Below are 57,671 nucleotides of genomic sequence, written 5' to 3' on the forward strand. Positions count from 1 at the left end.
AGAAATCCGGTCAATCGTTGATCTGGAAGAATTCCCGCAGCTACTTGCTTTCGTTTCTCGATTAAAAAAGAATGAAAAAGACCAGACGTTTTTGTTAGAATGTTATAACCAGCGGTTGCGTTTTGAAATGTCAATGGACACTCAGCTAGAACAGCTGCGTGAAAGTTACCTTCAAAGTGTGGAAAATAGGTTTAAGCAGCTTACCCCAAAAATTGTAGATTATAAAACCAGTAAAACCGATATCCGGATAAACACCATTCGACGTGGGTTTAGCCTGTTAAAAAGGAGCCAGGAATTGGCATCGCTTCGTTCAAAAGTTATTCATGAGAAGAACGCTTGCAATTTACACAATGACTTTTTTTCTGAAGATTTCGACACTTTTCTTACCGCCATTGATTCTGCAACTATTATAGATCGGGTTCATGAAGCATTTGAGGGAATAAACTATGCCAAACAATATGCGGACGATGTTAACGACATTGTAAAGGCTCTGGAGATTTATGATTATTCGTTTGATGAATGTGTTGAGGGGTTAAGGTTGTTTGCTACCAAGCATAAATGCCTAGAAGAGTTCGAAAATTTGCTTTTACAGATTCGGTTATACCAAATAGAAAAGCCCTTTGTCGCTTTGGCATCTAACTATGGTGTTCCGCAAAATAGGGAGCGCGTGCTCTTTATAGGTTGCCGTAAAGACCAACAGTTGATTAAAAACGTTCCGGCTACCGTAACAGAAAAGGAGAAGGTAACGGTTTTTGAGGCGTTGTACGATTTAGACTTTGTTGGCAATGGTGATGAAAAATTTGCTTATGAAAATGTCGACCTAAAAGCAAGGTACAATGGTTCTACGGAAAAGATGCTTAATATAATTAAGAAGAGAGCCATTAACGGAAAGGTAGAATCTGAAAATGGGATGACATACGCAGAATGGTCGAGAAAGGGCAGGCTTAACGGTCGTTTTGTACATGCAAAGAACCCATTTTATGTACGAAATTTTGATGAATTAGGTAACCCGATTGCTCATCTGGTTGCCCCATTGCATAACCATAAAACCAGCAAGCAGAATACAGAAGTTATCAAAAGACTAAATGTTATTTTGGGAGAGGGGGATTATGCAGATGCTAAAAAGAAACTTAGGGCGCTGGGTTTGGATTCAGACAAACGAAATTATAATGTACTGAAGGCAGAAGGACAAAGCCCTACTGTTATGACCATACCAGATGATTATATACATTTCGCAAGTCCTAGGGCTTTAACGGTGAGAGAAATGGCGCGTTTGCAATCGTTTGATGATTCATTTGTTTTTCAAGGTAAGCGGTCAACTGGAGGCGATAAGCGGAAATCAGAGGTTCCGCAGTATACGCTAGTAGGGAATGCGGTGCCACCGCTTTTGGCTAGGGCGGTTGCCATTGAAGTCTTGAAACATATTAAATAATTTCATGAGACTAATTACAGACGTAGAACAGGCCAAAATTAAATTGCTTACAGAAAGGTCTGTAGAATTTACCCTTATTGAACCTACGGCAACAGGTTTGCAAAAATCCATAATGGATGCAACAGGTCCTGTAAGAATGTATCTAAAAGAGAAACAAGTTCACGATTTTACTGTGCAACATCAGGGGCCAAATAATAAAATCCTGTTAGAGGCAAGGCTTGTTGAACCCTTTAATCTGATAAAGTCAATAAGCTCTCTGTATAGACCGCAGACAAAAAAAGGCGATCCGCGCATCTGGTTTACCGGTTTAAAAAAATATGCCGAGCCTCATGATATTTTGGCTATCCTAACATATAATGGCATTTTATATGTGGTCAATATTACGCAATTAGATATATACCAGTTGCTTGAAGGTAGCATAGAAAATCCATTCAAAGACTTAATTGAGAGCATTAATCGCGAATCCACGGCAACAGCTAAGGAGCTGCTAGATTTATTGCGGAATATCGCAGCGATGGGACCCGTACCAGCGCTGTTAGATGCCGATACTGCCGTTGGCAGAACATTGGAAACGCTTCTGGGTATCAACATAAACTCTTCTAGAAATCCAGATTATAAGGGGATAGAACTTAAATCGTTCCGGGATGAAAGAAAAAACAGGAAAACACTATTTGCACAAGTACCCGATTGGGGAATAAGCAAATTTAAAAACTCAGCTCAAATACTTACAGCGTTTGGCTATGATAGAGGGGATGATTTTAAGCTGTATTGTACTGTTTCCACTATCATCAGAAATTCCCAAGGCCTTAAGTTAAAAATCGACAACAACCTTGGCCAACTTATTGAAAACTCCGATAAAGATAATGTAGGGGATTTCGTTGTTTGGGGGTTGGAGATGTTGCATAAGCGTTTGTTAGAGAAACATAATGAGACATTTTGGATATCAGCCAATTCTATAGTTGAAGATGGCAAGGAATATTTCCATTATAAAAAGGTTGAACACACACGAAAACCTATTGTTTCGCAATTTGATGTTTTGATGGAGCAAGGCCTGATCACTTTGGACCACTTAATAAAGCGAAATTCTAAGGGTAGAGTAAGCGAAAAAGGACCTTTGTTTAAGATAAAACCAAACGCTCTAAATCTCTTATTCCCACCGAGTGCATTGTATGACCTTTGTTAGACCATCAATAAGTTAACTTCAAGTCATCTATTTCTAATCAGATTATTTTGCTGACGCCAGCAAAATGATGGAATATCTCTGCACTTATTAAGTATATGTGTCTTTTTAAAAACATCTTCTTACACGTAGCAGCCCAAAAGGATAAAAGGCTGAACGTGATGCTTCTAAGGCCTGATGCCCTGATGCATAGTTTTCGGGTTATTTGTAGATGGCTGGTGAATGTGCTATGCTACAACCAATACATCCCTTTTACAAACCTTGAATTTTCCAGATTATAACTACATTTACCCATATTTCAGCGCTAAAACTAAATCAAAACCTGATGCAGCATAACATATTGGAATATTGGCCTATCTGCTTATTGCTGCTATTATCCGGCTTATTCCAAATTCTCCGTCCTTTTATTGTCGGCAAGGTTGGCGAGAAAAAAGTAGCCTTTGTTTTAAAGTTTCTCAATAAACGTGATTATAAGGTTATACATAATGTAAAGCTTTACGGTAACGGATATAAGACACAAATCGACCATATTGTTGTCTCCAGATTTGGTGTTTTCGTTATTGAGACAAAGAATTACAAAGGATGGATATTGGGTGGTGAGCGATCCTATTGTTGGACACAGGTCATCTACAAGAAAAAAACGAAGTTTTACAACCCCATTCTGCAAAATTATGGACACATCAAGGTGTTAAAATATCATTTGTCTAATTACCCTGATATAAGATATATTTCAATAGTAGTATTCACAGGGAGTTCCACGTTAAAGGTGAGAACCAGTTCAGAAGTAATCAAAATTTTTACATTGCTCCGAACAATAAAACGCTATAATCAGGTCGTTTTAAGCGAATTGTCAACAGACGAAATCTTCAAAACCATAAAATTGAAGAATAGACGAAAACCTAAAAATTGGCAAACAAACCCGTAATGCACTAATACTTAATCATACCATACTAGGTAATTATGAACATAAACCTTCTACAATTACCAGCGTACTTATTACATTTTCCACATAGAAGAGCACATTATAGTATCTTTGAACAGTGACAAAATATAAACCGCTATGTTCGATTATAACTATCTTCAACAGCTTATCTCCGATGGTATAGAAGAAAGCCCTGGATTGGAATATAAAGCCGCCGGTGCTTTGGCGCGGGAGGACAAAAAGGTGATGGAAATCACCAAAGATGTATCCGCTTTTGCCAACTCCAATGGTGGGATTTTGATTTATGGACTTGCAGAAGATCAGATGCATCGTCATTTGCCTGGCAAAATCGATCCAGTCAACCGCCATGTTATCAGTAAAGAGTGGCTGGAACAAATTATAAATTCCAGGATACGCCCACGTATCCATGGTCTAAAAATACATGTGGTTACCATTCCGGGTAGTGATGACGACGTTGTTTATATTTTGGAAATACCGAAAGGGGAGACCGCCCATCAGGCAGATGACAGACGATATTACCGTCGTCATAATTTTTCTGTGGAGTCCTTATATGACCATGAAGTGCGCGACATCATGGGGCGCCAAAAAAATCCTGATATTTTAATTGAATTTAAGCTGGAGTGGCACAAAGGCATAAACCCGGATGGTTACGAAAATAGAAAGCCAAATTACTATCTTATGCATGTTTATGCCAAGAATGTTGGAAAGGTCTACGCTAAATATATCAATGTACTGCTTACTCTCCCGCAAAGATGTACCAATATACATAGTGACGATCGATACAATAAAAGCCTCGTAGAAATTACAGCAGACAATAAAGTGAGGGACCTAATCATGCCAAATGCTCAGAACTATCTTCGCACTCTTACTATTGCCAAACCGCCTGAATACGGGCCAGCGAGATATGAACCTTTATTACCAGGTATGCACATACTGCTTAAATCAATACCTATTCATGAATATTCTACTGACGTGGGAAATGAGATTTCGTGGATAACCTATGCCGACAATTCTGAATCTAAATTTGGTAGTCTTGAATTTCATAACATGAAAAGAGTTTGATTAGATGTCTACTGGTTTTTGAGTTTAGATAGGAGAATTATTATACTGAAACTTGTATTTTAGTGGTAGTAATTATTTTATTAGCATTGAAGAAGAATCCTAAATGTTTGTATTGTAAAAAGGTAGCGACGACAAAAGACCATGTTCCGTCAAAGAATCTGTTAGAAAAACCTTATCCGAATAATTTGATGACAATTAATGCATGTCTCGATTGCAATAGATCATTTTCATTAGACGAAGAATACTTTTTAAATGTATTAACAATTCTTTCTGAAAGCCCCACATTGAAAGCCAGAACCGAGTTAGGAGGAAGTATATACAAATCTCGATTACGATCTGACAAACTTTATAATAGATTACTGAACTCATTGGTGAATGGAGAAGACGGAAGAACTTATTTTAGGCCTGAAACAGAAAGGCTAAGAAAAATCATTGAAAAATATGCTTTTGGCTTATACTATTGGAAATACAAAAAAGTTGCCCCATTAAACCTTTTTAAATGTGTTGGGTTTTATCCGTTTCAGGTAGAAGAAACTCGACCAGCTGAAATTTTCATATTAATACATAATGAACGTTTCCAAGCAAAAAAATGGACACATATTCAAGAAGACGTTTTTTCATACATTGTTGTAAGGGATTGGAGTAGGAACAATAAACTAACAATGATATTTCATATGCACAATACCGCATGGGCTGTAATTGAAATTCCTTATCCTAGAGGTAAGATAACAAGCAACGCCCAATTAAAATTATTCAACTGAAAATCTGTTTTTAAGTTATGCGCAGGAGCATTCTATTCATACCCTACAATCGGATTAAGCCATAATTAGGGCAGTAAGTCCTTAGGTGTTGATCATAAAAAGAAAAGGTAATTAGGTGTCGCAATACTGTCTGGGACATCTTTATTAAGAGGTGTTTTAATCATAGATATTTTTTTTATAAATCCATCTATTTCATTGAATTTAGGCACATCATTTATAATATGTCTTCTTTTTATCTCATTTAAATAAGCCGTCTGAACATGTGGTAGCGCTGTAGAAGCATGAAAAAGCAAATCTGGCCAAGAAAGACTTCCTAAATCTTGAAAGAAAACGGAGTTCATAGTCAATCTTTCTTGAAATTCACTCATTTTATTTAAATATGATTGTACGCGTAAATGATTATGATCTGAACCATCCTTAAAGATTTCCGAAGGTTGAACCACATCTGTTAATGGTGAGTTGAAGACATTCGGTAAGAGTTCATTGATGAAGTAGTTTAAATCGGTAAGTAAAGTTTTGAGATCGATCTTAAGGTATTGAGGGTCGAGATTACGATATTTTTCATGAAATTTGTGAAGTAAGATGAGTGCCTTGGTAAGGTTATAAGGGTTGGAGAAATAAGTGTTCCAAAGTTTAGTATAATTCAAGACAAAATCTCTAAGCTCGTTAGTCGTCGAATCCTTGGTGATTTTGTGTAAAATCCAATCAATTAATTTGTTAGTAACCGGGTTTCGTATTCCGTCTTCTTCCTCCCATTCGTTGGAAGAAAGATCAAGCGTTTCAGTAAAATACCGCTTAAGAAAACCTTTGACAGAACTGTTGTTGTATGAAGGGGAATTTTGTTGAAAAAATGTACTGAGATTGGTTTTGTTAAGATCAATGTGTTGAAAATCAGAAGTCTCTAATTCAAGGTTGATTACTTCCGAGTCCTGATCAAGATATATGCTATAGAGCAAGAATTGCCCTTCTAAGGAGCCAAATACCTCTAAAAGCTCTCTATAAAAAGCGATCTTACTAGCAATATCATACTTGACAGTCTGATAATGAAGTCGCATACGACGACGAGCTTCAGGTCGGATTTCCTCAACATATTTCATTTCCCTTTCGGTACCAATGAGTCCGCGTAGTGGAATATGAAACTCAAATTTCAAAAAGTTCTTGTTATGTTGAGTAAAGCTCATTTCAAGTCACGCATTAGTTCTTTAAAAAAACCGTTTTCGAGATCAATAAGTACTTGCCTGTCTAGGTAAATATTTCGGTGTTCGCAAGAGGTTTCACTGACTAGCCCACAAGCGAAACAAGAGGCTAAGTTCAGCTCGAACAGACCTTGACCTTCTGATTTCCAACATAGCGGGTCACTGTTACAGATCGTAGCGCGGAGCAAGGCGCTGCGAAACAGACTGTTTAGGTTACCTTCACGGGTCTGAGCAATTAAGCCTCCCATACTGCCTTCAGCACCTTCAGCAGTATAGATCAAACAGCCATACATTTTGGTCTCCTCATCGTTCGAAACGAACAAACGTTCGGATAGTGAGGCAGTGGGATAGCCACAGCGGAACTCTAATTCGCGCATGATCAAATGAGAGAAGGTGTGAACCATATAGAACTGCCAGTTTCCAGCTTCGCCAAATGCAGTCGCTCTGGTGGCAAAACGGTTACGTCTCCGTTTGAACAGGCGCCCAAATCTGTCTACGTCAGTATTCCATGTTTGGATCATTTCTTGGTCAAAAGCTATGAATATCCCCTCCCCGAAGTTCTCTACGACGGGATAGGCGAGCACTTCTTCTGGCCGGGATCGAAAAATGTTCCGGTTCATGATATCGGAGTCACTTCCTTCGTAAGGCTCGACTCTGGAAAAATCGAGTTGAGCTGAAGTGATTTTCAGACGGTCTACCCTAAGTATTCGATGAAAATAGGGCCTAAACAACTCATTGAGATTATCGGTGACATCGTTTACCAAAAGGTCTTTACGTGAAATATTGATCTGTTCCACAAATCTGTTGGCAAGTGCGGTGTATTCCTGATGACGGAACCTGACGTCCCGGTCATCGTCATCGGCTACCTGAATACCTGTGCTCAGATCTTCCCGTAATGCTTCGATTTGTTTCTGAATATTTTCGCAAAGCCCGAACTGCCTGCTATCGATCGCTTGCTGAAGTTCGATCTCCAGATCATTTATCTGTAGTTCACGAGCATTCTTGAACAGTTCCGGCGGCATGAAGATACTAGTCAAGGTTCGGGAGAAATAAAGATTATTACCTGTGGTCAATGCGATTCGGGTATCCTCGCGCCGGCACGCCTCTGCACGCGGATGGGTCTTTCTTACCTCTGGTTTCCCATAATAGTTGGCCGGAGCGCCGGTTTCCGATTCCCAAGGTTTATGGCCCGGACAAATGATCTTGATGCTCATAATGCCCTTGAGTGAAACACCCCGACTGCATTCGCAGCCAGGCGTCTTGCATTTTATCCATTTACCGTCAAATCCCGTAGCATTGGCGGCTGTTTGGCTAATCTTTATGTCAGGGCGATCACAACATCCTGGCATGTCATAGAGATTGACCGGATTGTTGAGGTCATGCGGCTTTAACGTGCGCCAGCGCAAGAAGCTTGGCCAAGGGAAATCGCTGATATGTCCATTCTTGCACAATAGTACGATATTGTCCTGTTTGAGCAGTACCGTTCTTTCGACAGGATTGCCGTTCCGTTGAAAAGATTGTCGGTATTTTGGAGGAAAGAACTTGTCATGTTCTGTACCCCAAAGTGTATACCATTGTTGATAGGTCTTTAGATGATCTCGCTGGTCAAAGAATATCTTAGGAAGAAACTGACTGTTCACAGCCAAATGGGCGCGCCCATCTTCGATGGTGCGATATTGGTCATCCAGTTCGATGTTGGGCACGAGGGCGAGGAACAATAGGTTCTGTGTGCCTTTAGTTTCTTTCAATTCCCTTAACAGTCGTTCGTCATTGGAAAAACAGATTCCTTCGAGGCCTGCCATTTCCTTTACATGCTGCTCCGGTTCCTTCTTGAGCTGTAAAGAGTTTTGGTAGAGCTCATTGATCTTTCTAAGGAACCCCCATTCTTCGATACAGGAAACGATGATACTGCCGTAACTGGTGTGTATAAGCGAACCAGGTCCACCATAGGCAGATAACAGTTTATATTTACTAACAGCTTCATTGGCTTGTTTATTGTGTGATTCTTTCTTTGCCATCTGTGGTTCTATTGTTGTACGGTCTTGATCACGACTGATGGAGCGATCTCCCTCAATGATTCTTTAACGTTCCAATTATTATCTAGAGCTTCGTTATTCCTAGGTGCGAACAGTGAGCTTGGGCTAACACTGTTCCGATACTTAATGTCAAGGGTCGGATCTTGGCCGTTGATGCGGTCAAACCACCGGTTGACCAACAGGTCGTCTAGTTGGTGTCCGATATCTTCAAGTTCTTCTTCCGTGATGATTCCGTCGATATTAGTGGAAGCCCCTGTGGTACGATCCTTGAGATATTCGTTAAGCTTCTCTGCACGTTCATACAGCTCACGGATAGCTATAGTGACCTTTTTTTTGACTGTCGTAATCTTTTGCAAATCGATGGCATTGGCATCATCGTTGTTCGACAAACCCAGTTGGAAATCGTGACGGATGATCACAGCAAGATACATTGCAAAATAACGATCCAGTGCTTTATTGGCGAATGGTGTCACTGATATGGGTTCCACATAACTATAGAACTTCTCATGGAACTCCCGGAATCGCTGATAATGCGAGATGTCTCTCGAACGGAAAGGATGATGTATCGTAAATACTATGCCTTCCTTGTCACGCGCAACACGGCTGGAAGCTTGTATATACTCTGCAGTGTTGCGGGGCATCGAGTTGACCAGCATCGTATTGAAACGGGAAACGTCAATACCGACCGAGATCATGTTTGTTGCTATGACAAGCTCAGGTGGAATTTTGGCCTTCGTGAGCCCCCAGGTTTTTTCTATGTTTGAAAGATTTGATTTCACCTCTTCACCTGAGAGTCTTCCAGTGAGTTCGGAGTCCCGGATCTCCTCGGTCCTTTTGATGATTCGGCTCAACAGGTTCCACGGCATGGTGTTCTTGATGATCAAGTTAAGATCTCCGGGTAGATAATGGGTAAGTTGGGATTGGGTCTTGCCCACTTCTTTCAGGCTGTTGAAATAGGTGAGCACCGTATGGTAATAGTCAAATGCCTTTTCGAACTCTGTGTATGCTGGTCCCGCACTGAAAATCTCGTCATAGTCAAAACGTTCAAGCATGAACTTTACCCTGTGCGCGAGACAGATCGATGCTAAGCGCAATTGCATCCACACTTGGGTCTTTCCAACGGGTAAGAGGCCGATATAACGCCTGTTAGAAGCATATTCGGTCACCTGTTCAGGACGTCGTTTGTAGAAAGAAAAGAAAGCATCATCACAAGTGATACCTTGTTTGGGAAAGATTTCGCAACGCCGGTCGAAAAGGGCGAATATCTGTTTGTCGGTGTTCCGCGTCGTCGCGGTGGACGTAATCACCTTAGGTCGGACCAGCAGGGAAGCGGATCGGTAAGTGCAAAGTTCATCCACGCTCTTTTCGAATAAGCCTACTGCCGATCCCAAAGGACCTAGTAAAAGGTGCAGCTCATCCTGAATAATCAGCTCTGGTGGTATACGATCGTACTGATAGCCTTTGCCGAGCAATCTTCTGGAATCCTCGTTCCGCTGTTGCGAGCCGGTAGCGATCTTGTTAGCGAGGGCGGCGAACTTGTCGACCGTGCCAAAGAGCAGGGTCGGTGGATATTTGTAAATGTCCTCATCGAACAATCGGAGAGGCAGACTTTTGTTCTGATTAGGGCGTCTTGCGTGAAAAGTGCAGCCAGAACTGTTGCACATGATGGTCAGTTTATCATTGATCCCGTAACGCTCTCGATCCGGTTCGATATTGGATAGGTTATGATCTGTGAATAGCGCTCCGCCACACCAAGGACATTCCGTATGGGGCAAGCTAGTCGTGATCGGTTTTCCATCCCTCACCTGTTCGGCGATCTTATCTAAAGCTTCTCGCATCTTTGGCCATTTGTTCGGTAATGACCCTTTTCCGACGAACAGACCGATCGTAATCCTTTCGGCTCCCAAAGAGTTTCCCCCGGGTAAGGGGAACCCGTCCTTACGAATCACTTCCAGCGCGCAGATCAATAGTGTAGCTCGCTGGAATTGTTGCAAGGTCAACAGACGTAAGGTATAACGCATCAGCACAGTGGTGCCACCGCCCCGTTCGTTAGGATGCGTGAAACGACGGTAAGCGACGCAAAATGCAATAATCCCTAAATAAGCCTCTGTCTTACCACCTCCAGTAGGGAACCACACGAGGTCGGCCAGTTCGTTCCGTTCCGGCCAGTCCATACCGAACACGTCCTTCACGATCAGGTCATCCACTGCTGGACGAACGAAAGCATCAACGTTCAGTAGAATGAACGCCAATTGGAAAGAACGCCATTTGTATTCCTCTTGCAGAGATACGCTTTGATAGAAGGCCGCACTGCTCTCAAGAGGTACAAAAGGCCGCTTGTCGCCTTTTTTAGCAGCTTTTATCATAGTGCCATGATGAAGCTGCATGAACATGGCAGTGTTCATCACCCGGAATGCGGCGATAGCCTTATCATCACCCGCTAACAGACGGATGTTTCGGCACAAACGGTCCCGATCGGCTTCGCAGGCCCGCAGTTGCTTTTCAAGTAATTGTTTGCCTTCCTGAATATCACTTTGCTCGAGGTCATGCCATTTGTTAGCGATCCAATCTGTGTAGGCGTTAGTTATCGTCCGTAAATCTGACAAGATATCATCATCGGTCCTGCTAATGAGAGTCGACAGATCGCGGATGGTCAACACGCTTTCGTTGAAAAACCCTACAATCTCCTGACCTTGTACCTTGCTGGGCTTAAAGTCTACGTTAGGGGTGTCCTGTCGAGGAATGAACTCGGTTGCTACGTACCGCTTACCCGATCCCTTAATCTTACCCCAAGTCACGGAAGTATTATAGCCTTCCGCATAGTCCTTGTATTCACGATACAGTAATTTGTTGAAGCTGTCCTCTTCGTCGATGGTCGGAAGATTCGGAGGATTATAAGCGGTGAATGCAGAATCGTCTACTTCGCTCACAGTTATTTTTACGCCAAAGAAGGCAAGTTCGTTGGCTCGATCCTTTTTATTCAATTGTTCCGGCTCGTCTGGTCGAAGCTGAATGTTGCCTTTGTTGACCAGTACCAGCTTCACATAGACTGCATCGCGTTCATGGATATACTGATAGTTCAAGGTAAGTAGAGGAAAGCCCGTTACCGCGATCTCGCCACGCTGAATGGCCGAATCGTCGAAAGCCGGCAGTTCAAGATCGATCTCGTACGATCGCGCTTCCCAGATCGAAGTGGGAAAGTTTCGCTTGGAACTCGTCCGATAGATGGCCTTAAGCTCATTGAGATATAATTTGAGCTGCTGATAGATTTCCAATTGCTCGATAAGGGCACGCAATGATGGAAAACTACTAGAATCTTCGATCAACAGCCGTTGGATTTCATCAAGCAGATTCCCTTCATAGAGTGTTACTGTTGAATAATTCACTCCATCATAGATCTTGTTGACAACGCTATGATATTCCTTATCGGGAAAAAGCGTCTCGATCAATGGGATTACAGTATCTCTTAAAAGTCTATCTAGATGGATATAGTCCAATGCGTAAAGATGTTGATTGATATCGATACCGGGCAACATATACAAGAACAAGTTCCCATCCAGTTCAACGGTAGCAAAAATGCTATTAAAACGACTGGCGATGATCTCAGCTGTTTGCCTTGGATAACGTTCAATCCATATACCCAACCTGCGTTCTTGGCTTTCGTGTTGCCTGACCCGTTGATATTGCCGGAAACATACCTTGGTAAGCAGTGCTTGCTCCGGCCTGATGCCATTGACCAAAGCGAAGGATAGTCCGCAAGTGTTGGGGTAGTTCTGGTTCTTACTGGAGATACTTTGTTCGTGGTCGTCATTGAAACCTTCATCATCAGCCCTGGCTAAGGAATTTTCGTCATCTTCGACTCCGTAATCTCCTTCCTCTTTGTCAGCGGAGATCGCACCTGCTTCATCAGCCGTAACTGAGATGGGGAAAAGTATGGCTGAGCTATACTGATAGGCGGGTAGTTCAGCGATGACCTCGTTCATGTTGTCCGTGGCATCGCACTGAGCCAATACTTTACCAGTAAAATCATTCGTTCCCCAATTTGCGGTAAACATCAGGTGTTTTTTGAATGCACCGGGGCCAATGATCTGAGATTCGACAAACTTTTCAAGGTCGTCTCTTTTGGCAGTAATAGGTTTCACTGGTAGATTCATAAGGCAATTGGGTTAATCTGTTCTATTTTTTCCAAGTTGATTTTCTCGCAAATCTCGTTGATCAAGACGATAGCATCCTTTTGGTTCTCTTTGGTATTCACAGCCGAATCTGGTAGCTTAGAAATTAGCGCGGTAATCTGATCCAACACACGATCGCTCACATTAACACCGAAGCTACCGGTGTCGATCATCAATGCAATAATCTCCGAATAAACCGACTTCAGTAGGTTAATATCCTCTCTGCATTTGACCACATTCCAAGCAGTAAGACTATCTTTAATCCTTAAACGTTCGCAAATGAGAACCCAGTCCCGTTTGGCTCGCGGCATGTGTAGTTCGCCCAAACTTCTATTGCCATATAGGTAATCTTTTTCAAAAGTTTGTTTACTAATGGAAAGTCCTTGTTGCTTAAGCCTATCAAAAATATGAACATCCTTTTCTTCAAGTGATTTGAGGTTCTGGTGCCAATTACGGGCGTCATCGGAAAGTGTAACCAATCGGTCGACCACGAGCTTCAGATCCATATTCTTAATGACATCATCGAGAGGGACGAACAATACATTGGTATCCAGTACAGCAGCTATCGTTCGTATCAATGTACCGTTCTGATTGATCAGTACAGGAGCGTTAGGTCTTAGCACGAGCTTTCTTGTACTGGTATGGATATAAAGATGCTCCGGGGTCGTCCGCTCGATACTTTTCCGTTCCTTTGCCACTACACGTTCCACCAGCTCAGCTGCTGAAAGATCAGCGACAATACCTGACGGGTTGTCCATTTGCTCTTCTTCGTCATTGATCGCTAAAATGCTGTTGAACTCTCGCAGCTCCTTCTTCGATGACCTGAGCACTGTCTCGCTCAAAGTCTTCCACTGGCTTGAACACTCAGGAAATCGTTCATCAAGATGTTCACGCAGGCCGCCGGTCAAGGCATCGAAATGATATTTTAAGGCCAAATATCGCGTGAACGGCTGATAAGTGTAGAATAAGAAATCAGGAACGACGATATGAAAGTTCTCAGGATTACCGCAAAGGGTAATATTGTTCAACAAAATGACATTGAATGGGTCCAATAGATATACCCGGCCGTTGACTATCAACTCCTGGTCGATCTCATCAGCAAAAATTACATCTTTAAAGCGGGTATTCAATTGTTCTTGGAGTGAGAAGATGACTTCATTATGAATGGTCGACTTCGGTAAAACCAGCGTGGCGTTTTGATCCGTTGGAAGGAAACGATCGATCCAATTTACCTCGTAGACGAGTTCAATGATACGCCAACAATCTAACAATAACTGGCCAGAAATATCCGGATAGTCATTTTTGAACTGTACCTTCCATTGATCGACGGTGTAACCTGGGTGAACACAAAGCAACCACTTCACTGGGAAGGGATTTGAAAAAGAATTGAACTTCGCTACGTTCCATTCGTATCGCAAAGCACGGAGCCCGGTGATAAGTTCTGCACCGCAGCCGGTCTTTTTGATGGAAAAGCGATCGGTCACGTTAAGGATATCGTCCTGTTTTCCAAAACCGATCTCTGCCCTGGTCAATATCAGCTCTTGTGCTTCAACTTCTGTATGTGCGAAGCGGTTAGACAGCGAGATCCGGCATATCTTGGATCGTCCACGGAACTCGTTGACCACAGCTGAACTAACATCTACATGATAGGGATAAGTGAAAACGATACATCTTCGAATGTCAGTTTCCAAAAGTGCGTCCAGTACAGCATCCCTTTGATCATCATCATTACGAAAATCTTCAGTACAAAGCATTTTGGCAAAAGCTTTTTCAGAAAAATGCTCAGTTGTCTGTTTGACGAACAAGGTCACGTCATTTTCCAGATCGAACTTTACGGCGTAGGGTATTAAATTTTCTCTACCCATGGCTTTCATCAAATCGAACACATTAGCTACGATTTCCTTATAACCATTGATCTGGTCTCTGGTGAATAAAGGAAGAAAACGGTCTACCGATACGTTTATATCTTTATCAAACCGGTGTAATCTGGAGTTTGAACTACGGTACTCGATCGAAAACTCAGTTTGATAGCGTTTTGTGCGGTCCGCGAGCCTGTAGGTTCTGACATCGAAAAGGCATGAATCAGACAGATCGCTAACTTTGCTAACGGCCATGATTTTGATTAATAAGTCCAGCCAATAATGGTATTCTATCAGTGAAGGCATGATTTCCTTATGATAATAAGGTATTTTCAGCACGAGCTCTTCGCCACCTAAGGTCAGCCATTTGTGATACCAGCTGCCGATCAAAGATAGCAATACCTCCTGTTCGGGCACAAAGCTTCCTCGGTCCTTCATGACCTCAATCACAGTACTATGTATCTTTCTCAGTTCCATAGCACACATTTGAACGAATAGATCGCTCGGGTCACGCCGATATAGTTCTCCGTTTTTGAACGATCATCGAAACCGGCAGTGATGAGCAAGATATGTTCAGCCTCTAATCCCCTGAACTTGATCGGAGTGGTATACCTAATCTTCAGGTTCTTGACATTGATATTGCTCTCAGTCAGCTCCTCAATAGAACGAGCGAAGTAATCCTTGACTAGCTTGCTAAACTCGTCGAGCAATTGGTGCCCGACCAAGATGATGTATTTGGATGGGTCTTGTTGCGCTTCATCGATCAGATTCTTCAACACTGTCAGTCGAGCGACCAAGTCCTTGGCTGGCGAACATAACTGCGCATGATCTTCCAGTAACCTTTTATACTGGCTGTTCTGTAAGAGCATCGCCACGTCGGAAATACGTTTGTTCTGCGTACAACGCCAAGTCGTGTCGAATAAGTAATGAACAAAGTCATTTTCTAATAAATAGTCTGCATACCAGTCGATATCCTTGAAATTCCGTATTATGGCCTGCTCCGAATCGTAAAGAATAAGAAATTTGGGATAATATGCCGCCTCTACTCGATCGATAAGCTGATCGAGGCTCTTATCGAAGAACTCCTGTGCTTCATCAATGATCAGGAAATCGATATTTTCTGTGCTAATTGTTGCTATTAGATCTTGATGGTAAATTCGGAAGCTAATAAAATTAGGATCAAGCTTATATTCTTCGCAAATCAAATGGCGCATCTTGGCTCGCAAAAGTTGATTGGCACAGAAATAGATTCCTTTATGCTGTTTTAAAATGTTATCAGCTAAGAATTTGGTGGCAAGCACTGTCTTACCTGTGCCAGGGCCACCTTGTACCATAACTTTCCGGTTCCTACGAAGACCTTTTAATATTTCATAATTCTCTTCCAAGATAATATCATTCCTAATCCTATCGGGATCAAAACCGTAAGTGGTCTGTATCGGGAATAGCTCAGAACGGAGCCTGTTAAGATCCCTCTTGTTCAGCTGGGGGAACTGTTCCCATATTCTTATCTCTACACGATCTTTCGAAAGATGATTGTGCAATTGTTCGATAATTCTCCGGCGAGAGCTTTTGGCCAAGCGCACAAGGAAATCAAAGAAGAGAAGATTCTTGGCTCGGTCGGAGTCTTTTATATCCAGATCGGCCTTTGAGAAAAACAGATAGTCGTAAGCGGAAAACTGAGGGCCTTTGAGCAGGAAGTTAGCCTCATGCGGAAAAATGACCGCCCGATAAACAAACGGTGATGAGTCGATCAATGCTCTCAAAGAATGCACATATTCTTTAACCTGATTGAAAGGATTCTGAGCCTCATATCTTTTATTCCTATCCTTACTATCGTAGGAATAGAACACGTCATTGTCGTCAACCTCAATCGCTCCCCCTTTGACCTCTATAATGAGCAGACCGTATTTGCTCAGGATCAAAAAATCGATCTGACCTTCTACCTTATATTCACTATAAGGATGAGCAGAAAGATTATAATTGTGTTTAACATACCATGTCTCATCCTTCAACAATTCGTGATCGTTAAATTTCATCAATTCTTGATAAACCCATATTTCACCATGTAACGGGCTCTTATCTGGTTTACAGATACAGCTAGCTAACTCATATCGCGGATAGTTATCGATGAAGTGTACCGGCATACTCAGTCAATTTCTGGTGCGTTAGCGACCGTACATATCTTATTTATCCCGTAAAGGGCCATGATCTGACTTTGCGGAACCACAGTCTTGTTTGGAAAAATGACCAGCTCTCTTTGTTCGAAGACGTCTTTTATGGCGTACTGTTCTATGATAGTAGCAAGTCGTTCGATTAACTTTGTAGGCTCCAAGTAATTACCGATATTCTGCTGTTGCTCATACATCATCTGCATCGTTGGTGAACTAGCAATACTTTCGGAAAAACCATTATTAATGACCTCGATGAAGCGTTTTCCATTCGGGAAGGTCTCGATAATCGATTCGAAATCTGTAAATCGCTTATCTTCGAAGTTCATAGTCGGAAAACCGTCCCCATTGCCATACTGGACGGAGGTTATCCACCTAAACCCTGTTTTCTCCTTGTTCGTGATATCATAATTAGATAGAGTAACCGTGATATTGCCATGCTTGAAGGGATGCCGTCTGAACCTCGAACCGTTATTGCGTACGGGAGGCTTATCAAATACGCCTTCCTTAAACGTATTAAGATTCTTGACACCTTTTAGTTTTGGCACTCGCCGGACGATCGGTTCTGCGATCAATGGCAATTCGAGGGCTGCCCGAACAGTAGCTGCAAAATTTCGGCTTACAGATGGACAAACCGCATTACCGACTAAACGCCATTTAGCACCTTCAGATCCTAGAAACTGATAAGTTGATGGAAAGCTCATTAGCGTAGCGGCCTCACGTACCGTCGGTGTTCTGAATTCACCATCTCCATGCCTATTGTACTCCGATCGATAGATAATTGCTTCTCTGGAAGTACCGATTTTTGTGGCTGTAATGGTACGACTTGGTTTATCCTCGTTTTCAGGAAAGGACATGGTTCCCATATAAGGATGGTTAACCTTTAAGTACTTAGAGTTTTTCCATTCTGACGCATAAAGACCTGTATCATAGAAATGATCTGTTAATAAGGAAGTGCTCAGGTTCAATCCCGGATACATCGAATCTGCAAACTGTTTATGGGATTGGGGGATATTTGGACTTGGCAAGCACTCCCTGATTGATCGCAGTGTTTTGTAGACTGGAAGTTGTGATGAGGTTTCGTCTTCTGGATTCCTGTGGGTCGCAGTAGGTATAACTAACCGGTCTAGCCTGATAATATCACCGCTGATTGCCCTTTTTCTAGCCTGCGGAGATCCATAATTAGCAGAATTGACCACCAAGCTATGATCTTTCATTACGATGGCGATATCATCCGGTGCTTTACCACTTGCTATTGCCCAATCAACCAAGTCCAAATCTTGGAATGTGTAAATTGGAGATAAGTGCGAAATAGACTTTGTCACATTCTCCATGAACCAAGCTTGCAACTTTGAATCCCGTTTATGTTTTTTGACCGCCACAATACGTAAAAATGCTTTGATCAATTGAAGTCCCATCGATTTATCTGCCTTGCCTGATCGATTTGAATTGGAAAAGCTCACACATGGGGGACTACCAATAACCACAGTGGTGTCGGGTAGTGTTTCAATTTTTTCAACGGAATACAAATAGTCCAACATGTTCTGAACTTTGCAATCTAAGTCAAAATTATGATTAAAAGTGTCGATGGCAGGTTTCCAGTTATCAACGCCATATACGATAGTAAATCCCTGTTGTCGAAAGCCTTCAGAGAATCCTCCTGCGCCACAAAAAAGATCAAGTACAGTTAATTCATCCATTAATAGGAATATTAATTAGAGTTCGAAATATTTTTATTATAAACGATGTTTTAAAGTCACGATAATGACCTCAAAATCTCAAATTCTTTTCTACCACGCATTATTACTCCATATTTGAACCACCGATTTACCTTGAAACTTTTGAATTGCTTCCATATATGTTAAACCTTTACAACTATCTGAATATAATAAATTCGATGACCTTGTTGGGGTCTAGCCTAAGCGATTCTGAGACCATTTTAAGACCATCAGCAGCGTCTGGTTTGTCTGATATATTTTGTATTTATTTGAAAAGCGAATAATTCATAAGCTTCTAGTTCCTTTGTTATATAAATTTTTTAACTTCCATGCTATCCATCTTTCAGTTCCTTTATTGCCGATTCAAGTTCCTCAATCGTAGGCATATCACTTTTGAGTTTTTTCGGAAGTTGATAGTCAGCTACCCCCAAAGGTGAATTTATTCCTTTGAGTGAATACTTAATGACCGTTTCGTTCGGTGTTTTGCAGAGCAATACACCGATAGTTTGATTGTCGTGTTTGCTTTTTATTTGCTCGTCTATGGCATTAACATAGAAGTTGAGCTTTCCGGCATATTCAGGTTTGAAATCACCAATTTTCAGCTCAAAGACAACGAAGCAATGCAAATGGAAATTGTAAAACAGTAAATCCAAATAAAAATCTTCATTGTCTACTTGGAGATGATATTGGTTGCCAACGTATGCGAAGCCTTTACCCAATTCTAACATGACCTTTCGGATATGTTGAATCAATGCTTTCTCCAACTCCCTTTCTTGAACGTCTTCACCAATACCTAGAAAGTCGAATATATACGGACTTTTTAAAGTCTGTTTCGCGAGATCGGATTGGGATTTGGGAAGGGTGGTGTCGAAATTAGTAATAGCCTCTCCTTGCCGTTCGTGGAGTTTGCTTTCTATTTGAAACGACAGAACACTTTTGCTCCAACCATTTTCTGCTGTCTTATGTATATAAAACAGTCTATATTTAGCAGATTTAACCTTGTCTAATATAATGGTATGATGCGTCCATGGAATTTTTGCAACCACTGGTTGCAAAAAACTATTTTGCTGTATTTCAGTGTTTTCTAATTTTGCAGCCGCCGGTTGCAAAATTGTCTCATCAGATTTTGCAAGGTCCGCTTGCAAAAATTCAGGGTAAGCTTCTGCGAAGCTCCGCATGTACCTCAGGTTACGAGGAGAGAATCCATTCATCTCTGGAAATTCAGTTTTTAAATCCTTAGATATTTGATTAACAATTTTTGCACCCCAGCCAGCTTCCTTTATTTTATTGGAAATATCATTGCCCATAGACCAATACAATATCAGCATTTCTGTATTTACAGATAATGCTGCGCGTTGTTGAGCCTGCCGAATTTTCTTTTTGAGCTCACCAAGAAATTGTATATAGGTATTATCTATTTCCATCCAGTTATTTCGTCTAATCCATCCACCTCACTTCCTTTGCCGTGTTTTTGATTTTATATAGCGTCGCCCAACGAGATTACTTTATAATACTCTTCGGGACGTCCCACTTTATTTTTTCTTATACTATTCCCTGTTTTTTCGACGTTCTCTTTCAGTGCTTCCGAAAAGAGCCCCGTTATACGTGTAGCTGAGCCAAGTTTTTCCTTAAGTTCTTCGGAGAGACTTTCGTATACGTCAGCGGAGAGAAATTCCTCTTTATCTTTAAACTTTTTTAAAGCGTTAAGAATAACTTTGTTTAAGTCAAGCTTATTATATTTACCTCTTGATTCGGGTGGGCCGGTTTGATTTCTTTCGTGTATTACCGCAATTGTAGCCGGAGGAAGTTGCTCTTTCAGCGGTGGAGGAAATTCAGGGTCGGCGAATTGATAATATTTTAAGCCAAAAAGTTGAGATATAGTTTCCGCTTTAGTTATAGTGGGCCCATTTTTCCCCTTTTTGAGATCTTCGACTATATCTGTTGTTGCTTTAAGCAATTTCTTAATGTCGACGTTGTACAACCCATAATAATCCATATAGTATTCCAGTGCTGATACAAATTCTTCGACTACAACTCTAGGGCTCATATTTTGTTGAAAATATTTTTATATTTTGTATTTATTTATTTACCTTTGTTTTAGTGATTATAAAAGCGACACGTAGGGTAGAGGCTTACCTCTACTAACAACGGTGTTACTCTCGTTCAAAAACCGCTAAACTTTGCACGCGAGAGGACTGCGGTTCGCCATTTTCTACTGGAAATACTATCTTTACGATATATTTTACCAGTAGGGTGGACCGTTCATGAGTCTCTCTTGGGTGCAAGATTCGGGTTCTCGGGTAGACCTGATGGCTGGTTTCTTAGCGGTTTCCAGAGCAAGGAGCAGAACGGTTCGCCTTATTGGTTATAAGGCCTATCAGCCCCAATCCAAGCTTCACTGAGAGTACATCGTTTACATAACCAAAAAATTATGAAAACGAGTTATTCACACAACCGACAAAACTACCCATCACCAAGCCGCGCAAGCTGGCCTTGCCGAGTGCCTCGCGCACAAGCAAAACCACTTCAAGACCGTATCATCCTCATCATAACGGCTCCCACTTAGCACTTAAATCCTTTCTTTTTCTCTACTTAAACGATGGCAATTAACCAGCGTAAGGGGAGAGATATGTTTAATTGTTTCTAATTTTTTATACCTAAATCTAATTAAAAATATGAAGGTTTACGCTCATAGGGAATACCTATGTCTCAAATTTAAGCTTTATAAGCATACATACAAAAATATTTTAAGCTTTTTTTCGTCAGACGGTGAAGGTCACGATAAGAGAATAGGCTCACATACAGCATGCCAAAAAATACAGAAAAGGCTGAACCGGCTTTTTGTCGGGCTGAGTGCTGGGATTATTAGGCTATTCCAGCAAAATCCCGCACAAACAAGCCAATTTCAAAACAGCAACCACAGGCCAGAAAATGGGAAAAATCAAAAAAAGGTTTCATTACCTATAGAAAAAAGTTACATTTGGTTATCCGACAATAATGATGTTTGTTTACTAAAAACGGACTATCGGCATACATTAACCAGATTATACACCCTCAAACCGAGGATATATAATAAAATAGTAAAACGAAGCATTTTAAGCTTTTCGTTCTTAAAGGTTTTGTTCTGTGTTTGTTTGGCACACGCCAGTCAGCCCCTTGGAGGTCCGGGGGCTGGCAATGGCGTGTCCTTCATACCAGACTCGATTAAGCCACTCACCATTGGCGATACCATTCCGCAAGATTTATGGAACATTCCGCTGCAAATGGTACAGGCAGGGCAGGAGGGAAACACTACCGTAAAGCTAAAAGACTATAAAGGAAAGCTGATTATTTTGGACTTCTGGGCTACCTGGTGCGGGCCTTGTGTAAGCGAAATGCCCCACCTGTTGAAGCTTCAACGTCTGTTTTCAGATAGCTTGATAGTGATACCGGTTACAGACCAAGCTGCACCAACGATCAGCACTTTTATTCAGCGGAAAAAGGATAGCGATACAACAGGGTATTGGGCAGATTTTTCTTCGCTTACCAGCGATAAAATACTGCACAGCGTATTTCCCAATCAAGGTATTCCACATACCGTGATCATTAACCAAGCGGGGCAAGTGGCTTCGGTAACCGTTCCCAGGTTCTTAAACCGCGAAAATATACACAACTTACTGCGCAATGGGTATGCTTATATACCTAAAAAAAGGGAAGGACGCTTCGAAGAAACCTTGTTATCACCAACTTTTAAGGACGTAAAAACCTACGGCAAGACCTATTACTCCTGTATTACGGGATTTACGGATGGTTTTCAGGCCGTCAATATGGAATACCGCGATACTTCCCGGAACCTGCAGCGGATTACCGTTTCGGGCCTACCGATCACTTACCTCTATGCTATTGCGGGTATGGCGCCAAAGAAAATAAAATTTACGGCCAATAGACAGATACTACTGGTTAAGCAGCCTGAAAAATACACCAACTACCTGATGGATGATGGACAGCCGGCCAGCCAGGACCTGGCTTGGGCACGGAAAAACACGTTCAATTACGAGGCAATCTTACCGCTCAATTTATCAAAGGATGAATGGAAAAAGAAGATGAAGATGGATCTGGATGTTTTCTTTGGTGCGACTGCTACGCTGGAGAAACGGAAGGTAAAGTGCTTAATAGTCAGGCGTAATGACAATATACAGCGTGCAAAGAGCAGACACCAGCAGCCGGTAGTTGTCTTAAATGGCTATACCTATAATAAAGATATCACTGGTAGATCTTATTTAGGACCCGCAGCGAGCGGAGCGGTTAACTATATTCATCAGGTAAAGATTCGTGATCTGGTGAAAATATGTAATGATCCACACGCTGGCCTATCTTTTGGCTTTTTGCCGCCCACCTTCGATGAAAGCGGATTAGATGACTATCTGGACATTGATTTACCAAACAATCTGCAGGATTTTACTGCATTAAGGTCAATATTAAAGCAACAGGGGCTAGACATCAATGAGGAAGAGCGCGAGCTGGATATGATGGTGGTCCGTGAGAACGGCTATACGCCCGCAACGGATAGTTTAACGTGTACTAAATTTGGATATATACCTACAAACAACCTAAAACCATGAAGAAAATCATTTACTTTTTATGTTTATTATGTCCCTGTACCGCTTTTGCGCAGTCGGGTAGCATGTTCCAGATCAAAGGAACAATAGTGGCGGGACACAGCCAAAAACCGTTAGCAGATGTCACCATACTGGATGTGACAACCGGTGGAAGCATTAAATCGGATGGTAACGGACAGTTTACGCTATCGGTTAAACGGGCGGATACCGCCATCATCCGTTTCTCGGCCGTTGATTACGAAATACAGCAACTGAAACTTTCGCCGCCTTTTCCCGATGCTTTATTGATTCAAATGGACGAAAAGCGGGTGGAGCTGGAAGAGGTAAACGTAACCACGGGTTATCAGGAAATTCCCAAGGAACGTTCAACCGGTTCTTTCGAACAGGTAGACCATGCCCTGTTTAACCGTCAAATCTCAACAGATGTGCTAAGCCGTCTGGATGGTTTAATGGCAGGAGTTGCTTTTGATAAACGGAACGGAACGGCCATGAATTTCAACATTCGTGGTTTAAGCACCATCACCAGCCGTATAGCAAAACCGCTTATTGTGGTAGATAATTTCCCTTATGAGGGCGATATCAACAATATCAATCCCAACGATATCGAGTCGGTCACCGTATTGAAAGATGCTGCGGCAACTTCCATATGGGGAGCACGCGCGGGCAATGGCGTCATGGTAATCAAAACAAAGGCAGCGAAGTTTAACCAACCCTTCCACCTTAGCCTAAATACCAACTGGACCGTAACGGCTAAACCTGATCTATTCTATACGCCACAGATGTCCACGGCAGACTTTGTTGATACGGAAGTCTTCCTGTTCGAAAAAGGAGTATACGATTCATATCTGAGCAATACGCGTACCTGGCCGATCGTATCGCCCGTTGTTGAACTATTGGATAAAAACCGGAAAGGCGATTTAAGTGAAGCTGCACTCCAAACGGCGCTTAATAACCTGAAACAACAGGATATCCGGAATGACATCAATCGGTATTGGTACCAGAACGGAGTGAACAGGCAATATGCGCTTGACCTGAGCGGGGGAGGCCAAAAGGTCAACTACCGCATGGGTCTTGGCTATGATGATAATGCCTCTACACTGAAACGTAACGGCTACCAAAGGCTTACCTTGAAAACGCAGAATAATTTTCAGATAAACCGAGCGCTGGATGCTCAGGTAGGCATACAATATACAGAAAGTAAACGGGTCTTAAATAATAAGGGTACTACGATGATCAATCCGGCAACGGGCTACGCCATATATCCTTACGCGCGCTTGGTAGATGATAAGGGGAATCCAACCGAATTGCCACATGGCTTCCGTAAGAGTTTTCTGGATACCGTGGGTAATGGGCGTCTGTTGGATTGGAGCTACAGTCCGCTAAAGGAGCTGGATATGGCAGATCATTACGAACGGCTGAATGATCTTCTGGTTAACATGAACCTACGCTATACCTTGTCTCCCAACCTTCATATCGAAGCAAAATATCAGTATGAGAAACAATTTCTGGATAGCAGGGAGCACTTTAGCGGAGAAACATTTTATGCGCGCGATCTTATTAACCGCTTCACGGTATTCGACGGAGAAACCAACCGTTATAATATTCCGGTAGGAGGGGTGTTGGATCGTTCGAACGGTGATCTGAAGTCGCATTCAGGGCGATTGCAGATCGATTACAACAATACATGGGCGGAGAAGCACGAGGTGGCGTTTATAGGAGGAGCAGAGATCAGGCAGACGACTAATACCTCGGCAGCAACACGTTCTTACGGTTATGATGATGATGTGCTGACAAGTGTACCTGTTGATTATGTGACGCTATTTCCGATAGTCTATGGTCTGGCTTCGGCAACCACTATTCCCTGGAATGATAGCTATAGCGGGTCAATGAACCGCTTCCTTTCTTTTTATGCCAATGGCTCATATACCTATAACAGGCGTTACGTGCTCAGCGCCAGCGCCAGACGTGATGCCTCTAATTTATTCGGTGTTGAAACCAATCGTAAATGGAATCCATTCTGGTCGGTAGGTGGGGCATGGAACCTTTCAGCAGAAGATTTCTACCGTATATCCTTCTTGCCTTATGCAAAAGTCCGGGCAACCTACGGCTATAGCGGAAATGTAAATAATGATATAGCAGGGGTAACAACCATTGCCTATAGACCGGCGGCTTCTTATAACCTTTTACCATATGCCAACCTGGAAAATGTACCCAATCCGGATTTACGCTGGGAACAGGTAGGCCAATTGAATGTAGGTTTAGAACTGGCTACCAAAGGAAACCGGTTAATGCTGGATATCGAATATTACCGTAAAAAGGCTACCGATTTGATTGCCAGTGTGCCGGCAGATTTAACAACGGGCTTCCGTAGTTTAACCATGAACAGTGCGATTTTGCAGACCAATGGTTGGGATGCCACACTTCAGGCAAACGTATTGCAAGGAAAATTGGCTTGGAACAGTGTGCTTACCGGCTCGGTAAATAAAAATAAGGTAGTCAGATACCTTAAGGAACAACCTACTCCTGCGAACTGGGTGAGTACGGGTACCAATTTGATACCTATTGAAGGGCAGCCTGCCTATTCCGTGGTAAGTTATCGATGGGGCGGATTGGATGGCCAAACCGGAGACCCAATGGGTTATGTGAACGGCGAGCTGAGCAAAGATTACGTGACCCTGACCAGAAATGCAACAGCGGACGATCTGGTTTTTCATGGCTCTGCGCTCCCACAGTATTTCGGTGCATGGCGAAATACCTTACGTTACAGGGGATGGTCCTTATCAGTCAACGTAACCTATAAATTTGATTACTACTTTAGAAAGGAAACCATCATGTATGCGGCGTTATTGAGTAATCGGCCTGCGCTGGGCCATGGGGATTATTACCAGCGGTGGCAGCAACCCGGCGATGAGCAGCTTACTACGGTTCCGTCTCTGAAATATCCGGCTGATACCCGACGTGATCAGTTCTATGCAAATTCAGCCGCCAATGTAGAAAAGGGAGATCACATCCGCCTGAAAGATATACAGCTCAGCTACCTGTTGCCACTTTCGCAGAAGGAGTCTTCAACGGCTAGGAATTTGCGTTTTACCTATTATGTAAATAACGTTGGTATTTTATGGCGGGCCAATAAATCAAATTTTGACCCCGACTTTTTATCGGCACCACTTCCATTAACCATGAGCTTGGGCTTAACCTTAGACCTTTAATTTTTGCATACCATGAAGAAGATACATATTATCATCTCTGTTGCACTGAGCCTCGCCTCGTGTAATAAATACCTTGACGTAAAACCGGAAAAATCCTTACAGGTGCCTCAAACGGTTAAAGATTTGCAGGCAATTCTGGATAACAATACCATCATGAACAATGATTACCCGGGAGCGGGAGATATTGCTTCTGATTATTATTATTTGACGGATGCCGAATGGGCAAGGCGTGATCAGGTAACTCGCGACGACTATACGTGGTTTGCCCAGGCAGAAAATGAACGGGATTACCTATTCAACTATACCAAGATTTTATATGCCAATGTAGTGTTGAATGCCATAGATGACGCCGAACTAAAGGGTTATAAGGAAAGTGATCGCGCTAATGTGAAAGGAAGCGCCTTGTTTTTCAGAGGATTTATACACTGGTATTTGACGCAGGTGTTTACGCTTCCTTATAATCGGGAACATGCCGCAACAATGTTAGGTATGCCGTTAAAAACCCGCGCAGATATCAATGAGAAAACCGTGCGATCTTCTCTGGAAACAACTTACCGGCAGGTGCTTAATGATTTAACCGCTGCGGCTGCTTTACTGCCCGTAAATGCCATAACGCCTACAAGGCCATCCAAAAGGGCAGCTTATGCCGCTTTGTCAAGAGTTTATTTGACGATGGATGATTTTATCCATGCGGGCGCTTACGCCGATTCCTGTTTACAGCTGAACGATGACCTGTTGGATTTTAATGCCTTGGATGCTTCCCTTCCTGCACCGATTGAGTTGTTCAATAAAGAGGTAATTTTTCACGCTACGTTCTATTCAGGTGGTGCTTTGGCTAATGTGCGGACGTTGGTAAATCCAACGCTTTATGAAAGCTATGTTACAGGAGACTTGCGAAAAACGGTTTTTTACCGTAGTGTAGAAAATGGCTATACCTTTCAGGGAGATTATTCGGGCAGTGTATCGGGTGCGTTGTTTTCCGGTATAGCCAATGACGAACTTTACCTCACGTTGGCCGAGTGTTATGCAAGGCAGGGTAAAGATGCGGAAGCAAGGGACGTGTTAAATAGGCTGCTGAAAATGCGCATAAGCCGGGAAGTATTTATTCCTATTGATGAAACAGATGCGAAGACCTTGCTACAGATTATACTTAAAGAGCGTGAAAAAGAATTGGCTTTCAGGGGAGGGCTCCGGTGGATGGATTTACGCCGGTTAACCAAAGATGCGGATTTCAATACTACCTTACAGCGAAACCTCGATGGAAAGCTTTATACGCTTTCGCCTCAGGATAAACGATTTGCTTTTCTGATACCGAGCATCGTTGTTCAGGAGACAGGTATCCAACAGAATGAACGATGAGCCATAGAAATAAAAAGGGTGTGCCAATTTTTAGCACACCCTTTTTATGGAAACCTTTAAGGTTTGAACCGAACATTGGTGGGCGTGGCATTGCCCTGCATCTGATCGATTAAATCCTCCGAAATTTCAGGTTTTGGATTTTCCGGATCGGAGTTTTCGTCTACCGGAGCTGTTATTCCACATACCTCGGAAAAGGTAGATGAACATCCGGAAGTACTACCCTGATGATAGAATTCCGGTTGGGTAGGGTCTGCCCCTGGAAGAGAGTCGTCATACAACCACTCCTGATCTGCCCGTGCAGCATTTGCTGCTCTTTCTGCCCTTACCTTTGCTACTGAAATGGTACCGCCTGATAGCATCACCGCTACCAGTACGGTTCCTGTGATTTTTTTAAAATGCATAATATAAGTTTTAAAACAACCTGCTCTTCTTTTATACTTTTTTATCGTTATTAAGGGTACTAAAAGCTGAAATAACGTTTCTTCGTTGCTCTTAACTACTTTCAGAGCTGCTTCTATTGCTTAAATACCCATCGTTACAATAAGCCGGAGTAAAAGAAGGTATATGTCTAATGGCGCAGCACCTCTTGTGCACGAGGGGTGCGGCCACACCAGCGCATATACAGCTTGTAGATGACGAGCCTGATCTTTGGCCAGTACTGCAGGCAGGCTCCTCCTACAGCAAGTATCGTTAGGCGCAGGTTCCACACATAGTGTTCCGGCCATTTCATCTTTTCAAAAACACCCCCGCACGCACAGGGAATATACCCAAATACCTTTTCTTTGGCTAACCAAGCATATACCGTGAAACTGGCAATGAGCAGTACATTGGCCTTAATCCCAAAACGAAACAATCTGTGATGGAAAAAGAAGGGCGACAAAAGCCAGAGTACCATGCCCAACTCCACGGCTGGTAGTGCATAAATCAGGATTTCGGTCAACCAATCCGGAAATACCTGCCGGTACATCTTAATGCGGTAAGTACCGAAGTCGGCCAGTTTCATCATAGCCGTATAGCTGTAGAGTAAAATAAAAACCAAACGCACCAGGGCATCCAGTATAAAGCGTGTCCATTTTTTTAAAAAGGTTTTCATCAGTTTTTGCTCCTTTCTTTATAGCCTCCAAGCGAGCTGCCGGTTTCACCAACCGATGGAACCGGCAACTGGCCAGCGATGGAACGGGTTCTACCTTTCGTTTTCCATATTTTCAAATCTAAGGCAGCCCAACCGGATCACGTGCCCCATTGGTCATCTTTGAAAGCTACCAATGTGGCATAGGGTCTGCTTATTTTTTCTTAATAGATCGAAGTAAACGGCTAAAGGTATTACGGTTCATGTTCAGGAATTCGGCCAATAAATAATGGGGTACCCGTTCGGTAATGTTGGGGTAATAGGTTAAAAAGGCTTTCATTCTTTCGCGGGTGCCGAGATGTAGCCAAGAGCTGTAACGGATTAACCTTAGTTCGTGCTGCCCCCAAAGATGGGCTAGGAGCTGATCGATCTGTGGGAAAGTGGCTAATAGGCGCCGTAGCTGCGGGATAGGTAACTGCAACAGAATACTGTCTTCCAAAACTTGCACGGCTTCTTCCCGTGGTTTCTCAAAAAAGAAGCTGTCTGGCTGGAAAATGACATCGCCTTTGGTCCATAAAAAGAGACTGTACTGCAATTGAAACTGCTGGTCAAAAACCACACTACGGGCAATACCCCGAACCATATACCACAGGTAGCCATCTTCTGCTAAACCGGGATATTCGATATAACTTAACTGACTGAACATAACCAATCGCGCTCGGGCGGTTAATTCCACTTCCAGCGCTTCAGGTAGGTTAAAGGCTTGACGGAGTGCTGTTAAGGCTGCGCGGATATATTGTGCTTTTTCATCATGCATGTTTAGGGATATATTGGTTTATGTCTTCACAAATAAAACAGATAGCGGGCTACTTATCAAGTGACAAGGATGACAGCTTCCCAAAAGACAGGTGGTAACCAGGGAGCAGATACGATGTAAATGGACGCTGAATAGGGTGACATTCGTGCAGTGCTTAAGCCAATTTTTTATTAAAAATGTAATTTCGGTAGCTGTAAAAGCCATTACGTCCGATTTTTTTTAGATTTTAAAATAAAAAATGACATGTTTGAACCGTGATCACTAAATCTCATGGCTATTGAGTAGGTTAATGCCGATGCCTTTAGTAAAATCGGTACTTAAATTAAACAATAGAAAAATGTTAGTACAATTAAATGTAAAACAGCAACCTCTAGGATTTTCAGACTTATGTCTTCGCTATGGCCTTACTAGCTTGATAGACGATTGCCAATACTGGGATCTTTAATTTTTTGCTAAACACTGCCCAGCCCGGGCAGTGTTTTATAAACCTTTAGAATAAACCATAATGTTAAACAGTTATCAAAACAAATTAATTGAGCTGAAAGAACGCCTGGTGCAGTCTTCATGGCCAAACCAACAGAAAATGCTCAATGCCTATGCTTTCTTCAGTGCCAACTTAACGCATTTTATGCCGAGTATACCGGCTACACAGCACAAAGAATGGTTTTCGGAAGCGATATTAAACAGGCAATGGAACGCGCTCGATGAATCTTTTTTCCATGTCGAACATCCCTTTACCATTCATGGGTGGGATAATACTTGGGCTAAACAATTGAAAAAGCGACCCGGATTGATTTGCACTTTTCATACAGGATCCTACAGATTCATCAATTATCTGCTTCATAGGGCAGGTGTACCGCTGGCACTGCTGATAGGCGATTATGCTTTTCGCGAACATCGGCAAAGCTTTAATCAAATGAAGCAGCGCCTCAAAACTACCTCGGCGCACATTCCCTTTTCGATTTTAAATGCAACAGATCCGAAAGTTGCCTTCAAGATAAAAAGTACGTTGGAGCAAGGAAGTAGTGTGCTAACCTATTTAGACGGGTACCAAGGAGTACAGGCCCTAACACCCCAGAATGCGATACGTATGCCTTTTCTGGCACAACACCAGCTGCTGCGGAAGGGCCTGCCGTATTTGGCTTATAAACTGAATGTGCCTATTTACACCGTTTGTTGTTTTCGCCAGGCAGACCATAGCTTGCGTTATGTTTGGCTAGGACCGTTCGAAAAGCTAGACATGGGTCTAGCTGATTTTATTGACTATACGTTATATAAAATATATAGCGGTTTTGCTTCTTATGTACAGCACTATCCTGCACAATGGCAAAATTGGTCGAGCTTACATTTGTATGCCAATCGAAATGATTTCTTTATACCGGGCAATCCGCAACAGCAAATAATAAAAGAACCCGACGAAGCCCGACACGCGCTGCTGGCCTTAAATAACGATTTTTTCCTGCTGGATAAGTTAACCTATCAGGCGTATCAAATTCAGAAAATGCAATTCAATAACTTACGTCAACAATGGCACGGAAAATCAAACTGAGCGTATCTACTCAACAAAAAAAACTCATCGGTATTCAGGTAGGCTGTTGGTTGCTCTATTTTAGTATAGTGTATATCGGTACGGTGCTCAACTTCCCCGAACAAAAAATCGGTACACTCATATCGATCTTTGCATTAAAGATAGGCGTTTTTTATATCCTACTGGCTATCCTTTATTTGGTTTTTAACAAACGCCACTGGTATAAAGGCTTATTACTCCTGATGTTGCTGTTTGTCCTTGCGGCACCTGCCGCATATGTATTTCTGTATAAAGTAATGGATGGTTTGGGCTTTCATGTGAATAACCATGTGCCGCCATTAGACTGGGCTTTTCTGGGGCGCATGCTACGGCATTACATCTTGTTGATTCTTTTTGCAGTGGGGCTCTTTGTTTTTCTCAAGTACCGTGAATACAAGAATAAACAGATCGAATCGACTGAGGCGGAATATAAAACGAAAATGTACGCGCTCAGGATGGAGAAGGAGCTTGAAAGGCTGAATTATGATCTGCTAGCCAAGCATAATGATCCGCATTTTGTTCACAATATCTTCAACTTATTTTTTGCAGAATTGTTGAAGTATTCACCACACTGGGCGGGGCTTATGGCTTCTTTTTCAGCATTAACCCGCTACACCTATACACAGGCGAGTAAAAGTACACGCAAAATGGTGGTCGATAAAGAATGGTACCAGGTGTTGGCCATGTTAGCGCTGCAGCAGGCTAGATTTCCAGATGAGCCACTTAACGAACCGGTTATTGAAGGCAGCTTCTCCGGGCAATGTATATTGCCGATGGCTTTCATAACCCCTTTGGAAAATGCGTTTAAATATGGCGATTTTGAGAACTCCCCTGATGCGCTCCATATAAAGCTGACTTTAACAGACGATTATGTGGAATTTACCTGTCGTAATCGTTTTGATTTCAATGCCCGACCGATTACCACGAGCGGTACCGGCTTGCTAAACTTGCGGCGAAGACTGGAGATTGTTTTCAAAGACGATTTTCAATTGGCCGTCAGGGAGGAAAAAAATTATTTTACTGTACAACTGATCATTTACCAATAAATTATGGCAAACGAATACCTCATTAAACAAATTTTTAATTGCATGGTTATCGATGACGAATGGGCATCTATACAGGTCATCGCAAAGTACATCAACGAGACACCTAATTTAAATTTAACCTGTATCACCACCAAACCGGAAGAAGTACCGCAATTGTTGGAAAAACATACCATTGACCTGCTCTTTCTGGATATTCATATGAAAGGCAAAGACGGTTGGGATATTAAGCGCATGCTTGATCCGGCTATCCATGTGGTATTCTGTTCGGCAGATAATCGTTTGGGGAGTGAGGTCTTTGACGTGGATGGAGTAGACTATCTAGTAAAACCCTTTACGTTTGAGCGATTCAGTAAAGCCATTGCCCGCGTTATTAACCGAAGCAACGATCACCATATCGGCAGCGAGGTGGATGACCTTGATGCCGTCATTGCAGTTAAATCGGGTAAAATGCAGCAGGATATTATTGAATTGGCTGATATTGATTACATTACCACCAATTTGAAACGCGTACAGATTCATACCATTAATGAGGTTATTACGGTGGATAATACATTAAGCGAACTGATGCAACGCCTCCCGTCTCCTCGTTTTATCCAGATCAGCAAGTCAACCATTGTTCCCCGCAATCGCATCGCTACCTTACAGGCAAAATGCGTGGTGCTGAAGGGTAGAAGTAAAATGGTTTTTGCCATTGGGGCGAAGTTCAAAGCCAAGGTACAGGCCTTATATAGCCAATAAGTAAATGGGAGAGAAGAAAGACTGGTCTGCAGTTTTGCAACGTATAGGCAGGCTTCTGGCTCGTTTTAAAGAGGAGAAACTAACGACCGATTGGGAAAAGAAAGATTTATTGGAACTGCAGTACGCCTTTGCATCACTAGTATCGGAGATAGTGCAATATGTAGAAGAGACTGAGCGCAAGTTGGTATCGCGGGTAGAACTGATCGATCTTTGGAAGGAAGATAAACCATACTTACCTTTAACGAAAGAGCTGTTTGCACAAGACCATTATCGTTTTTACAAGCAGTTGTGGGAGGAGTTGCATGATTTACTGACGGTTAGGCAGCATGCCGATGATTTATATTTTCGCGTGTCCATCACAGCGATGCAATTGCTATTTCTGATTCATGTGATGCATGAGGCAAATATCATCGAAACACCTAAAAAGGGTAACTTGTTCCGGTTTATCAGTAGGCATATCGGCACGTTGCAGCAGGAAGAATTGTCGTACGAAAGTTTACGCAAAAAGTTTCATGCTACCGATAGGAATACCATTCTCAAAGTGCGGCGTCTGTTAATGGATTTGGTAAACCTCATTAACAATCGGCATCTGTAGTGTTGGTGTGATTTAAAAGGTGTAGCAAATGGCGATTTTCTAGAAAATCCATCAATTCATCAAACCAGGCAATCGTAAAGCTTTTATGGTGGGCAATGTGCTGAATACCAAGGTCTACAATGTCTTGTAGTACATAGAGCTTTTGTTTCTTACAAATTGCTTGAAAGGATTGACTGAAACCTAGGGTTTCGATGTTTTGGGATAGGAGGTCTTGGATACTGAAGTAGGTCATAATTAATACGTGGACGCGTTACTCTACTTTCAAGGTATACCACTACCCGTACTCAAAGAAAACTGCCGCCCACGTAAACGGTGGGCGATCAGTCCATTTAACCTTGAGTACTTTAATCGTGTGGTATTTTTGAAAGTAAGGTGTAAATAGCTGTCGCTAATACATTATATATTAATATCTTTCTTTAATTCATTTAATACAATTTTAAATTTCTTCCCTCAAAGATAGCAATATTTGCTAGGCAAGGCAAGGAACAATTATAAACCATAAATCTATTGTATAAATATGTCTAACGCAAGCCCCAAAGACCCTGCGCCTTGCCACTGCTGTGCCCATTTGTTCCGTTTAATTTTCGCAGAAGTAACCGATCTGAAAGAGCACACCGAAAAAATAAGCCGTTTTATCCTGAATAAAGAAGCTGAAGAAACTATTTACCGCGATGCAGTTTATGTGCTGGATAGGGTAGGTATAAGCGATAGTACCTTATTGCGCTGCCAGCGCAAGGGCCAGATCAACGTGGCTAAACTGTCTAAAGGTAAAAAGCAGTTCCGCGATCAGGATGTAGAACGCCTACGCCGGGAATATTGGGGCTTGGAAGGGTAGAATTACCTTAACTTTGTGTAAGTAGTATGCCGTAAGATAATGGATAATGAACGGTTGTTGCCGAAACTCCTACATAAAAATGTGTTTTGCAATGGCTGTGTTTGTCGTGATAAATATTATTACAAATCTCCGGAATAGGAGTCAATTACTTTCAATCCTTTTATATTAGCAAAATCCTTCAGATTATGTGTAATCAGTGTGCAACCGGTAGTAAGTGTGGAAGCGGCAATTATAGCGTCAGGTAATTTTATTTTGTACTTCTTCCGTAAACGTATGGTTTCATCAACAATTTCATGGTTGAACTGGATAATATCAGCTAACGCTAAAAAGTTTGTGATAGCTGGAGGAACCTTCATTAAAGAAGAAAGTTCTATTTGGTTAGTTACTGAAATAATAGGTTGTTGGTCAATGATGTTTGCAATTAACTGATGACCCTTCTCCGGAAGTAAAATGAACAAAAGTCAATAATAACATTGGTATCTAATAAGAATTTCTTTCCCATTCGTCACGCATTGTTTTAATGGCACGGTGATAAATTGCTGCTTCTTTTTTGCCAATACTACCAGCGAGTGTTTCAGAAATTTTCTTTTTACTGACCTGTTTGGGTTCGGAGACAATTTGAATAAGTTTAAGCTGCTCTAAATCTTGAAGAAGTTTGAGGGCGTTCTTATTCCGTATTTTTATGGTTAAAGTATCCATAAGACAAACTTAATCAAAATCATCCTGATAAACAAAAGCTAGGCCATCTTCCTTGTGCGACGTCATGAATACCAACGCTTGGATGCACCATGTAGACAAAATTCAGAATTAAAAAGTAAAAAATCTTCCATCTTACTTATCAATTCCGTACCAACTTCGCCCTTTCTTCTACCGTGTATCGTTAGCCGAACATGTACGGAACATGCGCTGATCGGGAAAATCCCGATGCGAGCATGATCGGTGCACGATCGCGCCACGATCAACTCCCGATTAATGGTGGTAAAAAGGGCGAATTTGATTGGTTATTCGCTTTTCTTTTCTTCTGCGGAGGAAGAAAAGAAACAAAAGAAGACGCTCAGCTGCAAATGTCCTAGGAAAGGTTGTGCTATTACGTGGCCTCTAGCTGCCGGATCTTAGAATGCCGAAATGGAGCTCATGAAGATTGTTCCACTCCTTCAGTATTCCGTCAATTTCCTGATAATGCCCCGTCAGTAGACCGTCAGCCCACCTCGATGGCTTGTAATGGCTTTTTTTGCACCCTATGTTTGCCAGCGTAACGCAACAATACCGGTATTAGAGAACGCGATACGTAGGATTAAATTTCAAATTTCAAATTTTTAAAAACATGGGAACTATTAGAAACGGAGCCAACGGTGGCTTCAAAGGAAAAGCAGGAAGTGTGATCGGCAGTAGCTGGAAGAGCATCGACTATATCAAAGGGCTCTACAAAAAGCGTACAAAGCCTGCAACAGAGGAACAGTTGGTGCAACAGGCTAAATTCCGCACCTTGATGCGCTTCTTATTGCCCATCACAGCATTTATCCGCATTGGCTTTGGCCAGAAAAAAGAAGCGTTAATGACGGCTGTCAATGTGGCCTTCAAAGAAAACCTGGAAACAGCTTTGACGGGCGATTATCCGGACTACGTGCTGGATTACAGTAAGCTGCGCATCAGTGATGGACGCTTTGTGGGTGGCGGTTCGGAAACCGTTGCGGTGAACGAAGGGATTCTCTCAGTGAGTTGGGATACTACACCGAATGAACTGTACAAGACGGCTGATGACGATCGGGTGTATATCTTACTCTATCAACCAACAATCGATCAGTTTTTGTCTGCACCTGCACCTCCGCAGCGTGGCGATGAAAGTGTGGATATTACGTTGCCCAACCACTTCCTCGGTGCCGAAGGGCATGTTTGGATTTTCTTTGCCGATAGGACGAAGAAGAAGGTGTCGAGAAGTGCTTACTTAGGTATGGTAAATCTCGCTTAAGGTGTGACTATAGCGGTGCGGGCGCCCGCACCGTTACTTTAAAAATAGATAGGATGGAATGGATCTCAAAGTTGGCATTGCCAGAAGAAGAAAAAGGAGATGGCCGTTTGGCGGTTCAGCAGCGTTTTAAATTGGCTATGGAATTCCTGGCACCGCTGAGTGGTTTGATCAATCGGTGTAGGTTGCCGCATAAGCGCAAAACGCCCTTAGGGCAGGCCATGTCGCAAGTGTTACACGGTGCCATAGAGGGCGAATATCCCGAGCAATATGTGAACCCTGCCAAAGTGCTGCTTTGCAAAGGTGCCTTGTCTATGCCCCTTAAGATACTGGTTATCCGAATGGGTGAACTGATTCGGTTGGAGTATAAGGACCCTTCATCACGGCTGATCTCTGGTGAGGCCGATGATGAGATGATCATCTGTGTGTATAATCCGGAATTACGCATTGCAGGCATCAACGACGAAATAGCGACACGTACTGATGGGAAAGCGACGATCCATTTACCGGTACAATTGCGCAATGCAAATGTTCATGTATATGCTTTGGCCCATAGTCGCGATTGGAAGCGGTTTTCGCGCAGTGTTTACTTAGGAGCATATTAGTTGTGAGTTGCCGGTTGCGAGTTGCGAGCGCCTGTATGGTTTACTATTTCCGATTTGCGCTGTATGCTTTCCGCTCTTATAACTTAAGACGTATTACTAAAAACTTAAAACTTAAAACAATGGAAAATTTTATCATTATCTACAGGAAATACCTGTTAATAACCCTTTTATTGGCCAGCATTTTGGCATACCTGTGCTACCAGCCGCTCATTCGTTTGGTGGATGTAACAGCAGCCCCAATAGATTATGGCATCTTAAGTGCCGTGTTGGTGGCCGCTGTAGCCGTACTGAGTTTTGTGCAGCTCTGCCTATGGGTATTGCACCAACACTGGCCCTTCTTAGGCGAATATGCCGCAGAACATTTTGAACGGAACTTTAAATCCCTTTTATCATGGCAGAAAGTAAGCTTTTATTTAGGTTTTTTCTTGGCCCTGTTGTATGCCTTTGTGTGGGCATTGGCGGCAATAGTATAAATCGAACTAATCTTTCTCTGGATAATTTGGAGCTCTTGAGGTGTGAAATACCGATATAATGTATACGATATCAGTAGGTTTATCAAACCAATAGATGATAACGAAGGGAAAAACCTTTACTGGAGCAAAACGAATATCATCACCCGTTCTTATTGGAAATAACAGGGGAGCGTTCTTGACTAAATTTAACGTTGCGGTAACTCGTTTAATGAATTTGGAGGATAGTCCTTGTTGTTGTTCCTCATACCATTCGGCAGAAGCGTATAGTTCTTTTTCGGCTCTTTCAAGTAATTTAATGGAACGCACGGTTAAGGTCCTTTTGAATTTCGTTCCAGTCTTTGGCGGTCGTTTTGCCTTGTTTAAAAGCCTTTTGCGTATCACGGAAACTCTTTAGTTCAGATGCTGTAAAGGCATACTCTTCTGTCTCCTCGTTTATCGTGTATGCAATTCCGAAACGGTTAAGTACTTCTTGTAGAAGTTTAACATCCTCGCTGTTATGGACTGTAGCAGTTATGGTAGTCATAATATTCAAACTTACATAAATTCACTTTCATATGCAATAATTGCGACGCATATAAAATGAATTTTGTAATAGCCATTAAAAGCTATCTTACGGGGAGGATTTACTAAAAATTTAAAATCATGGAAAAAAATCAGTTTTTATATCGGTTTCTTTTTGGCATTGCTCTATGCCTTTGTGTGTACGCTTGCGGCACTGCTGTAATGGGCAACGTTGATGCCGTAGCTATGGAAGCAAGAGCTGCCTCGAATCCGGATGCTGCCAAAATGCGTAGGTCGGAAGATAGTATCCGCCAACAAGTAAAAACCAGCTACGATAGCCAGATCGGGGTGCGCGAAGCTAGCGGCCATAATGATGGCCTACAGGTAGAGACCTACCTGCGTTATACTGGCCTTGGTAAGGGGAATGCTTGGTGTGCTGCTTTTGTCTGCTGGGTGCTGGGGCAGACTGGTGTGGAAAACCCCAAAACAGCTTGGGCGGCCAGCCTCTTCCCAAATGATAAACTCATCTGGAAGCAAGGAAAACTGCTCGCAACGCGTAACGCACAACGCGCAACTACAAAAGGGTCACGCGCAACTGGCAACGCACAACTGGCAACTGTATTCGGCCTTTACTTCTCCTCCCTCAAGCGCATTGCCCACTGCGGTTTCATCGACCAATGGGGTGATCAGGAAGTGATCACGGTAGAGGGCAATACCAATGATAGCGGCAGCAGGGAAGGGGATGGAGTATACCGCAAGCGCAGGCCCATAAAAAGCCTCTACGCAATTGCTGATTGGATAGGAAAGGAGGAAAAACGATGAAAAAATTACCCTTATGGTTGTTATGCGTTACGGAGGCTTTGGCCTCCTGTACCGCTAACAAATGGAAAAGTGCAGCTAATATGATGCGCAGTGAGAGAACCCTTACTTATGCCGATACGAGCCTTGCGAAAAGCGAGGTCCTACGATTCGGCGAGAGCGGAAATTCTGCTTATGATGCAATTTGGTGGTTAAAAGGAGAGGTGTACATCAGTCCGGATAGCGGGATTAAGGCAAATGAAGTGTGGATACGCGATAAGGGGAGCTATGCCTTTGTGCAGCAATGGATAGACAGTATAGGACAGAAACGGAGCCAACGTGCGGTAGAACAGGAGGAATTGTGGCAATCGGCGCAACAAACACAGCAAACCAAAGAGGGCTTGGTAAAACAACCCTGGTTTATTTATGCCGGCCTAATGCTTATCCTTGTAGCCATGCTGTATCGTTTTTTAAAGAAAAGGACTTCATAGCTAATCACCATTATGTAAATAATTACTAATCAGTTTTTTATTTTCAAAAGAAGAAATAATCTCGTCTTCCTGCGTGGTATGTAAAATCAAGGAGTTGTTTTTCCAGGTTTCACGATCATAGGGTGTGTTTTTCAGGACATTGATGTCGTGTATTTTTGGTGTAATGATGGTGTAAGGCCCTTTCGAAAGTTGATCGTCATAGGCATACATCAAGATCTTAGCAACATAGGTTAACTTTTTGGCGGTAACAAAACCAAAGGTGGCTTTGCTGCTAAATCGAAGTTCGGCAAAATCAAGTAAGGAAGAACCCTGCTCGGATTTTTTGAAGTTGATCAAGACCTTAACTTCCGTGTTTTTTAAGCGGAGTGGCCCACTTAAATCAAATGAAAAATTAATGATCTGCCCATCGAGCTTCCACACATCAAATGTTTTGGTGTCAATATAAATGTCTCCGGAAAAAAGATTGCTGCGTTGCTTATCTTTTGGCGTACATTTCACGACTGCGATCGCTCTTGCGGTATGATCATCAACATACCGTGCTACGGTACAATGGTAGAGCGAATCGGGCCTGCGGCTGATTGGAGTGGTAATAACATTACTTGAAAGGTATCCGGTGGCCATGAAACTGAGAAAACTGAGATTGCTGAAGCTAATCATCGCCTTTTTGACGTTTGCATACCGCCCTTGAAGGGGTTGCCAGGCAGTCATTGCAAAATTTTGCCACTGTCCGTTGAAAAATACTTCCTGTAGGCCGGTATAAACGTCACCCTCTTGGGTAAATTGCCTGATGTAACCTTTGCCGTAGTACTTGCTCTTTGCATAGGGCGCCGCTTTTCGGAAAGCTTCACGAAGTAGTCGGAGCGCATCATTTCCACCAATAGACACCGTATCAAGACTAATGGTGGCAGGCTGGAGATGGAGGTTCAAGTTCTTCGTTTCTTCCTTGATGGTAATCGTGCTGGATTGGTAACCCACAGAAGAGAGAATGAGTGTAAGGGGCAATGTGTTTGTGGCTATTTCAAAAGCACCTGCTTCATTGCTCACGATGTTCGTGTGCTGCGTAGCATTGTAAATACGAACATAAGCAAGCGCTTGGTGATCCGTTGCGTCTGTAATTTTTCCTTGTATATTAAATGTGGATGTTTGGGCAAAGAGTGCTTGCCATACAACCAGTAGAGTAAGCGTAAGGATAACAAATAAAGGACGTAAAAATGTTATTTTCATGCGTAATCATTAAATGGAGCAATGCATACCCCTGTATAACATTGCTCCAATGAAGTGGGTGTGAAACCGATTAGGGTATCTACACCTCAAACGTAACGGATGCGCCGGCTTCCCAGCTGTTGTTGTTTCCCTTAGCAGAAAGCGTCCAAGCGGCAAATTCCATGCGTTCTTCCAGTTCTTCTACTTCGAAAAGTTCAACTAATTCAGCGTTGTAATCGGCTACTTTTGCTGTTACATCTTTCATAATTTTAAAATTTATTTTTAGCCGGATGTGTTGAATAAAGGCCAGTATGCCACCCGGTATAACATAACTGGGCTTTTAGATTTTACACCGGTAGCGCGAGAAATAATTGCACTTCCGTGTCCTTATTGCTCGCCTTGGCAGAAAGACCCCAAGTGGCAAATTCCATTCTTTCTTCTAGTTCTTCTACTTCAAAAAGTTCAACTAATTCAGCGTTGTAATCGGCTACTTTTACTTTTTCATTTTCCATTTTTACGGTGTATCATAAGTGGTTAACCGGATGTTATTCTATAAAGCATCTTAAGTCGTCCGGCTTAACTTAAACGATGCCAAGTACAGTTTTTTGATGAGTTTATACAGAAAAGATCCTACTAGCCAATAGAAGATGAACACAAAGAGATACTCCTTTTTAAGGACATCAAAGGTGACCTCCAGTTGTACGGTTTTTAGCAAAAGATCGATCACGATCTTAGGAAAATTGACAATAAGGTCCGCCTCCCTGTTCAGCATAATCCCAGCGTAAACTAAAATAAAGAGCACATTCATGGTTCCATACAGCAATAGCCAATTTTCTGTACGGTTGAAGGAGATGTGGTTTCTTTTGCTGGGCACAAATAGATAGGTGAACACTTCCTTAATCCGTCCGTTGGCCTTTGCTAACAAATTGGGAGTATTGGTGATGTCTGAGAAAAGCCAATACCCATCCATTCGGGCAAAAGGATTCAGCTCAAACAATACTTTTAATAGGATGAGGTAGAATGCTAGAAGAAACGAGGGTGATGTAGTAAAATAATAGATAGCCAATAGGCAAGTGGCGTAAAGGAGCTCGTTGGTTACCCCAGCAAGATTGACAATGATCCGTTGTTTTTTGGATGCTTGCCACACATGAGATACGTCGGCATACAACACGGGGAAAATAAGGTAAAAGCCAAAACCGATGGATCCATGCGAAATACCTGCCGCACGGCAAGCTGCAATATGCCCCAGCTCGTGGATCAAGGCAGCAGGATAAACCAGACAGGCTACTAATAACCAGTTAATGTTTGCCCACGTAGGTGCTGCTTGTGAATAGTACACGAGTCCACCAATCATCACCACCATAAGCAGACCGAATAATGCCCGAAATACCGTTGGTTTAAAAAGTGGACGAAAAGGACTGGATAGTATACCGGCTATTGCTGGTGAAAAAAAAGGTATTTTTAAAGAGAGGTATGGGCTTGTTTTTCGCTTTGGCAGGTTGGCATCCGTGGTAAGGATACCATAACCGGCTAATTTATGCTGAATAAGTTGATTGAAATCGGCCGTACTCAAATTAACCTTGAACTGTTGATTAAAGGCTGTTGTAGCATTTTCCAAGTCTTGGTTTTCTTGTAATAAACGAATCAGCGCTGCGCTGGCTTGATTAAGCAGGAGATGACGGCCGTCTGGTGTGTACAATACCCATTGGTTTTTATGGGATGCCGATAACGATATTCCTTCAATTAACATAGGCTAATGCATGTTTTTGTTCATATTGGTGAAGTGCGTTGAGCACGGTTGCTGTTGTAAATAAGCGATTGTGGTCGTCTATCATGACATTGACGCCGAAAGAACTGTTGCGCCAGTGTGCTACTTGCTCTGGATCGATAACGTCGGTAGCTGGAAGAAGAAGTACACGGTTGGTTTGCCAACTTCCATCATTCATTTGATGGGCTAAGAGCCAGTGTATACCGCGTTGAATAGAATCTTGATAACGATCACTATCGTACAACAGCAGTGCCTTGATGGCCAGTGCCGTATAAAGAGCACTAGCTTCATTTGCTTTCGGGTTATCCCAATAACCCTGAGGCTTTTGCTGGCTGCTTAGCCAGTTGGCCATTTTAGCGGCCGGCTGCTGGTATTTTCCGGAGGTGCTAAAAGCCATTAGCGTAAAAGAGGTGGCATATACCGGACTGGTCCACCAGTACGACGAAATGTAACCATCGGATGTTTGTTGCTGGTATAAATAATCGAGCGTTTTACTTGCTGCTGCTGTGTTTTTTAGCGACAATAATACGCATGCTGCTACGGCGCTAACACAATTGTGGGGACTTAACCAACCCGCAAGGGATATTTCATCACCAAGCTGCAATTTCTCGCGTAGCGCTGATTCCTGATGGTAGGTGCTCCACCCGCCGTTGGCGTGCATAAAAGACATCCATCGTTTGATGTAGCGACTGGGGATATCCATTGCATATTGTCCATGTAACCAAATAAGAAAATTCATGGAGTCTGCATCGCCGATGATGTGTTCGTTATACCCCGTTTCTATAGTGGATAAAAGTTTTGTAGAGATTTCCTGTAACAGGTTTTTATGATCGCCAATATCGCCTAGTTGCAAAGCCACATATGCTGTAATCCAATCCCTGCCAAAACCGGCCGACGTAAGAAAGTCATGCCAATAACCATCATGGCCTAAACTATCTTTTAGGAAATGAATCGCTTTTTGTAGGTGTTGCGCTGTAGTGTATGCTGGTAAGATGGTATCTGCCGCTAGTAATACCTGGCTTTTATGCGTTTTATCCTTAGTTTTTTGAACGAGTAAATTAATCTCCTTGATTTGGTTACGGCACCGTTCTTCTTTGGTATCGATAAAGGCCATTAATTGTCTTAACTGAGCCTTTTCTGCAATAGCTTTAGCGATTTGTAAGTGTTGTATGGCTTTGCGCAAATGGTTTTCAGCGATACCGGATAAGAAAAGGTAACGGTATTGTGCTGCTGTTGAAATAGACTGAGGGGAATGACCTTGTGCTTTTAATGCTTCAGCTACCAAACTTTGGATATAGGTCCATTGTCCTTCTGCTACATCTTTCTTGAAATCGTCTAGATCATCCAGGTATTGAAAGGCCATATGCAGGCGATGTAAGCATTCTAGCCATTGTATGCTGTGTGGGAAGGGGACAGGCGCCAGTCCGTTTAAAGCATATACAAGCGCGTCGCAAACCGCTGATTTGCCTACAGCTATCTTTTCAAAAAGGTCTTCGGAAAGGGTTGGTTTTTGTGCAGACCATTGTTTTTCAAGGAATATGGCATTGAAGTACCGTTGTTTACATGATGCTAAATGCTTCCAGAAAGGATGGTGATCGTTATATAATCGGCCAAGTTCTGCAGCAGATCGTTCAAAGAAAGCGAAAAAAACAGCTAAATTAACCCGCTTGGCCCCAGGGGTATCTCTACTATCTAAACTATGATCAAAAGCCAATAAGGCCCGAAAATAAAGATAGCTGGCAAACGATAAGTTATCTAGGCTGTGCTGGGGAATGGTTATATCTGAATTTTCAGTAAGAAAGGAAATCAAATTGAGGTAAAAAGCATGTTCCTGATAAAGTTCTGGTGCTGTTAGTGTTTCCTTATCCGATTGGTCGATAGGTAACAGATTCACATACGCGTTAAATTGTTTCATAATTCGTCCAGCCATTTTTGCCCGTGCAGGCAACACATCATAATTTTTGTTAAAAATAAACGATGCTATAGCTTACGTCAATCCCTGAAAACCATTATTTTCATTGCATGGTAAGTACTGTGTTTAACTAAGAGAATGGAAGGTCTTGCATCCAGTCAAATTTGTTCAACATTTATGTTTAATGAGGTGAAGGTAGATGTTGGCTCCTACATGATTTGTCATCGAGAAATCATTCTTTATAAAAAAGATGAAATAAGTTGCATATGTGTATTTTGTACACTATCTTTGTGTCATCATAATTTAGGTTTATAATTGGTTAGTTAGGAAGCCTTCAATCTCCCCGGTTGAAGGCTTTTATTATGCCCGCACCGAACGGTTGTTTGCGTCGTGGCAACGCTAAAGCTTACGATCAGTAGCCCCATCGCCAAAATATACTGGATGATGAATAAGGAAAACGCAATAATTGGTTAATCATATATCATTAACTGAACCGGGTAAAGAGATTTTCCTGGTCAGTTAGTCTAAAAATATACGTTTACTTGTAAAAAGCTGCTCAAGCGATTTTTTCCAGGAATAGATAAGGGTTGAAAAGTGTAATCGGGAAGTGTGCCGCGCAAGATATAATCTGCTGATAGGCCAATAGACCAATTCATGCCTTTGTTTCCAGTAGGAAAAAGATAGGTGAATGAAGCACCAGTCTCCGTGGCAGGGCTGTATCGGTAAAGATAATCATAATAGATAACGTGGTTGACAAAATAGCTTTCATTGATGTTATTGAAGGCAAACTCGCCGCTGAGGGGTAAATGGTAACCACCACGAAGCTGTACCTGTACCTGTTGGCCTCCTGTGCCTAATACCCAATTTCTACCAAATCCCAATTGGAATTGTAGTTGGCTTACCTCACTCATGGCGGATGTATTGCCGTCTTGCTGTAAGAGGTAGTGATAGTCTATAGCTGCCAGGTAATGCCAGCGGTTTTTGTTAAGCCTCCAGGTACTACCGTAGCTTTCCTTACGGTATAGGTAATTACTAACACCCAAGGTGGGATGATCATCATGGCCGTCGATCATTTCAAGATGGATGTTCCAATTAAAATCAGTGTTGCTGGAAGGATGATGTTTCCAGAACACAGACGTGGTAAAACGATCTTCGTTATAGGTATTGAATAAAGCATAAGTGAGCGGACTTTCATTGTACTGCTTGAATTGCTGCTGCTCATGTAACCAATCCACATCGGCTTGCCAGGTATTGGCCGCATTAGCGTTATAGGCTACATGCGCACCCGCGCCGAAGCGTTTCATGTCGTCATTGTAGTTAATTGCATTGGTTTTCTGGATGGCATTGCCATAACCATTATTGTACCAGTTTACATATAGCGGATCTTCTACATTCTCCGTATACTTTTCATTTTTGTAGGCTACCTGAACCCGTTCTCGGCCATATCCGTAACGAAAGGTGGCATGGTATTGCCATGCTGGAGAACGGTAACCCAAAGCCGCTAGTAAATTCAACTGAAAATCGTTGATGGCACCGCGTGGGTCATTGTTAGAAAAATGTTCGCCTACCCGGTAATTAAGCCCCAGTGTAAGTGGGAGATTCTCCGCTAAGAGATCTTTCTGTAGTGCTGCCTGTAGTTGGTAAACAGAACGTTCGTAATGATTATACCGCAATGATCCAAAATATAGGGGTGCTGATTCGTTAATGCGGGTTTGATGCCGCAATCGGGTGCTGTCTTCGTATTGTTTGGTGTAAGCGAAGCGCCCGTAGAGTTGTACCTTGCGCCAAGTGGTTTTTCCCTCGGTATCAAAATAATAGGCACGGGTTCGGGTGCTGCCTTGTGCAGGGATATACCGACCTTTATCGTATGTGGTACGTAAACTTAGCTGGTTAAAATTATCTTTCCAGTTACGAATCCAGATGGGCTGTTCGCGGATGTAAACGCGTTCATAAGTTGCCACTGGATCGAGGGCATAACGTGCCCGATCAGCCTGATCTAGGCTGTCGGGCACGTCTGCATATGCATATTGCAGGGCACAGCAGTGAACCAAAAGAATAAGTATGATACGATAGTTCGGATACATATGCACGAGCTTAACTTAGTCTGCGAATCCTCTTGGATTGGCCTTGATGACTACAAAATCTTCTGTCGAATTGTTCGTGTCTTTCAATATTTTCCGTCCCCCTTCTGTACGTTCCGTTTTACGAATAATGGCCTGCGAGGAATAGCGACCCAAAGTAACAAAAGCGAAACCTGCATCGAAATCGGGGCGGAGTTTTTTCGGTATCCGATCTTCGGCCAAGTTCGGTTGTGCCTCAACAGCATCCATGATGGCGTCTACCGGCAATTGAATATAGGTTTTGGCGCTTGGACCCGGTTCTGCAATCAGCGGTTCGTAATAAGCATTCAATGTGGTTACATCTAAGCCGTTTTCTGCCTTAAAGATAATATAGCTGTCTTTTCCGTTACTGTCGAGTATCCAGTCGTTTCCATCGTAATTAATCGGAAGCATATTGGGTACGCTTGGATTATCTATATCGGTGGCAAATGGTGTTTTTCCTGGAATGTCGCCATAATAGACTTCAAAGTCTGCATCGCTCAAATCGACCGTTAAATCGGGATCTTTAACAGACACTTCATCTCCTTTATTATTGGTAAAAGGCACTTTATGGTTGAGCGCGTTTTGAGCAATGATGATACTTTCACCGGGATTTACAGGGTACTCATTGCCTGAACCAGGAACCTGGAATAGATCACGCAGGTATACATAATCTTTATTGGCGTCGATGTCGCTGGGCATACCGCGCGATTTGCTCCAGTCAAGTTGTCCGTTCTCCTGATAATAATCAGCCTTGTCTTCAGGCCGTTGTTTACCCCATAAACGAGAAACATATAAGCCATCGGCATACAATACTTCGTCGGTATTATTGTATATTTCAAGAAATTGATCACGGAAATTGGCTCCATTCTTTGTGTCAGAACCGGCATAATAGACCTGTTTAATTAAAAATGCACCTGAAGTACCGTTTACCAATTCGAGTGATATGGTTTCCGAGAAACCTACCGGAATGTTCAGGTTATTTTGGGAAGCGTTGAAGGAAACATCAGCACCAGGATCGGTGCCCGTGAGTGCCTCATAATCACTTCGGCTCAGGGTAACGGCGGCGTTAATGTTATAATCGCCTGCGGCAATGCCGGTGAACGTTAATTTACCGGATGCATCGGGTGTTAATTCGGAAGTCGATTGATTCCGTAGGTTGATTAGGGTTACTTTTACTTGATCGAAAGGAAAAGATTGCTGGTCAGCAAGAGACAGGGCAGAACTAAGCTGTACCTGAAGATCAACTGTAGTGCTTTCTGGCCTATCTTTTTTACAGGCAGCCAGACTGGCGAGGGTTACGAAAAGGAGTATGAACTTTTTCATCATCTGTTGGTGTTTTATAGTTTAAAAGATATTTCTGCTCCAAAATTGGGCTTACTATTAGGTGTCAAAACTTTTGACGTCAGTTTTTCACGATAAATACGCGGTTGGTAATCCAGGAAATTGTAAACGTTGAACGATATCCGCAAGCGTTCATTGATTTCTTTAGCGACACTAAAATGGAAATTGGCGGCGAACAGATTGCGACTGATGTTGTCTTCCGTATAATCTTTTACACGTAAATCATACAGCAATTTATGGTCGGGATTGCTTGCGTCATAGTGATCGATGGCATAATACGTGAAATCGCGGGTCATATACGCTATCGGTTGGAAACTATAATCTTTTTGCTTACTATAGTTCATGAGCTGGAAATCGGCCGTAAACTCAAAGATCAATTTCAGACGAGGTAAATGGGTGGCGCTTCCGATACGACCGTTACTGCTATAACTTAAAGAGCTGCTGGGAAGGTAATAACCACGGACAATATCATTGGGGTCGGTCCCGGTATTGGTGATGTTTTCTGGGCTGACCATATTACTGCAGCTAACTGTACGATACAGTCCGCCGCTTGCATTAAACGAAGTGGCAATGGCGGCCACCCGCGGTGAGCTGTACATGACTTCGAAGCCATTGTCGGTAGAACGGAGCACATTAGCCAGCATACTATGTTGAATTTCTTTTACGACGGTCCCGGTTTGTTCAACGATGGGTTTTTGCCCTGTTTGTGCTATTGCTGTATACACCGGCAATTGTGGATAAACATAGTTGGTATAACTGTTTATACCGTTTTTATTGGTGCGATGGTACAGATTGAAAGCCAAACGATGACCATCTTTCTGCCAGCGGGCGGTAAATTCGATGGTTTGGCTTTGGCTGGGTTTTAAATGATCGGATGGGGGATCATAACGGTCGACATATATCCGGGAGGTGCTTTCATTAACTTTTCCGTTATAGGCATTCAGCAAGACGAGTTCGGTAAATACCGGGCCGGGATAACGATGGGCTAAACCGGGTGCCTTAAAGGCTAAGCCATAGGCTAAGCCGAATTGAAGGTTGTCGTTCCAACGGTAATTGAGGTTGGTACGTGGCGAAAAAGAGCTGTAGCCGTTTTGACTGTCCCAACGGGCACCGGCGGTAATGGATAGGGGTCTTTGGGCAATAGCTACCTTAAAATGATCTTCGATATAAGCACCTACATCTTTAGCCGCTACCGCTAGATGGAAATCATAATAGCGTTCGCTGTTTGATCCAAGATTTTGACGGGGCCTAGCGGGATCGGACAGACGCCCTTTTCCGTTATTGGCAGAATAATCAGCCGTAGTACCTATATTCAGGGTGTGTTGAATTGCGCCGGTTTTCCATAAGGCATAGCTTTCCAGACGTGCCGTTAAATTGAGGGGGCGCCCGTCGATATGATCAACCGCACGGTAGATACCGGCGTCATAGGTGCCTTCTACAATGCCGGTTTGCGTGGCATCGGTATAAAGTACAAATGCACTGTTTACAGACGTTTCCCGATATGTTTCCTGGTGACTGGTGCTATAACCCAAGTTTAAGGCAAAGCGCTTAAAAAAATTACCGTTGGTTTGGTAACTCCATCTGCTGCTTAGGTTGAGGTTCCAATTGTTGAATTTGACCATGGGCGATTGTGGGTCGTCTTCATCGCGTTTTACACCATCGATATGACGGCCATAGGTAGCCGATAGCGTGTGCTTTAACCGCTCTTGTTTGCCAAAGCGAGTAGTCCAGATCAGGGAGCCGTTGATACGGTTATACTGCTTAATTTTGTCTCGGTTATCGGCAAATGAATTGACGTAGCTAATGTTGTAATTGATGTCGCCAATTTTTTTGCCGAGATTGAAGCCATCAGAAAAACCATAAGAGGTTGCATTATCACGTAACTGCATGCGAAAATAAGCGGGGGATTTACCGGCTTGCCGTTCGACGATTATGGCTCCACTAGTGAGGTCGCCATAGCGCACGGAAGGTACGCCGGTAATAACTTCTATTTTTTCAATATTCTCGGTCGGGATTTGTCGAAGGTCAATACCACCAAAGGTGCTTTCGCCACTATACTTCATTTGGTTTGAGACATTATTGCCCTGTAGATTATACTGGCTGCCATTAATGCCGACATGAGCAGCGCCTAAGCCGGTGATGCCAGGGTTCAGACTTTGCATATTACTATTATTGCTCTGTGCAATATCATCTACAATAATGGCAACACCAAAGGAATTGTTTAGCTCTTGAACATGCCGCGAGCCGTTTAACGTCCTTTCAAATGCCGACCGCAGCGTAGCATTCTGCATTTCTTGCAAAGAAGGCGGCGTAATTTTGCGGTTGGGCAGAAAATTCAGTAGATCATTCAGGCTCAATGATGGGTAACGCTCTAACATTTCGCGATTGATGACAAGAGAGGAATTGGTAGAACCGCCGGTACTTTGAGCTGTAATTTCAATTTCATCGAGCCCAAGTGATGTATTCTGTAGTTTAACAACGGGAAGTGTCGTTATAGGAAACGTTAGTGCTCGTTCAACAGTCTGCTTCCCCATATAAGAGAAAATGAGTATACAGCTGTCGGCGCCCATAACCGAACGGTCTACTTGGTAGCGTCCATTTTCATCAGTCCGAACTTCATAACCAATGCCCTTTAGCTTAACAGAAGCATGAGGAAGGGGCCGGTTGTTTTCATCTACAACAAGTCCTTTTAACGTGCTTTGAGCGATTGCTATGGAATGATGGAAAATCAATAAGCTGCAAAGCAATCCAAACCATCTGGCATAAGCCCGCATTTCTTTTACTGTTTAGACTGAGTTTAAATAATGCTGCAAAAATGAGCAATCGCTTTTGAAAAAGCAAAGTTTATTTATATTAAGTCTGTATAATGTTTATTTTTGCCGCGATGAGCAAGAAATGGAAGGTTTTAGGTGCAATGTCCTTAATACTCCTGGTGTTACAGAGTTCGTTTAAGGCTTTTGAACAGGCAGAAGATGGCATAGCCATACAGCAGCTGCGTGATTTATATCAACGGCCAATAACGCAATGGCCAAAGCCTACGATTGATTCGGGCGTTAATTGGGTAGAATTTAAATCACTCCCGGGAGTGGATACCGCTTATTTTACCCTAATGGAACAACCGGATGTCGTATTAGGAAAGCTATTGTTTTTTGACCCTATACTTTCGGGTTCTAACCAGATTTCGTGTAGCAGTTGCCATAACCCGCAGACTTCATGGGCCGATAAATTATCGGTTTCTGTTGGGCACGACCATCAAACGGGCGCCCGCAATACCCTTTCGCTATTGAATGTGAGTCAGCGAAAAAGCTTTTTCTGGGATGGAAGGGTATCTAGCTTGGAAGAACAGGTAAAAAGTCCCATCGAGGCACATAACGAAATGGCCATGGATGGCACGAAACTACCCAAGAAACTGCATAAAATTAAAGCTTACCGCAGATTGTTCAAAGCCGCATTTGGAACGGAGGACATTACCTTCGATGCCATTGGTAAAGCCTTGGCGCGTTTTGAACGTACCCTAACGAGCAGAAGAAGCCGGTTTGATCGGTTTTTGAATGGCGAATTTAAGCAACTGAGTGATGAGGAAGTGTATGGCATGCATTTATTCCGTACCAAGGCTCGTTGCATGAACTGTCATAACGGGCAATACTTAACAGATGAGCAATTCCACAACATTGGCCTTACCTATTATAAACGTAAATATGAAGATTTAGGTCGTTACGTGATTACGCATGATCCACAGGATGTGGGTAAATTCCGCACGCCATCTTTACGTGATGTGATGAATACCAATCCTTGGATGCACAACGGTTTATTTGATAATATTATAGGCGTACTGAATATCTATAACAGTGGCATGCAGATGGTATCGGCCAAGCCGGAACAAAAAGCGGCTGATCCTTTATATCCGGTTACCGATCCGCTCATGAAGAAATTAAACTTAACAAAAACAGAAATACACGCTATTGCGGCTTTTCTGGAATCAGTAACGGCTACACAGTACAAAATGCGTCGACCGGAACAGTTGCCAAGGGATTAAGTATAAAAATCACCCTAAATTGTGCAGAAAGCAGTAAATAATTACCCTTACTTTGTGCGTAAATTGCTTAAAAATTACCCTAACTTTGTGTAAATAATTACAAAAAATTACCCTAACTTTACTCAACCTGCCTTATTTCTTAGTTTCACAATTGGATGCCTACCTCCAATGGTTCCAAACTCAAGTATAATGACCACCAACTTCGCCCTTTCTTCTACCGTATACCAACGCGCGATTAAGTGCGGATTAAGCACCGAGTGAGAAAAACCCGATCGTGGCACAATCAGCGCATGGTCGTGCCACGGTTAGCACCTAAAAAATGGGGGTAAATAGGCAGGATTTGATTGGTTATTGGTAATGAGGCAGAAGAGAGAAAAATACTTGTAAATGTGTATTTTGTACACTATCTTTGTCTCATCATAATTTAGGTTTATAATTGGTTAGTTAAAAGCCTTCAATTTCCCCGGTTGAAGGCTTTTTTATTGCTTTAAAAACTCCTTTAAAGGTTGTATAAACCGGTCAAAAACTTCGATATGTGGAAGATGGCCTACATTGTCTAGTTCTACAAGCTTTGAACCTTTAATTTTTTGCTGGGTTGCTTTTCCCAGCTTTTGATATTGGCCCATTTGAGCGGCCACTTTTGGATCTTTCACTTGGTTTTTTCCGATAGCCGTTCGGTCTCGTGTTCCAATAATTAAAAGGGTAGGTGCCTTGATGTTTTGAAATTCGTAGACAACGGGCTGCGTGAAAATCATATCGGATGTTTTAGCGTTTACGAGGGCCACTTTTGGATAATCGGGTGATTTCGTCCAACCGGTGAGGAGGTATACCCATTCGTCATATTCCGGTTTCCATTTATTATCATAATAAAATCCCGACTGGTATTTTTTGGCAGATGCGTAATCTGCTTTCAATTCAGTCTGGTAATTTTGGTCAATGGAGGTATAAGGGGCAACAAGCTTCCAGTCTTCTAAGCCGATGGGATTTTCAAGTATCAGTTTTTCAACCATTTCGGGATACATCAGCGTGAAACGTGTGGCTACCATCCCGCCCATGGAATGGCCCAATAGGTAAATTTTATCCAGCTTTAATTCGTCTAAAATAGCTTTCGTATTTTGCGCCAATTGCTGAAAGGTGAATTGGTAATTTGTTGGTTTGGAAGATTTTCCGAAGCCAATCTGATCAGGTGCTACAACACGGTATCCTTCGCCCGTTAGCGCTTGGATGGTAGTTTTCCAGTAGGCACCATTAAAGTTTTTACCATGAAGCAGCACAACGGTTTTCCCGTTTGGTTTTTCGGGTTTTACATCCATATAGGCCTTTTTAAGCACTTCTTGCTGATTGTCTACATCGAGGAAATGAACCGATAGGGGTATTGGTAATTCGTTAACATAATATCCAATACAGGGCGTGCGTTTTGGGCATGAGCAATAGCAGACATGGCGATTAGCGTAAAGAGGGCGATATATTTTTTCATAAGCTTAACTGGGTTTGATTCCTTACTGTCAATATGTTCTCTGTATAAATGGTGAATGATATAAAGGTCGCCAAAATATGCCAAACGATAGCTATGAATAAGGTAATAATTGGGCGACAATGTGTCGCCCGTGTTTGCATCAAAGCGTTAATATACCTAATTAATTTTCTGACTCCTTAAACGTAAAGCGTTCAGAATAACCGAAACCGAGCTAAAGCTCATGGCCAATGCGGCATCATTGGTGAAAGTAACACGCCCCAAATAGGGTAAAGCAAACCGGCAGCGATGGAATACCCAAAATATTATAGCCCAAGGCGAAAAATAGGTTCTGTTTGATGTTGGCCATTACGTGTTTGCTTAAGGTATGGGCTCTGGCAATACCACTTCACTGCCTACCTTTTCGGTTACCATTACAAAGGTTTTATTTCCATTGATGGTTCCGGCCTGTACGGGATCGCCTTTTTTCTTCTCCACCGGGGATGGGCTCATCAGAGATATAGATTCGTCAATAACGGCGTTTCCATCTTCAATACTTCCACCTACCGGAACTTTTTCCCCTGGCTTTACCGCAGCAAATCGCCGGAATGAATGATATTGATTTCTACCTCCTCTTCTTGCCCGTCCCTAATGCGTGTCGCTTTATTGAGGGCCAATTTCAGTAATTCTTTGATGGCGCTTTTGGTTTTACCTTGTGCACGGGCTTCCAGCAATTGCCGCAGTATTACGAGGGTAAGAACAACAGTGGAATTGCTTTCATGGTAACGAGCTTCATACCGCATATAGGGCATGTGCCGCGCTTGTCGCGGATAATTTCGGGGTACATGGGGCAAGTGTAGCTGCTCTTCTGATGAGCGGTATGTTGTATAGTCTCTTGGTGCCCATGCGGATGTGCTCCATGTTGATGGGAGGAATGATGTTCCATTGCTATTGATTGATTAAAGCATTGTATGGTTTATGATTAATAGGTATATGCTAAAAAATTTTCAGCTTAACGGCGCAATCTGCCATCAACAGAAAATACCGCTCCATGTATTGTCATCCTTAAATCATCCTTTGCAAAAGGTGTAAAAAGATTTTGAAATGTGTATTTCGTACACTATCTTTGTATCATCATAATTTAGGTTTATAATTGGTTAGTTAGGAAGCCTTCAATCTCCCCGGTTGAAGGCTTTTATTATTATGCACAAGCTACAATAATACTAATTGAAGCATAGATTACACGATGGAGCAAGATGTCTAATGACGGATAATGTTTCAAAGGTTTTAATAGGAATGCAAATGTCCCCCAGATAGAAAAGCCTAAAATTGTAGATAAATAATGTTTCATAAATTCAAAATCAGTGTATTCTCGTTTGTTAAATGCGTGGCGTCCTAAAATAACCGCCAGCCGTTTAGAGCTTTCAATCTTTTTCAACCCATTGCAACAGCACTAGTAAAAAGGTGCCGACTACGATTAATAGGGCTGTTATACAAAGTATCGTTACATAGTTTCCGGTTGTTTTTACCGAATAACCCGAAATGATGGGTGCTATAATTTGAGCTAGTCCGTACGTTAAAGTGAGTTTTGACATTGCTTTTACGGGATTTTGCGGATAGTTGTTGCCAATCAGCGTGAGCGTTAAACTCACAATTCCGACAAAGGTACTTCCAAAAAGGATTGCCCCGATGAGGTTGGGAATTTGAGCCGCACTAAAAGCGGGAATTAACACCGAAACCACCTGTAACAAGTAAGCGATTATCAGTGAATTGATTGCCCCTGTTTTTCGGGAAATGAAATCCCACAAATAGGTTGCAGGCATTCCAGAAAGCCCGACAATTAACCAGATGAACGCACTCTTTCCTTGAAATGTAGACAATTGTTTAAGCATATCAACGATAAAAGTAGCACTAATCACATAGCCGAAACCTGCACAAAAGTAAGCGGATAGCATCAGCCAAAACCATTTCCGGGAAACATTTTCGGCAGATGAAACGCTTGTTTTATTCGCTGCTTCTATTGTGGGTTTTGGTAGCCAAAACCAAGCGGGAAGAAAAAACAAAATGCCCAACACGCCATATATAAACCAAAGTTTGTCCCACGAAAATGATTTTTCAAAAAGCAAAAAAACAACGCCCGAAAAAAATATGCCCAAGCCAATTCCCGAAAAATGAAGTCCTAATTCTTTTTTGAAATGGTGCGTTGTGAGCCACTCCAAAACCAAACCCGATGCCAAGGTAAACCCTGCAATGCTTGAAATTCCTGATAAAAAACGCAGCATTCCCCAAGCAAAATAGTTGGTTGTAAATCCCATTGCAACAGTGGTAACAATGGCTGCAACTAATGAAATGCGATAGAAATAAAACTTATGCAAATGGCTTTTTAATTTTATGGCAATTATCGCCCCTGTGAAGTAACCGATATAATTTATTGCCGCCAGCAAACCACCTGCAACAGCCGATAGATTGGCTTGTTCTTTCATCACGGGTAAAAGCGGTGTGTATGAAAACCGGGCAATGCCGGCGGTGAGGATTAAAGAACATATCCCTGCTATAATTACTTTTATTCTTTCCATAATTTTCGTATATTAAGATTATTCATATTGGAAAATTTGTTTGTACAAAATTATAAACTTCACTACATTTACACTTCATTTAATAATGAAGTATGGATGTTTCAGAGAATTTCACACAGATTACAGCACTTATTTGTGAACCGTCAAGAGCCAAAATATTATGGTATCTGTTGGACGGAAGTGGTTATACAGCTTCGGAATTGGCTGCTTTTGCGAACCTGTCGATTACTTCTGCCAGCAATCATTTGTCTAAACTTTTGGAAGCAGGATTGTTAAAAGTAGAGCATCAGGGAAGATACCGTTACTATTCTTTTTCAAATGCAGAAGTAGCTTATGTTATCGAAGCACTGGCACAATTGGCTCAACTCAAAAACAAGCGTAAAACGATACAATCAGTTTCAACAGGTATGAAACGTTGCCGAACTTGTTACGACCATTTGGCGGGAACGGTCAGCATTCAACTTGTTGAAGCAATGCAAAAGAAGAATTATCTGAAAATGGAAGACAAGCAATATTCGGTTACAAAAAAAGGTTGGGACTGGCTGCTGCAATTTAATATCAAGCAAAGCGAGTATGAAAATATCCGTCGTCCTTTGACAAGGCAATGCCTTGATTGGTCGGAACGCCGTTCTCATTTAGCAGGGCAACTCGGTGCGGATTTGTTAAAGGCTATGTTACAGCGAAAATGGTTCAGAAAAGTGCAGTTTTCCAGAGAAATGATTGTAACCGCAAAGGGTCGCAAAGAGATTGGCGATTTGTTTGGCGTAACAGTATCCTGATAAGAACGCCAGATGATTTGCCTTAAACAAACTTTCTGATGCTCATAGCATATCCCAAGTGCAGACCCTCGTGAAAGTTATTGCATTCAAAAGCATCTTGCACAGATGTTAAGTGAAATCCTATCCCTGTTGTTCGTTCGTTATAGGTAACAAAAATGCCATTTTGATAATCGTTAATTGTCTGTTCAATCTGTGAAGTCAACAGGGTTTTCAATTCATCTGCTTCTTGTTGGGAAACAGGTTCGGTAGGCTTGGTTCCCGATTGGTATTTGTTGAACAGCTCATCGGAAATATGTCCGTGTAAATTTGAACCCTTGTAAATCAGTTTGTGCTGTGTAGCAATGATGTGTCCGATGTTCCAAATCATATTGTTGTTAAATCCGGCAGGAATTTTATTGAGTTGGTCTAAGGAATACGTATCAAATAAATCCAGATATAGTTTTCGGCTTGCTTTCCACGCTTTGAATAATGCTTGCATTTGTTTTGTCAATGTTTTTGTACTTGCGGGTTATTGTAAAATGCTTTATAATTCACAAACACCCGCAATGCGTATTTTGTAATAGTCAGCAATTAATTCATTACTTATGACAGCAAATTTAAACAATAAAAGAACATATTGATAAGCATTCAGTTAAGATCAAACAACGCTCTTTTACTTCATTTCTTTGGACGCCGTGTGGAAAGAAAAGAAGTCTGCAAAAAATTATAAATGGAATAAAGAATATCTCACGCAATAACCTTATAGTAACTTTTAACTTATTCCTTAACGGGTCACTCGCCAAAGACAAAAAATGATTTTACCTGATATTCTTCCGTATCCTACTTAGTGATTGTTGTGTAACACCTAGGTAAGAAGCGATATAAGCCAACGGAATACGATTTATCAATAAGGGATAATTTTCTATAAATTCCAGGTAGCGTGTGGTGGCATCTTGCGAAATGACGGGATTTTTTCTTGATTTCTGATACATACATATCTGCACCATTTTGTTCTTGATATTGTCCCACCCTACAATAGTTTGAGAAAGTTCTTCCCAGCTCTGGCTGGAAAACACGACAAGCCTGCAATCTGTACAGGCTTGTATATATTCCGTAGATGTCGTATTCGCTTCAAAATTGACATAATCACACACCAGGTTATTTTCCGTGATAAAGTGCCGCGTGATTTCTTCGCCTTTGTTGTTGTAATAACAGCCTCGAATCACACCCTCCACAACAAAACCAACTTGTCGGGGAATTTTTCCGGCTTCTGAAAAATACGCATCTTTGCGAAGTTCCATTGGAGACACTTTACTTGTGATGAGGTC

General features: G+C 42.4%; 53 protein-coding genes (2 of these 53 cut by a window edge). 21 read left to right on the top strand and 32 right to left on the bottom strand.

From position 1 onward, the window contains the following. The 5 genes from ABD930_RS06320 to ABD930_RS06340 form a co-directional block, all read left to right on the top strand. Positions 1-1,432, top strand: the 3' portion of a protein-coding gene (locus ABD930_RS06320) for a DNA cytosine methyltransferase (protein ID WP_345230869.1). It extends 794 nt beyond the left edge of the window; 1,432 of the gene's 2,226 nt are visible here — the last part of the coding sequence; the start codon falls outside the window, past its left edge; its stop codon occupies positions 1,430-1,432. A 4-nt stretch (positions 1,433-1,436) separates the two neighbouring features. Then, positions 1,437-2,615, top strand: coding sequence for an MvaI/BcnI family restriction endonuclease (locus tag ABD930_RS06325; RefSeq protein ID WP_345230870.1), 1,179 nt, complete (start codon positions 1,437-1,439; stop codon positions 2,613-2,615). Between the two features lie 322 nt (positions 2,616-2,937). After that, positions 2,938-3,537: a nuclease-related domain-containing protein gene (locus ABD930_RS06330; protein WP_345230871.1), complete on the top strand. Its 600-nt coding sequence runs from the start codon at positions 2,938-2,940 to the stop codon at positions 3,535-3,537. Positions 3,538-3,672: 135 nt separating this feature from the next. Beyond that, positions 3,673-4,617 carry an AlbA family DNA-binding domain-containing protein gene (locus tag ABD930_RS06335; protein ID WP_345230872.1) on the top strand — a complete coding sequence of 315 codons (945 nt, stop codon included), beginning with the start codon at positions 3,673-3,675 and terminating at the stop codon, positions 4,615-4,617. Between the two features lie 185 nt (positions 4,618-4,802). Next, complete coding sequence (locus tag ABD930_RS06340) at positions 4,803-5,378, top strand: hypothetical protein (RefSeq protein WP_345230873.1); 576 nt, start codon at positions 4,803-4,805, stop codon at positions 5,376-5,378. A 92-nt stretch (positions 5,379-5,470) separates the two neighbouring features. Here ABD930_RS06340 and ABD930_RS06345 read toward each other — a convergent pair whose 3' ends face one another. The 8 genes from ABD930_RS06345 to ABD930_RS06380 form a co-directional block, all read right to left on the bottom strand. Continuing rightward, positions 5,471-6,529 carry a hypothetical protein gene (locus tag ABD930_RS06345; RefSeq protein WP_345230874.1) on the bottom strand — a complete coding sequence of 353 codons (1,059 nt, stop codon included), beginning with the start codon at positions 6,527-6,529 and terminating at the stop codon, positions 5,471-5,473. Between the two features lie 26 nt (positions 6,530-6,555). Next, the gene (gene drmB, locus ABD930_RS06350) at positions 6,556-8,592 is read right to left on the bottom strand and encodes a DrmB family protein (RefSeq protein WP_345230875.1); all 2,037 of its coding nucleotides are present in this window, start codon (positions 8,590-8,592) and stop codon (positions 6,556-6,558) included. 8 nt (positions 8,593-8,600) lie between these two features. Further along, positions 8,601-12,764, bottom strand: coding sequence for a helicase-related protein (locus ABD930_RS06355; protein ID WP_345230876.1), 4,164 nt, complete (start codon positions 12,762-12,764; stop codon positions 8,601-8,603). After that, positions 12,761-15,118, bottom strand: a complete 2,358-nt coding sequence (locus ABD930_RS06360; RefSeq protein WP_345230878.1) for a hypothetical protein — start codon at positions 15,116-15,118, stop codon at positions 12,761-12,763. The genes ABD930_RS06355 and ABD930_RS06360 overlap by 4 nt, the downstream gene beginning before the upstream one ends. Beyond that, entirely contained in the window at positions 15,109-16,785 is a 1,677-nt protein-coding gene (locus ABD930_RS06365; RefSeq protein WP_345230879.1) for an NERD domain-containing protein, read from the bottom strand. Before ABD930_RS06365 ends, ABD930_RS06360 begins: the two co-directional genes overlap by 10 nt. A 2-nt stretch (positions 16,786-16,787) precedes the next feature. Further along, a complete protein-coding gene (locus ABD930_RS06370) occupies positions 16,788-18,509 on the bottom strand; it encodes a DNA cytosine methyltransferase (RefSeq protein ID WP_345230881.1) in 1,722 nt (573 codons plus the stop codon). A 350-nt stretch (positions 18,510-18,859) separates the two neighbouring features. After that, positions 18,860-19,951: a PDDEXK nuclease domain-containing protein gene (locus ABD930_RS06375; protein ID WP_345230882.1), complete on the bottom strand. Its 1,092-nt coding sequence runs from the start codon at positions 19,949-19,951 to the stop codon at positions 18,860-18,862. Positions 19,952-20,004: 53 nt separating this feature from the next. Then, positions 20,005-20,574 carry a hypothetical protein gene (locus ABD930_RS06380; protein WP_345230883.1) on the bottom strand — a complete coding sequence of 190 codons (570 nt, stop codon included), beginning with the start codon at positions 20,572-20,574 and terminating at the stop codon, positions 20,005-20,007. A gap of 1,072 nt (positions 20,575-21,646) precedes the next feature. On the opposite strand from ABD930_RS06380, the gene ABD930_RS06385 reads away from it, so the two are divergent. From ABD930_RS06385 to ABD930_RS06395, 3 genes are read left to right on the top strand one after another with little or no spacing between them, the layout of a single operon-like run. Beyond that, positions 21,647-23,128 (top strand): TlpA family protein disulfide reductase, encoded by a 1,482-nt coding sequence (locus ABD930_RS06385; protein ID WP_345230884.1) that lies wholly within the window; start codon positions 21,647-21,649, stop codon positions 23,126-23,128. Next, positions 23,125-26,334 (top strand): SusC/RagA family TonB-linked outer membrane protein, encoded by a 3,210-nt coding sequence (locus tag ABD930_RS06390; protein ID WP_345230885.1) that lies wholly within the window; start codon positions 23,125-23,127, stop codon positions 26,332-26,334. Before ABD930_RS06385 ends, ABD930_RS06390 begins: the two co-directional genes overlap by 4 nt. A gap of 12 nt (positions 26,335-26,346) precedes the next feature. Then, on the top strand, positions 26,347-27,693 hold the full coding sequence (locus tag ABD930_RS06395) for a RagB/SusD family nutrient uptake outer membrane protein (RefSeq protein ID WP_345230887.1): 1,347 nt from the start codon (positions 26,347-26,349) through the stop codon (positions 27,691-27,693). A gap of 56 nt (positions 27,694-27,749) precedes the next feature. Here ABD930_RS06395 and ABD930_RS06400 read toward each other — a convergent pair whose 3' ends face one another. The 3 genes from ABD930_RS06400 to ABD930_RS06410 all read right to left on the bottom strand — a co-directional run bounded on the left by ABD930_RS06400 (position 27,750) and on the right by ABD930_RS06410 (position 29,579). Then, on the bottom strand, positions 27,750-28,094 hold the full coding sequence (locus ABD930_RS06400) for a hypothetical protein (RefSeq protein WP_345230889.1): 345 nt from the start codon (positions 28,092-28,094) through the stop codon (positions 27,750-27,752). A gap of 167 nt (positions 28,095-28,261) precedes the next feature. Continuing rightward, the gene (locus ABD930_RS06405) at positions 28,262-28,786 is read right to left on the bottom strand and encodes a MauE/DoxX family redox-associated membrane protein (protein WP_345230891.1); all 525 of its coding nucleotides are present in this window, start codon (positions 28,784-28,786) and stop codon (positions 28,262-28,264) included. A gap of 190 nt (positions 28,787-28,976) precedes the next feature. Then, a complete protein-coding gene (locus ABD930_RS06410) occupies positions 28,977-29,579 on the bottom strand; it encodes a Crp/Fnr family transcriptional regulator (protein ID WP_345230893.1) in 603 nt (200 codons plus the stop codon). A gap of 505 nt (positions 29,580-30,084) precedes the next feature. Here ABD930_RS06410 and ABD930_RS06415 point away from each other — a divergent pair. Genes ABD930_RS06415 through ABD930_RS06430 form a run of 4 tightly spaced genes read left to right on the top strand, consistent with a single transcriptional unit; the run spans position 30,085 to position 33,525 of the window. Beyond that, positions 30,085-31,128, top strand: coding sequence for a lysophospholipid acyltransferase family protein (locus tag ABD930_RS06415; RefSeq protein ID WP_345230895.1), 1,044 nt, complete (start codon positions 30,085-30,087; stop codon positions 31,126-31,128). Beyond that, a complete protein-coding gene (locus tag ABD930_RS06420; protein WP_345230896.1) occupies positions 31,107-32,192 on the top strand; it encodes a histidine kinase in 1,086 nt (361 codons plus the stop codon). The genes ABD930_RS06415 and ABD930_RS06420 overlap by 22 nt, the downstream gene beginning before the upstream one ends. 3 nt (positions 32,193-32,195) lie before the next feature. Continuing rightward, entirely contained in the window at positions 32,196-32,930 is a 735-nt protein-coding gene (locus tag ABD930_RS06425; RefSeq protein WP_345230898.1) for a LytR/AlgR family response regulator transcription factor, read from the top strand. A gap of 4 nt (positions 32,931-32,934) precedes the next feature. Then, positions 32,935-33,525 (top strand): hypothetical protein, encoded by a 591-nt coding sequence (locus ABD930_RS06430; protein WP_345230900.1) that lies wholly within the window; start codon positions 32,935-32,937, stop codon positions 33,523-33,525. Here the strand turns inward: ABD930_RS06430 and ABD930_RS06435 are convergent. Then, entirely contained in the window at positions 33,506-33,757 is a 252-nt protein-coding gene (locus ABD930_RS06435) for a hypothetical protein (RefSeq protein ID WP_345230901.1), read from the bottom strand. The genes ABD930_RS06430 and ABD930_RS06435 overlap by 20 nt on opposite strands. Before the next feature lie 285 nt (positions 33,758-34,042). Here ABD930_RS06435 and ABD930_RS06440 point away from each other — a divergent pair, with 285 nt between their 5' ends. Next, positions 34,043-34,360, top strand: a complete 318-nt coding sequence (locus ABD930_RS06440) for a MerR family transcriptional regulator (protein ID WP_345230903.1) — start codon at positions 34,043-34,045, stop codon at positions 34,358-34,360. A 119-nt stretch (positions 34,361-34,479) separates the two neighbouring features. On the opposite strand, the gene ABD930_RS06445 is transcribed toward ABD930_RS06440, so the two are convergent. Both ABD930_RS06445 and ABD930_RS06450 read right to left on the bottom strand, forming a co-directional pair. Beyond that, positions 34,480-34,818, bottom strand: coding sequence for a type II toxin-antitoxin system VapC family toxin (locus ABD930_RS06445; RefSeq protein WP_345230904.1), 339 nt, complete (start codon positions 34,816-34,818; stop codon positions 34,480-34,482). A gap of 22 nt (positions 34,819-34,840) precedes the next feature. Beyond that, complete coding sequence (locus ABD930_RS06450; protein ID WP_345230905.1) at positions 34,841-35,059, bottom strand: hypothetical protein; 219 nt, start codon at positions 35,057-35,059, stop codon at positions 34,841-34,843. 191 nt (positions 35,060-35,250) lie between these two features. Here ABD930_RS06450 and ABD930_RS06455 point away from each other — a divergent pair, with 191 nt between their 5' ends. The 4 genes from ABD930_RS06455 (at position 35,251) to ABD930_RS06470 (ending at position 37,404) form a co-directional block, all read left to right on the top strand. Then, positions 35,251-35,433, top strand: a complete 183-nt coding sequence (locus tag ABD930_RS06455) for a hypothetical protein (protein WP_345230906.1) — start codon at positions 35,251-35,253, stop codon at positions 35,431-35,433. 251 nt (positions 35,434-35,684) lie between these two features. Then, positions 35,685-36,329, top strand: a complete 645-nt coding sequence (locus ABD930_RS06460; protein ID WP_345230907.1) for a DUF6266 family protein — start codon at positions 35,685-35,687, stop codon at positions 36,327-36,329. Positions 36,330-36,382: 53 nt separating this feature from the next. Beyond that, complete coding sequence (locus tag ABD930_RS06465; RefSeq protein ID WP_345230908.1) at positions 36,383-36,931, top strand: DUF6266 family protein; 549 nt, start codon at positions 36,383-36,385, stop codon at positions 36,929-36,931. 119 nt (positions 36,932-37,050) lie between these two features. Next, entirely contained in the window at positions 37,051-37,404 is a 354-nt protein-coding gene (locus ABD930_RS06470; protein ID WP_345230909.1) for a hypothetical protein, read from the top strand. Between the two features lie 6 nt (positions 37,405-37,410). Here the strand turns inward: ABD930_RS06470 and ABD930_RS06475 are convergent, their stop codons facing one another. Further along, positions 37,411-37,710: a type II toxin-antitoxin system RelE/ParE family toxin gene (locus tag ABD930_RS06475; RefSeq protein ID WP_345230910.1), complete on the bottom strand. Its 300-nt coding sequence runs from the start codon at positions 37,708-37,710 to the stop codon at positions 37,411-37,413. After that, entirely contained in the window at positions 37,697-37,927 is a 231-nt protein-coding gene (locus ABD930_RS06480) for a hypothetical protein (RefSeq protein WP_345230911.1), read from the bottom strand. Before ABD930_RS06480 ends, ABD930_RS06475 begins: the two co-directional genes overlap by 14 nt. 224 nt (positions 37,928-38,151) lie before the next feature. On the opposite strand from ABD930_RS06480, the gene ABD930_RS06485 reads away from it, so the two are divergent. Then, positions 38,152-38,727: a peptidoglycan-binding protein gene (locus ABD930_RS06485; protein WP_345230912.1), complete on the top strand. Its 576-nt coding sequence runs from the start codon at positions 38,152-38,154 to the stop codon at positions 38,725-38,727. Beyond that, positions 38,724-39,194, top strand: coding sequence for a hypothetical protein (locus ABD930_RS06490; RefSeq protein ID WP_345230913.1), 471 nt, complete (start codon positions 38,724-38,726; stop codon positions 39,192-39,194). Before ABD930_RS06485 ends, ABD930_RS06490 begins: the two co-directional genes overlap by 4 nt. Here ABD930_RS06490 and ABD930_RS06495 read toward each other — a convergent pair whose 3' ends face one another. The 8 genes from ABD930_RS06495 to ABD930_RS06530 form a co-directional block, all read right to left on the bottom strand. Further along, complete coding sequence (locus ABD930_RS06495; RefSeq protein WP_345230914.1) at positions 39,195-40,418, bottom strand: carboxypeptidase-like regulatory domain-containing protein; 1,224 nt, start codon at positions 40,416-40,418, stop codon at positions 39,195-39,197. A 79-nt stretch (positions 40,419-40,497) separates the two neighbouring features. Further along, entirely contained in the window at positions 40,498-40,662 is a 165-nt protein-coding gene (locus ABD930_RS06500) for a hypothetical protein (RefSeq protein ID WP_345230915.1), read from the bottom strand. A gap of 82 nt (positions 40,663-40,744) precedes the next feature. Further along, entirely contained in the window at positions 40,745-40,909 is a 165-nt protein-coding gene (locus ABD930_RS06505; protein WP_345230916.1) for a hypothetical protein, read from the bottom strand. 50 nt (positions 40,910-40,959) lie between these two features. Next, on the bottom strand, positions 40,960-42,147 hold the full coding sequence (locus ABD930_RS06510) for a zinc metalloprotease (protein WP_345230917.1): 1,188 nt from the start codon (positions 42,145-42,147) through the stop codon (positions 40,960-40,962). Continuing rightward, complete coding sequence (locus tag ABD930_RS06515; protein WP_345230918.1) at positions 42,137-44,080, bottom strand: prenyltransferase/squalene oxidase repeat-containing protein; 1,944 nt, start codon at positions 44,078-44,080, stop codon at positions 42,137-42,139. Before ABD930_RS06515 ends, ABD930_RS06510 begins: the two co-directional genes overlap by 11 nt. Positions 44,081-44,601: 521 nt before the next feature. Continuing rightward, positions 44,602-46,161, bottom strand: coding sequence for a DUF6850 family outer membrane beta-barrel protein (locus tag ABD930_RS06520; RefSeq protein ID WP_345230919.1), 1,560 nt, complete (start codon positions 46,159-46,161; stop codon positions 44,602-44,604). A 15-nt stretch (positions 46,162-46,176) separates the two neighbouring features. Further along, positions 46,177-47,505, bottom strand: a complete 1,329-nt coding sequence (locus ABD930_RS06525; RefSeq protein ID WP_345230920.1) for a DUF4876 domain-containing protein — start codon at positions 47,503-47,505, stop codon at positions 46,177-46,179. An 11-nt stretch (positions 47,506-47,516) separates the two neighbouring features. Beyond that, positions 47,517-50,294 carry a TonB-dependent receptor gene (locus ABD930_RS06530; RefSeq protein ID WP_345230921.1) on the bottom strand — a complete coding sequence of 926 codons (2,778 nt, stop codon included), beginning with the start codon at positions 50,292-50,294 and terminating at the stop codon, positions 47,517-47,519. A 110-nt stretch (positions 50,295-50,404) separates the two neighbouring features. Here ABD930_RS06530 and ABD930_RS06535 point away from each other — a divergent pair, with 110 nt between their 5' ends. Then, positions 50,405-51,556 carry a cytochrome-c peroxidase gene (locus ABD930_RS06535; protein ID WP_345230922.1) on the top strand — a complete coding sequence of 384 codons (1,152 nt, stop codon included), beginning with the start codon at positions 50,405-50,407 and terminating at the stop codon, positions 51,554-51,556. 479 nt (positions 51,557-52,035) lie between these two features. Here the strand turns inward: ABD930_RS06535 and ABD930_RS06540 are convergent, their stop codons facing one another. From ABD930_RS06540 to ABD930_RS06560, 6 genes are all read right to left on the bottom strand, one after another. Next, entirely contained in the window at positions 52,036-52,869 is an 834-nt protein-coding gene (locus tag ABD930_RS06540) for an alpha/beta fold hydrolase (protein ID WP_345230923.1), read from the bottom strand. Between the two features lie 32 nt (positions 52,870-52,901). Continuing rightward, the gene (locus tag ABD930_RS06545) at positions 52,902-53,033 is read right to left on the bottom strand and encodes a hypothetical protein (protein ID WP_345230924.1); all 132 of its coding nucleotides are present in this window, start codon (positions 53,031-53,033) and stop codon (positions 52,902-52,904) included. Between the two features lie 357 nt (positions 53,034-53,390). After that, positions 53,391-53,564 carry a hypothetical protein gene (locus tag ABD930_RS06550; RefSeq protein WP_345230986.1) on the bottom strand — a complete coding sequence of 58 codons (174 nt, stop codon included), beginning with the start codon at positions 53,562-53,564 and terminating at the stop codon, positions 53,391-53,393. 32 nt (positions 53,565-53,596) lie between these two features. Then, positions 53,597-53,812 (bottom strand): hypothetical protein, encoded by a 216-nt coding sequence (locus ABD930_RS06555; protein ID WP_425571106.1) that lies wholly within the window; start codon positions 53,810-53,812, stop codon positions 53,597-53,599. Further along, on the bottom strand, positions 53,755-53,955 hold the full coding sequence (locus ABD930_RS21845; RefSeq protein WP_425571107.1) for a heavy metal-binding domain-containing protein: 201 nt from the start codon (positions 53,953-53,955) through the stop codon (positions 53,755-53,757). The genes ABD930_RS06555 and ABD930_RS21845 overlap by 58 nt, the downstream gene beginning before the upstream one ends. A 478-nt stretch (positions 53,956-54,433) precedes the next feature. Continuing rightward, on the bottom strand, positions 54,434-55,585 hold the full coding sequence (locus ABD930_RS06560; protein ID WP_345230926.1) for a YbfB/YjiJ family MFS transporter: 1,152 nt from the start codon (positions 55,583-55,585) through the stop codon (positions 54,434-54,436). 92 nt (positions 55,586-55,677) lie between these two features. Here ABD930_RS06560 and ABD930_RS06565 point away from each other — a divergent pair, with 92 nt between their 5' ends. Further along, on the top strand, positions 55,678-56,364 hold the full coding sequence (locus tag ABD930_RS06565) for an ArsR/SmtB family transcription factor (protein ID WP_345230927.1): 687 nt from the start codon (positions 55,678-55,680) through the stop codon (positions 56,362-56,364). Between the two features lie 22 nt (positions 56,365-56,386). Here the strand turns inward: ABD930_RS06565 and ABD930_RS06570 are convergent, their stop codons facing one another. Together ABD930_RS06570 and ABD930_RS06575 are read right to left on the bottom strand one after the other, a co-directional pair. Then, entirely contained in the window at positions 56,387-56,842 is a 456-nt protein-coding gene (locus tag ABD930_RS06570) for a DinB family protein (protein ID WP_345230928.1), read from the bottom strand. Positions 56,843-57,161: 319 nt separating this feature from the next. Then, positions 57,162-57,671, bottom strand: partial view of a Crp/Fnr family transcriptional regulator gene (locus ABD930_RS06575; RefSeq protein ID WP_345230929.1) — the 3' portion only. It continues 57 nt past the right edge of the window; only the last 510 of its 567 coding nucleotides appear in the window; its start codon lies off the right edge, out of view; it ends in the stop codon at positions 57,162-57,164.

It is taken from the genome of Olivibacter ginsenosidimutans (assembly GCF_039542865.1).
Lineage (GTDB): Bacteria > Bacteroidota > Bacteroidia > Sphingobacteriales > Sphingobacteriaceae > Olivibacter > Olivibacter ginsenosidimutans.

Bases quoted from the DNA above. Each gene is read 5' to 3' on its own strand.
- ABD930_RS06325 (WP_345230870.1), top strand. From the start codon at position 1,437: ATGAGACTAATTACAGACGTAGAACAGGCCAAAATTAAATTGCTTACA.
- ABD930_RS06330 (WP_345230871.1), top strand. From the start codon at position 2,938: ATGCAGCATAACATATTGGAATATTGGCCTATCTGCTTATTGCTGCTA.
- ABD930_RS06335 (WP_345230872.1), top strand. From the start codon at position 3,673: ATGTTCGATTATAACTATCTTCAACAGCTTATCTCCGATGGTATAGAA.
- drmB (WP_345230875.1), bottom strand. From the start codon at position 8,592: ATGGCAAAGAAAGAATCACACAATAAACAAGCCAATGAAGCTGTTAGT.
- ABD930_RS06355 (WP_345230876.1), bottom strand. From the start codon at position 12,764: ATGAATCTACCAGTGAAACCTATTACTGCCAAAAGAGACGACCTTGAA.
- ABD930_RS06360 (WP_345230878.1), bottom strand. From the start codon at position 15,118: ATGGAACTGAGAAAGATACATAGTACTGTGATTGAGGTCATGAAGGAC.
- ABD930_RS06365 (WP_345230879.1), bottom strand. From the start codon at position 16,785: ATGCCGGTACACTTCATCGATAACTATCCGCGATATGAGTTAGCTAGC.
- ABD930_RS06370 (WP_345230881.1), bottom strand. From the start codon at position 18,509: ATGGATGAATTAACTGTACTTGATCTTTTTTGTGGCGCAGGAGGATTC.
- ABD930_RS06375 (WP_345230882.1), bottom strand. From the start codon at position 19,951: ATGGAAATAGATAATACCTATATACAATTTCTTGGTGAGCTCAAAAAG.
- ABD930_RS06380 (WP_345230883.1), bottom strand. From the start codon at position 20,574: ATGAGCCCTAGAGTTGTAGTCGAAGAATTTGTATCAGCACTGGAATAC.
- ABD930_RS06390 (WP_345230885.1), top strand. From the start codon at position 23,125: ATGAAGAAAATCATTTACTTTTTATGTTTATTATGTCCCTGTACCGCT.
- ABD930_RS06395 (WP_345230887.1), top strand. From the start codon at position 26,347: ATGAAGAAGATACATATTATCATCTCTGTTGCACTGAGCCTCGCCTCG.
- ABD930_RS06400 (WP_345230889.1), bottom strand. From the start codon at position 28,094: ATGCATTTTAAAAAAATCACAGGAACCGTACTGGTAGCGGTGATGCTA.
- ABD930_RS06405 (WP_345230891.1), bottom strand. From the start codon at position 28,786: ATGAAAACCTTTTTAAAAAAATGGACACGCTTTATACTGGATGCCCTG.
- ABD930_RS06410 (WP_345230893.1), bottom strand. From the start codon at position 29,579: ATGCATGATGAAAAAGCACAATATATCCGCGCAGCCTTAACAGCACTC.
- ABD930_RS06415 (WP_345230895.1), top strand. From the start codon at position 30,085: ATGTTAAACAGTTATCAAAACAAATTAATTGAGCTGAAAGAACGCCTG.
- ABD930_RS06420 (WP_345230896.1), top strand. From the start codon at position 31,107: ATGGCACGGAAAATCAAACTGAGCGTATCTACTCAACAAAAAAAACTC.
- ABD930_RS06425 (WP_345230898.1), top strand. From the start codon at position 32,196: ATGGCAAACGAATACCTCATTAAACAAATTTTTAATTGCATGGTTATC.
- ABD930_RS06430 (WP_345230900.1), top strand. From the start codon at position 32,935: ATGGGAGAGAAGAAAGACTGGTCTGCAGTTTTGCAACGTATAGGCAGG.
- ABD930_RS06435 (WP_345230901.1), bottom strand. From the start codon at position 33,757: ATGACCTACTTCAGTATCCAAGACCTCCTATCCCAAAACATCGAAACC.
- ABD930_RS06440 (WP_345230903.1), top strand. From the start codon at position 34,043: ATGTCTAACGCAAGCCCCAAAGACCCTGCGCCTTGCCACTGCTGTGCC.
- ABD930_RS06450 (WP_345230905.1), bottom strand. From the start codon at position 35,059: ATGGATACTTTAACCATAAAAATACGGAATAAGAACGCCCTCAAACTT.
- ABD930_RS06455 (WP_345230906.1), top strand. From the start codon at position 35,251: ATGTACGGAACATGCGCTGATCGGGAAAATCCCGATGCGAGCATGATC.
- ABD930_RS06460 (WP_345230907.1), top strand. From the start codon at position 35,685: ATGGGAACTATTAGAAACGGAGCCAACGGTGGCTTCAAAGGAAAAGCA.
- ABD930_RS06465 (WP_345230908.1), top strand. From the start codon at position 36,383: ATGGAATGGATCTCAAAGTTGGCATTGCCAGAAGAAGAAAAAGGAGAT.
- ABD930_RS06470 (WP_345230909.1), top strand. From the start codon at position 37,051: ATGGAAAATTTTATCATTATCTACAGGAAATACCTGTTAATAACCCTT.
- ABD930_RS06480 (WP_345230911.1), bottom strand. From the start codon at position 37,927: ATGACTACCATAACTGCTACAGTCCATAACAGCGAGGATGTTAAACTT.
- ABD930_RS06485 (WP_345230912.1), top strand. From the start codon at position 38,152: ATGGAAGCAAGAGCTGCCTCGAATCCGGATGCTGCCAAAATGCGTAGG.
- ABD930_RS06490 (WP_345230913.1), top strand. From the start codon at position 38,724: ATGAAAAAATTACCCTTATGGTTGTTATGCGTTACGGAGGCTTTGGCC.
- ABD930_RS06495 (WP_345230914.1), bottom strand. From the start codon at position 40,418: ATGAAAATAACATTTTTACGTCCTTTATTTGTTATCCTTACGCTTACT.
- ABD930_RS06500 (WP_345230915.1), bottom strand. From the start codon at position 40,662: ATGAAAGATGTAACAGCAAAAGTAGCCGATTACAACGCTGAATTAGTT.
- ABD930_RS06505 (WP_345230916.1), bottom strand. From the start codon at position 40,909: ATGGAAAATGAAAAAGTAAAAGTAGCCGATTACAACGCTGAATTAGTT.
- ABD930_RS06510 (WP_345230917.1), bottom strand. From the start codon at position 42,147: ATGTTAATTGAAGGAATATCGTTATCGGCATCCCATAAAAACCAATGG.
- ABD930_RS06515 (WP_345230918.1), bottom strand. From the start codon at position 44,080: ATGAAACAATTTAACGCGTATGTGAATCTGTTACCTATCGACCAATCG.
- ABD930_RS06520 (WP_345230919.1), bottom strand. From the start codon at position 46,161: ATGTATCCGAACTATCGTATCATACTTATTCTTTTGGTTCACTGCTGT.
- ABD930_RS06525 (WP_345230920.1), bottom strand. From the start codon at position 47,505: ATGATGAAAAAGTTCATACTCCTTTTCGTAACCCTCGCCAGTCTGGCT.
- ABD930_RS06530 (WP_345230921.1), bottom strand. From the start codon at position 50,294: ATGCGGGCTTATGCCAGATGGTTTGGATTGCTTTGCAGCTTATTGATT.
- ABD930_RS06535 (WP_345230922.1), top strand. From the start codon at position 50,405: ATGAGCAAGAAATGGAAGGTTTTAGGTGCAATGTCCTTAATACTCCTG.
- ABD930_RS06540 (WP_345230923.1), bottom strand. From the start codon at position 52,869: ATGGATGTAAAACCCGAAAAACCAAACGGGAAAACCGTTGTGCTGCTT.
- ABD930_RS06545 (WP_345230924.1), bottom strand. From the start codon at position 53,033: ATGAAAAAATATATCGCCCTCTTTACGCTAATCGCCATGTCTGCTATT.
- ABD930_RS06555 (WP_425571106.1), bottom strand. From the start codon at position 53,812: ATGCGGTATGAAGCTCGTTACCATGAAAGCAATTCCACTGTTGTTCTT.
- ABD930_RS21845 (WP_425571107.1), bottom strand. From the start codon at position 53,955: ATGGAACATCATTCCTCCCATCAACATGGAGCACATCCGCATGGGCAC.
- ABD930_RS06560 (WP_345230926.1), bottom strand. From the start codon at position 55,585: ATGGAAAGAATAAAAGTAATTATAGCAGGGATATGTTCTTTAATCCTC.
- ABD930_RS06565 (WP_345230927.1), top strand. From the start codon at position 55,678: ATGGATGTTTCAGAGAATTTCACACAGATTACAGCACTTATTTGTGAA.
- ABD930_RS06570 (WP_345230928.1), bottom strand. From the start codon at position 56,842: ATGCAAGCATTATTCAAAGCGTGGAAAGCAAGCCGAAAACTATATCTG.